The following is a 51,504-nucleotide window of genomic DNA, read 5'->3' as shown; positions in this document are numbered from 1 at the left end:
ACCCAAAAGACCCAAAAGACCCAAAAGACCCAAAAGACCCAAAAGACCCAAAAGACCCAAAAGACCCAAAAGACCCATCAACCGCGAGCGTTGATGGCCCGCGAACTACCGGAGTACCCTCGAAATCATGAACATCACCCTCAACGGAGAGGCCCGCACGGTTGACGCGGGCACTTCCCTGCAACAATTGCTCGACGCGCTCGAAGTAAACTGCGATGCCCTCGTGGTGCAACGCAACGATGACATCGTCGCCCGCGCACAATTTGCCGACACGCCCCTGGCCGATGGCGACACCCTGGAGCTCGTGCGCTTCGTCGGGGGAGGCTGATGGACCTCGCAACGCGCGTGGCCCGATTCGCCCAGGCCGACCTCTATGTCGTAATCACTGAGGCGTTCTGCGCGGGGCGCAGTGGGCTGGATGTACTTGATGCCTGCCTGCGGGCGGGAGTTCGCCTGTTCCAGTTTCGCGAAAAGAACTGCTCCGCCGCAGAATTGGTACGGAGGGGCGAGGCCTTCGCCGACCGCTGCCGTGAAGCAGGCGCGCTGCTGATCGTAAATGATCGGGTGGACATTGCCCTCGCCATCGGCGCGGACGGCGTGCACCTGGGCCAGGACGATTTCCCCGTGGCGGCGGCCCGCCGCATTGCCCCGGATCTCCTGGTGGGCGCCAGCACCCATAGCCTCGAAGAGGCGTTGGCGGCCGAAGCTGCGGGCGCGACCTACATCAACATCGGGCCCATCTTCGCCACACAAACGAAAGATGTCCCCACGGGCGTGGTGGGGCCTGAGATGATCGACGTCATTCGTCCCCACGTTTCGATTCCCTTCACCTGCATGGGCGGACTCAAGGCCCACAATCTCCATGAGGTGGTATCCCGGGGCACCCGGCGCGTGGCGGTAGTTACGGCGGTGACGGCGGCGCCGGACGTGTACGCGGCAGCGAAGGAACTGCGCCAGGCGATTCACGCGGTGTAGCCTATGGCGAACAACCCGCCGCTTTTCCATTTCGCTATTCTAGATTCCCAATTCAAAAAAACCGGGGCGTCCAGCCTGAGCTGGACGCCCCGAATGTAACCGGAATGGAATTCTGGCTTATACGCCCGAGCCGGCCAACTGGTCGAGAGACGTGATGAGCGGCAGGAAGAGCGACACGAAGAGAATCATGACGCCGATACCGACAATCACGGTAAAGAGCGGCTGGAGCGCTTCGCCGAGGCTGCGCGTCTCGATTTCGACCTCTTCCTCGTAGATATCCGCGATCTGCTCGCAGACTTCATCCACTTTACCGGATTCCTCGCCGGTGACAATCATGTCGGTCATCACGTGGGGAATGGCCGGGGCCGACTTGCGCAGGGGACCTTCCATGCCGCCGCCGCGCTCGATGGAATCACGCACGCCCTGGAGGCAATCCGCGATGCGGCGATTGGTGATGGCCGAGCGGGTAAGCTCGAGGGTGGCCATCATGGGCACGCCGGAGCGGATGAGCAGGGCGAGGGTGCGGGTCAGTTCAACCAGCGCGCTCTTCTTGATGATGGAGCCCACGATCGGAATCCGGATCTTGATCGCATCGGCGTAGTAGCGCATCAGCGGGGAATTGTTCACGCCCAGCTTGTAGGCGACAAAAAGGAACAGGATGACGGGGAAGGGTGTCCACCAATAGTTGCCCACGAAATCGCTCACCCGGAAAATACCCTGGGTGAGCGGCGGGGTGGGGATATCCGCCTTCTCGAAGATGTCCTTGAATTCGGGAATTACAAACTTGGTCAGCAGCAGCATGACGCCGACGCACGCGATGACGAGCACCACGGGATAGATCATGGCGCCGCGCACGCGCTTGCGCATCATGGCCTGCTCGGAACGATACGTCACCACGCGGCCAAGCACGGTCACCAAGGTACCGCTCGCCTCGCTGGCCTTGATCAGGTTCACGAAAACGCGGTCGAAGTACTTATTGTGACGGTCGAAGGCCTGCCACAGGGGGTTGCCCGCTTCCACGTACTGGGTGATATCGGAAATCAAGGCCCGGGTGCCCGCGCTGGAGGTGCGCTTGGACAGGGTCTGGAGCGAACGCAGGATGGGCGTGCCGGCGCGGAGCAACATGATGAGCTGGCGCAGGAAGTCGATCACCCGGCGCTCGGAGATGTAGCCGGTCGTCACGGCGTGGGCGGCGGGTCCCATGAAATCGGCGAGGCTTCGCTTGTTATCCTTCGCGGCGGGTGCTTTTGCGGCGGGCTTCACCGGTACGGCCTTCACCACGCCAACAGGGCGCGGTGCGGCTGCGGCTGCGGCCGTCGGCGCATTCTTGGCGGCGGGGGCTTCGACCGCCGGCGCTTCAGCCGCTGACGGGGCTTTCAACTCGTCCGCGAGACTCTTTACATCGAGTTTCTTCAAGGCGACTTTCCTCGGCGCTTCCGCCTTCACGACCGGTTTCGCCGCTGGCGCCTTCTTGGCGGGCGCTTTTTTGGCAACCGGCTTCTTCTTTGCAGCCGCCGCGTCGTCCGCGGCTCCGGTGGTCTCTTCCCTGTTTTCGGCTTCGTCGGCCATCAGAAGGCTTCCTCCCTTGGTTCCTATCGGCGAAAACTGCCCGAAAGGCAGTCCGCACAAATCGTGTTACAGGTTATGACGATACGCTTCCGGCCCCGTTCGCAGGGGCTTCCGCTTCCGGAGCGGCCCCGCCACGCTCGGGCGCGGTTTCGGAATCGCCAGCCACCTGGGCGGTGTCTTCGGGGCTTGCGTTCCAATAGATGACCTCGTAGGTCCCATCATCGTTGAACTGGAGTACGGCTTCCACGGTGCTGGTGGTGCGATTCGTGAGCAGCCGATTCTTCTCGTCTTCCGTCGCCGCCGCCTCATAACGTTCGGAATCCAATGCCTTGGCATAGAACCCTTCGCTAACTACGCGGAAACAACGGGATTTCAAGCCCAGTGCGGTGTCGGCCATGATCGATTCCGCCGGAGCGCCCGTCACGGCGGAGACCGCCTGACCGAGCGCTTCGATGGAGGCGAAGGGTCCCTTGGCCTTGACCTGCTGCGCCTGCTCCGTCGTGATATTGAGCATGGCGGCCAGGGACGACGCCTCCGCGCCGTTCACGTTAAAGTGACCAGCCGGGTTGGCGTGATCGACCACCGAGGTCGTCGTAAGCAATTCGGGCACGATCAGATCGTACTGGGCTTTGGTCAGCAGACCCCGAGAAAACAACTCGTCCGTCGTGAGAAACCACTGCGTGTCGGAACCCTGTCCGCCGCGGACGCTCGCGGCAATATTCCGCGCCGTGTCGCCGTCCACCCCCAGCAGCTTCTGCAGGGCGCTTGCCGGAGCGTGGTTCAGATTGACCCGCCCCCCCTCTTCGAACACCGTCACCGTCGTACGGGCTACCCGAGTCACGTTCATGGGCTCGGCCACAATACCCGCATCGCCGTCGCTGACCGAATTGTAGGTGGCAAGGTCAAAAGAGACCGGGACACCCCGCAGTTTCTCATAGTTGGCGTCCAGCACTTCCTGGCGCAGTCCGGAGGCCGCGATCTGGATGCCCGACACGGCCAACTGGCGCGCCCGGGCCTTGCGCAAGTCCAGATCGGACTCGACCAGATTCAGGCTCATATACTTCACGTACGCCACGCCCATGAAGGCGAAAATGGCCAGCATGGACAGGGCAAAAATCAGCGCGGCACCGCGCTCGTTGCGCGATTTCTGGATGGGAGTCGTCGTCGTTGTCCGCATGGTCGGCCTCACTTCACCCGGATCGGGAACACTGCGCTTCGGGTAATCTGCTCCACTTCGCGCTGTCCCTTGCCCGCCAGGGTCAGCGACACGCGGATAGCTTCGGGATGGGTCGGCCCGGTCCACACAGGCTGCCAGACGCCCGCGCTCAGGTACTGAACATCCATGGAGAGCACATTGGCCCGATCCGCATCGCTCACCATCAGGCTGGAACCATTCGGGTCGCCGGCGCTCATCGGACCCACGGTCCGGGCGAGAATGTGGTCGGTGCCGTTCCGCTGGATGTGATACTTCACCGCAATCCGCTCGGAAAGGCCGGTGCTGCCCAATTGCAGGACGGGGAGCACCAAGGTGTCGTTGTCCAGCGGCACCCGGCGATAATTGACTTCTTCATTCAGTACGTCCGTCCCGCGGATGGACTGGCCGGTGCGGAGCGACGAGGGGACATTCTCGATGTCGCGGCGGATGGTCTCAAAGATGTACTCGGCGTTGGAGGCCATCTCCATGCGCAGGGCGCTCACGCGCCATACGCCGGTAACCCGACTGTAGGCGGTCACACCGATGGTCGAAACCACGGACATGACCGACAAGACCACGAGGAGTTCAAAAAGAGTAAATCCGGAGCGCTTCCTGGGCCTGGTCATTTCGGCGCCTCCGTCCAGTTGGGTTCCACCTTGCCGCGGGGCACAGCACCCGTCAGCGTGACGCTTTCATTTTTTCCACTTTGCACCCAGGACACGTCCACCGTAACCTCGTAGAACAGTCCGCGCGCGCCCAGCTTGCCGACCGCTTTCCAGCGAAACTGGTCGAACACGGTGGTCTCGCGCTGGTAGGCGCCTTCATCGGGGAGCGTGGAGGAGGGCAACTGCGCCTCCACACCGGCGCGGGGATCGTCGGCGCTGGCGCGAACACGGAAGAGTCCGGCCGCATCGGGGTTGTCCTTGTCCCAGACAAAACGTTCCGGGTTCTGCATGAGCAAACCGAGCTGTTCTTCGGCGATGGAGACGGCGATCTGCCGGTTCCGGGAAAGTTTACCCAGGTCCATGCTCGTCGCGTAGAGGTGCATGAAAATGGTGGTCGCAACACTGATCACGAAAAGCGACACAATGAGCTCAATGAGCGTAAATCCCGCCCGACGGGATCGGGGGGGCGGATCACTGGAGTGCCGACGAACGATTTGCATGAAACTCCTTCCTGCTCGGCGGTCAGCACCACGGATGTGTCACTGACATGCCTGGGGACGCAGATGGGCAGCAAGCACCTCAATAAACTTGGGGCGAGGGGTATATTAAGCACAATTCAGCCGATATGTCAACACTAAAAAAAACTGGAAATCAGCCCCATAAATCATTGACGAAAAATGGAATTATATCGATTTATTAGTCATTCCTGAACAAATATTCCCATAATGCGACAACCCGAACCGACTCAAAAGCAACAGCCCGGCCCCCCCGCAACGCGCGAAAGCGCACTGAAACGGGTCACTCATCCACCCCATATTCCGCCAGCTTCAGGTACAATGTGCTCCGGCTGATCCCCAGAATGCGGGCCGCCTTCGCCCGATTGCCGCCACAGGTACGGAGCACCTTGAGCACATGCTCCCGCTCCATCTCGGTCAGGGAAAGCAGCGGGCCAGCCTCCTTCTCGGGCGTCTTGCTGATCTGGCCGTCGCGCCAGATGTCCTCCGTCGAAATCAGGGGCGTGTTGCTACGGTGCGCGATACGCTCGACCGTGTTCTTAAGCTGGCGCACGTTTCCAGGCCAATGATAGTGTTTGAGCACTTCGGCCGCCTCCTGGGAGAGGGTCCGGATCAGGCGGGCATCCTGGGCGGCCAATCCATCCATAAAATGCTGGGCAAGCAGCGGAATGTCCTCGGCGCGCTCGCGCAGGGGCGGCGCATGGAGGGTGAAGCCGGCCAGACGGTGATAGAGATCCGAGCGAAAGCCCTTGTCGTCCACGGGGCGGTTGGTGGCGGCGATAAATCGGACGTCCACCTGCTCTTCCTGGGCCGCGCCGAGCCTGCGGTAGGTCCCCTGCTCGAGTACACGGAGAATTCGGGCCTGGTTCTCCAGGCTGAGATCGCCCACTTCATCGAGGAAGAGTATGCCCGAGTTCGCCAGTGAGAGCAGTCCTTTTTTGGAGCCCTGGGCTCCGGTAAAGGCACCGCGCTCGTAGCCGAAGAGCTCGCTCTCAAAGAGTTCGGCGGGGATCGCGGCGCAATTGAGGATGATATAGGGCTTGGACGCCCGGATACTGTTGCGGTGGATGGCGCGGGCGATCAGTTCCTTGCCGGTGCCCGTTTCCCCGGTAATCAGGACGTTCATAGGGGTGGCGGCCGCCTCGTAGACTTGGGTGCGGAGCCCTTTCATTACCCGGCTCTGACCCACCAGGGGCATGCGGGCAAAACCGTCGGTACTGGTGAGGCGGTGATTGAGCTGGACGAGCCGGTCGTGTTCCCGCGCCGCGTGGAGGTAGGGCCCCACCAGTTCACACAGGGCGGAAAAGAGGCGAAGGGCCGCCTCGCGGTCTCCGTCGGGCCCCATCCCCTCCATGGTCAACACGGCGAGCCCTTCGCAATGGTCCGCATAGAAAAGCGGGGCGAAGAAGACATGCCCGGAGGTGCCGTCGCGGTGGGGCAGCGCGAAAGAGAGGGCGCGGCGCTCGTCCACGGCCTTCTCCAGGGCCTCATGACGAATCAGAGATTCGTCGGTAATTTCCAACAGTTCCATGAAGGGCCAGCGCCCTTCGTCCTCCTGAAGGATGTAGACCCGCCCGGCGGCGAAACGCTGGGTGATGACCTCCCGCATCTGGTTGGAGAGGGCCACTTCGGACTTGAGGAGGCTGCAACTGCGGGTAAATCGGAAAAGGAGTACGTAGTCCGTAAAGGTGCCCGGCCAGGACTTGCCCTGCTCGATGGCATCCAACCCAAGGTCTTTGAGATCGAGGGAGATGGTATCCGAATCCGTCGGCCCGCGGCCCGACGGCGCGCCCGATTCGGCGACGGCGGTGATGAGGAAGATGGCCCGACCCACGCTGAATTCGTCGCCCACTTTGAGCACGACATCCCCCTGGGGCACACCGTCCACGAGGGCCGGATTCCGGCTGCCCAGATCCTCCAGACGCACCCCCTCCTGCACTTTCTGAATTCGGCAGTGCTGCCGGGAGACCGTGCCATCATCCACCACGATATCGCAGCGATAAGAGCGCCCGATCACCAGAGATTTTGCATCGAGCATCCACGATGCCCCCCGCGTATAACCTGCCTTCGCCGTAATCATAATCTGCATAACGAACAGCCGCTCCACCCAAAGCCCTGCACGGGAAAGGAGAGTTCAGTCCCGACCACTGAACCCCGACCGTCGATGACGGATCCCACTTCAGCGGTGTTTCACCGCCTCTTCGGGGCCACTCATATTAACGCAGATCGGCGAAAAAAACACAAGTATTCTATCGCAAAATGGGGTGTCCGCAAATCATACACTTCGGGCCGTCCGATTATCATACAGACTCCAATCGACGGAAGATAACTCCACCCCGGTAAAAATCCATAAAGCCGCTAATTAAAATAACTTATACGGGCCACCGGTTTCTGGCATGAGTCTGGTTATTGGACCGACAGCTTCATGTTGGATTCAACTTCAGAGGGTGAAACCACGAGGAGCTTCGCAGGGATGATTGCGCTGTCATCCCTGCACCTTAAGAAGCGAAAGACCGGCCGGATGGCCGAACAGTTTTAGCCCCAGGATATACGGAACGGAACCGCCCCTCCCCCAAGCCCGCCCGTATGTTCTGGGGTTTTCGCATTCTGTATCAAATGCGTATCAGGTTGCACCGGGCATGGCGCAGGCCCCATAATTACACCTCGTTTCCAATGGCCCCGTTCCGCTCAATGGGGAGCCGACCGCTAACGATTCCGGGCCACGGTGGTACTATAATTCCCCACGCTATTCGTTCTACAGGAAAGCTGCATGCAAATACATCCGACCGCCATTGTCCATCCTGAGGCCCAGCTCGCCGACGATGTGGAAATCCAGGCCTTCTCGATCATCGAGGCCGGGGTCAGCATCGGGGCGGGCACCGTCATCGGGCCCCATTGTGTCATCGGCGCCGGAACAGTCATGGGCAGAAACAACCGGACCTACAGCGGCGCGCAGGTGGGCGTTACCCCCCAGGACCTCAAGCATCTCCCCGGAAAGCGGGGGCAAACCATCCTGGGCGACAATAATGTCATCCGCGAGTTTGTGACGATCAGTTCCAGCACGCGCTACAGCGACAGCCCCGAGGAAGACGCGAAGGCGACACGGATTGGCAGCCACTGCCTTTTCATGTCCACGTGCCACGTGGGTCACGACTGCGTTCTGGGCGATCACGTCATCATGGCCAATGGATCGCCGCTGGCCGGCCACGTCACGGTCCATGATCGGGCCTTCATCGGCGGCCTCACGGGCATCCACCAGTTCGTCATCATCGGCACCATGGCCTTCATCGGCGGCATGGCCCGCATCAACAAGGACGTGCTGCCCTATATGCTCTGCGAAGGTCACCCCGGTCGCTGCCACGGACCGAATACCATCGGCCTGGAGCGCAATGGGCTTTCGGCGGAGCAGATCAAGTCGATTCGCGCCATGTACAAGCTGCTCTATCGTTCGGATTTGAACACGAGCCAGGCGGTGGCGCGCATCGAGGCGGAGGTGGAGGATTCGGAGGAGAAGACAACCATATTGACGTTTATCGCGAACTCAAAGCGCGGGCTATTGGGCTGACGCGCTGGGGTGAGTTCCGCGCCAGGGAAAATGGGGCTGATGGGTCCTGTGGGTCTGGCGCATCGCTTTCCCCCATATCGCCCCATAAGACGCATTGGACCCGTATTCCCCGGTCACTGGAATCGGGCTCGCCTTGTACAATGAGGAAACATCCATGACCTCCATCCGTGCCGGTGTCGTCGGCGTTGGCCACCTGGGCTATCACCACGCGCGCAACTACGCCGCCCTGGAGGGTGTCGAGCTTGTGGGCATCGCCGATCCCCATGAAGCCAATCGCCTGAAGGCCGCCGAGGATTTCACCGTTCCTGGATTCAGCGACGTGAATGGCCTGATTGCCGCGGGCGTCGAAGCCGTCTCAGTGGCGACGCCCACCAGTGCTCATGCGGAAGCGGTCAACGCCCTGCTTCAGGCAGGCGTCCACGTGCTGGTGGAGAAGCCCATTGCCCCCACGCTTCACGAGGCCGAAACGATGGTGGCGCTGGCGAAGACGCACCATTGCATCTTGCAGGTGGGCCACATAGAGCGCTTTAACGGCGCGGTACTGGCCTTTTCTCAAGCCATCAATGCGCCCCGCTTCATCGAGTGTCACCGCCTGAGCCCCTTTCCGGGCCGGGGCACGGACGTCAGCGTCGTGCTGGATCTTATGATTCATGATCTCGACATCGTGCTTGCCCTGGAAAAGTCCGATCTGGTTTCTCTGGACGCCATGGGCGTGGCCGTTTTCTCCACGAGCGAGGACATCGCCAACGTGCGCCTGCGCTTTGCTTCGGGCTGCGTGGCGAATCTCACGTGCAGCCGCGTTTCCATGGACCGCATGCGGAAGATCCGCATCTTCGAGGAAAACGCCTATCTAAGCACGGATTACAGCGCCCAGGAGGTGATGGTCTACCGGAAGAAGCCCGGCCCGATTCCCGAGGGCTCGAATCCCATGGAGCACATCACGATCGATCCCCTCCCGGTTGAAAAAGACGAACCCCTCAAGTTAGAACTCCGCTCCTTCATCGAATGCGTCCGGGAAGGAAAAGCCCCCGTGGTTTCCGGTGAAGACGGCGTGAAAGCATTGCGCCTGGCGGAGGAGATCATGGAATTCATTCGGGCGCATGCGTGAGCAGAGGGACTGACGCGCGCGGGTGAACTGTGGTGAGCGGACCAGGCCAGCGCTCAATAGGGAAGTCAATGAAAACAGCAGGCACGTCCATGCGCGTGGCTGTCCCGTCGTCAGGGAAACGTGCGGGATACGCCAGCACAAACTCAATCCGCGACACAGCCCCTGAATACGGGCCCCGTTGTAGTGTCGCGTGCGCTCGGGCCGCGACGGGACAGCCACGGACTCCACAACAACTATTCCTCGGACTGGAACGCTTCCAAATTGCGGAGCTTTCCGCTACCGTGGCGCACGAGTCCGCGTCAGTCCCTATGCGACCGCGAACTTTAGAGGCACTTTGATGTCCGCCGACGACGCTATTGCTCAACCAGAAAATAGGCAAAGCCAGGCCCCCCACGCCACATTCCGCCTCTTCTTCGTCGCCGGCGAGGCCTCGGGCGACATCCACGGCGCGAATCTCATCGCGGCCCTGCGCGCGCTATCGCCGGGCATCGAATGCGAGGGCCTGGGCGGCCAGCGGATGGCGGCGGCGGGCATGGCCCTGCGACACGATCTCGCGGGCGAGGCCATCATGGGCTTTACCGAAGTGGTCAAGCATTTCCGCGGTATCCGCCGTCTCTTTCTGGACACGCTGGCTCATATCGAAGACACACGCCCCGACGCCGTCGTTCTGATCGACTATCCCGGCTTCAACATCCGCCTCGCAAAGCGCCTGAAACAATTGGGCATCCCGGTTGTATATTACATTAGCCCCCAGGTTTGGGCGTGGAAGAAAAAGCGCATCCACACGCTGGCCGCCTGCGTGGACAAGATGCTGGTCATCTTTCCCTTCGAGCAGCCGTTGTATGAGAAGGTGGGCCTGCCCTGCCGCTACGTGGGCCACCCCTTGCTGGATCACATCAGCCGGATCGAGGGCGATGGCGCCGCGGCGGGCGAAATGGTGATTGGCCTGTTGCCGGGCAGCCGGGAACAGGAAATCAAGCGGCTGCTCGCGCCGATGCTTGAGGTGGCGGCTGGAATCGCGAAGGCGCACCCGGAAGCCCGCTTCATGACGCCCGTGGTGGATGAAGCCCGCGCGGCGCAGGCCCGTGAAATTGCCGGCAGCTTCCCGCTGGAGATTAAGACTGGCAGCATGTACGATATACTCCGTCGGGCGCGCTTCTGCATGGTGGCCTCGGGAACAGCCACCCTGGAAACGGCGCTCTTCGGCGTTCCGATGGTTATCCTGTACAAAGTCACCACGCTGACTTTTTGGATGGCGAAATTTTTAGTAGACATACGGTACATCGGTATAGTAAACATATTGGTAGGGCGCGGAGTCGTTCCCGAGTTTATCCAGAACGACATCCAGCCCGCTCAAATCCTTCCCCAGGCCCTCCGCCTCATCGCCCCCTCGCCCGAGCGCGCGCAGATGATCGGCGATCTCCGGGAAGTACAATCCATGTTGGGAGACGGCGGCGCCTCGCAGAACGCCGCACGGGAAATACTCGAAGTGCTGGACAACACCCCCCCATGAAGGATCGCCTGTTCCTGATCGACGGCATGGCCTATGCCTTTCGGGCCTACTACGCGATCCGCACGTCGCTCACCGACGGCGAAGGCAACCCCACCAACGCCCTCTACGGCTTCACCCGCGTCCTCCTCAAGCTGATCCGCGATCACGAACCGACCCACCTCGCCGTGGTCTTCGACGCGCCGGGTAAGAATTTCCGCGACGACCTGTACAAGGACTACAAAGCGACGCGCCGCGAAACGCCGCCGGACCTGAAGGTCCAGTTCCCCATGATGCATGATCTGGTCCGGGCGCTGAACATCCCCCTGCTGGTGGTGCCGGGCGTGGAGGCGGACGACGTGATCGGCACGCTGGCCCGCCAGGCCCACGAGGGCGGCATGGACGCCGTCATTGTCACGGGCGACAAAGACCTCCAGCAGATGGTATCCCCCGGCATCACGGTTTACGACCCGTCGAAGGGCGACAGCGGCGCCTGGTACGACGAGGCGGCGGTGCGCGAACGCTTCGGTACGGGTCCGGCCAACGTGGTGGACGCCCTGGCCCTGATCGGCGATTCGGCGGACAACGTGCCGGGGGTGAAGGGTATCGGCGACAAGACGGCGAAGACGTTGATGGAGAAATATGGATCGTTGGAGGGGATCTACGAGCATATAGACGAGTTGAAGGGCAAGCAAAAAGAGAACCTGATTGCCGATCGCGAGCAGGCCTTCTTCAGCCGCGAATTGGTCACTATCAAAACCGATGTGCCCCTCGACTTCACGCCGGACTGCTGCGTGCGCAAGCCCTATGACCCCCATGTGCTGACGGAAGCCCTGACCCGCTTCGCCTTCCACAGCCTGCTGGAGGAGCTGGTGCCGGGCGGTGCCGCCGCCACCGCCGGGGGCGAGACAATTGCCGCTGCAACGTGCGCCTACAAACTGATCCTGACGGAGGCGGAGTTGAGCGCCATGATAGCGCGCATGCGCGCGGCGGGCGAGTTTGCCGTGGACACGGAAACGACTTCCACGGAACCGGTGCGCGCGGAACTGGTGGGCGTATCCTGCTGTTGTGACAGTGAAGAGGCCTACTATATCCCCATCGCCCACACGGTCGAATCGCTCCAGGTCTGGGGCGATCCCGATGACCTGACCACGGTCTCCCAACTGGAGCCGCTACCCGGCGAACAAGCCCTGGAGTTGCTGCGCCCGCTCTTCGCCGACGAATCCGTGAAGAAGATCGGCCACAACATCAAGTACGACCTGATCGTGCTTGAACGGGCCGGTGTTCCCCTTCAGGGAATTGCCCTGGACACCATGATTTCTTCCTACTTGACAGATCCCTCCCAGTTGAGGCACAATTTAGACGAAGTCAGCCTTCAACACCTCCGACGGAAACTCATCCCCATTGCCGACGTGATCGGAAAAGGATCGAAAGCCGTCACCTTTAATCAAGTTCCCATCCTCCAGGCTCGTGACTACGCAGCAGAAGACGCGGACGCCACATGGCACTTGGCTGGGATCTTCAGGGATCGATTAAAGGACCTCCAACTTGAATCACTCTTCACCGATGTTGAGTTGCCGCTAGTTCACGTACTCGCCCGCATGGAGCAGGCGGGTATCGCGGTGGACCTCTCCGTTTTCGACACCCTCCGCACCGAGATCGAATCTCGCCTGGGAGAGTTGACGACCGAGATCCACGCGCTGGCCGGCGAACCCTTCAAGATAAATTCTCCGAAGCAGCTCCAGGTGATTTTGTTTGAAAAGTTGGGGCTATCGACGGCGCGCAAAACGAAAACGGGGTTTTCCACGGACGAGCGCGTGTTGGAGCAACTGGCGCATGAGCATCCACTGCCGGAAAAGATTCTGGAATACCGGATGCTTGAAAAGCTTCGGGGAACATATGTAGACGCCCTTCCGCGTCTGATCCATCCCGAAACCCGGACCATACATACCTCCTATAATCAGGCGGTTGCCGCCACCGGACGGCTTTCCAGCAGTGATCCCAACTTGCAGAATATTCCCATTCGGAACGCCTTCGGCCGCCGAATCCGGGAGGCCTTCATACCCAGCCAACCGGATCGCTCGCTGATTTCGGCGGACTATTCACAAATTGAATTGCGGGTCCTGGCCCACCTCTCGGGCGATGAAGCCCTCTGCGACGCCTTCCGGCGCGATGCCGATATCCATGCGGAAACCGCCGCGCGCGTGTTTGGCGTGGCGGACGATGCGGTTACCCCGGAGATGCGGCGCAAGGCGAAAGCCGTGAACTTTGGTGTGATCTACGGTATAAGCGCCTTTGGACTGGCGCGGAATCTCGGGATTAGCAATGCCGAGGCCGGACGCTTCATCGACGGCTACTTCACCCAATACCCGGGGATTAAGACGTGGCTGGATGCAACACTGGAGACCGCGCGCAGCCAGGGCTATGTCACCACCCTGTTGAAACGTCGGCGCAACGTGCCCGATGTCAACAGCGGAAATGTTAACGTGCGCCGGGCGGGAGAACGGGTCGCGATTAATACCCCGGTGCAGGGAAGCGCCGCGGACATCATCAAGCTCGCCATGATACGGCTGGACAGCGCGCTCGCGGGAACGGATGCGCGGATCCTGCTTCAGGTGCACGATGAGCTGGTCGTGGAGGCCCGGACGGACGCGGTGGCGACGGTGATGGCGCAAATGAAGGAAATTATGGAGGGTATCGTCGAATTGAACGTACCCTTGAAAGTCGACGTGGGCTTTGGGAAAAACTGGGCGGAAATCCACTGATACTCCCCCCCGCGCCCACATCACGCCGAAACATTCAGACAACAGGTTTTTCCAAGTAGTGGAGCGAATTGTTCCTGTACTCCCTACTGCCCCACGCGGGGCGCCTCTACGTGCAGGAACAGCGAAAGGAAATACGCATGGCAGAAAAGACAGCCACCGAACGTGGTCCGGGGCGTCCGAAAAACAAGGGTCGTAACAACAACCCGAAACGCAATCCCAACGGCCAGAATCGGCCCCAACAGGGCGGCGGCAACAATAACAACCGCCCCAGGCGGCCCGGCGGCGGACGGCCCCAGCAACAGCAACAGCGGCGCAACGCCCCTGCCGTGCTGGATGTGGCCAATGAAGTCATCCCGGAGTCCGTGGACGGTCCGGAATTGAACATTACCGATCTCAAGGCCATGACCATGCCCCAGTTGAACGAGGCGGCATCGGCCCTCGGGATCGAGGAATACGGCGGGCTCAAGAAGCAGGACCTTATCTTCGCGGTACTCCAGCGCAGCATCGAGAAAGCGGGCTCCATCTACGGCGAGGGCACGCTGGAAATCCTCCCCGACGGCTTCGGCTTCCTCCGCTCCCCCGACTACTCCTACCTCCCCGGCCCCGACGACATCTACGTCTCCCCCTCGCAGATCCGCAAGTTTGCCCTGCGCACGGGCGACAGCATCACCGGCCATGTACGTCCCCCGAAAGAGGGCGAGCGCTACTTTGCGCTGCTGAAGGTGGAATCGGTCAACAACGAGTCGCCCGAAGTTGCTCACAAACGCATCATCTTCGACAGCCTCACGCCCATCCACCCGGATGAGCGCTTTATCCTCGAAGTGGGCCAGAAAGAGATCGCCATGCGCATCATGGATCTCATCTCGCCCGTAGGCAAGGGACAGCGCGGACTTATCGTGGCGGCGCCTTTCACCGGCAAGACGGTGCTGCTGCAGAAAATCGCCAACAGCATCACTACAAATCACCCGGAAGCCTACGTCATCGTGCTGCTCATCGACGAGCGCCCCGAAGAAGTGACGGACATGCAGCGCTCGGTCAAGGGCGAGGTCATAGCCTCCACCTTCGACGAGCCGCCGGAGCGCCACATTCAGGTGGCGGAAATGGTGCTGAACAAGGCCCGTCGCCTCGTGGAACACAAGCGCGACGTGGTTATCCTGCTGGACTCGATCACGCGCCTCGCCCGTGCCTACAACATCATGGTGCCCAGCAGCGGCAAGGTCCTCTCCGGCGGTGTGGACGCCAACGCACTCCAGCGCCCGAAGCGATTCTTCGGCGCGGCGCGAAACATAGAAGAGGGCGGCAGCCTCACGATCCTGGCCACGGCCCTGGTCGAAACGGGCAGCCGCATGGACGACGTGATCTTTGAAGAATTCAAGGGCACCGGCAACATGGAGATCCACCTGGATCGCCGCCTGATGGAAAAGCGCATCTTCCCCGCGATCGACGTGAACCGTTCGCGCACCCGCCAGGAAGAACGCCTGGTCGCCGCGGAAGACCTCCAGCGTATCTGGCTCCTCCTTCGCGTGCTCAGCGACCGCGAGCTGCAGGAAGCTTCGGAACTGCTCATCGACAAACTTAAGAAGACCAAGTCGAACGAAGAGTTCCTCTCCAAAATGCAGAAAATGTAATTCAATTTACAATGAACAATTGACAACGAAAAGAAGTCGCCGCCCGCTTGCCGGGCGGCGATTATGTTGGTGGACAGAGTGGATTCGCCGCGGCGAATGGACGAAGTGGATCTGATTTAACTCGCCACCCGCGCGTACTCGCTAAATTCCGTCCATTCGCCGCGGCGAATCCACGCAGTCCACACAATCCATTCGCCTCTGAGGACTCTCTCATGAAACTACGCCTGGCCGTACTGCTCTCCGGAAGCGGAACCACGCTGCAAAACATCATCGATCTTTGCGAAGCGGAAACGCTGGACGCCACGGTCTCTTGCGTGATAGCGTCGCGCGCTTCGGCCTTTGGACTTGTGCGGGCGGCCAAACACGGCATTCCCGCCTACGCCGTTACCTCGAAAGATTATCCGACCTTTGAGCAACGAAACGACGCGATCTGGGAGACGGTTCGAAGCCATGGCGCGGGACTGGTGGTGCTCGCAGGCTACATGTCGCTGCTGAAAGTGCCCGAGGACTTTGCCAACCGCATCATCAACGTGCATCCGGCATTGATCCCCGCCTTCTCCGGTCAGGGAATGTTCGGCCAGCACGTCCACGAGGCGGTGATCGCCTACGGCGCGAAGGTGACGGGCGCTACCGTCCATTTTGTGGACGATTCCTACGACCATGGCCCGATAATCATGCAGCAGTCGATTCCGGTGAACGACCAGGATACGCCTGAGTCATTGGCGGAGCGCGTACAGGCCCTGGAGCGCAAACTCTACCCCAAAGCAATCCAAATGATTGCCGAAGGCAGGGTGACGGTCGAGGGGCGCAAGGTGCGGATCAGGTGATGGGACAAATTCGACAGATAGGACGGATTAAAAATCGGTCCTATCCGTCGAATCCGTCCTATTGGCTGGAGCGGGCATCACCATTTCCGCCTTCCGCCTCCCGCTCCAGCAACACCATCGCCATCACCCAAATACCCAGAAAAAGCGCACCGTTCGCATAGGTCAGGCGCGGCATGGCCGCCGAGGCCGCCAACTGCCCCACAAGCACGGCCTGCAAGGTACGGCCCAGGCACCGCTGACTCATCGTGGGAAGACGCGTGACTATCCCCTGGCCGTAGATGAGCATCACGGCCAAAGCGAGCACCGCCATCGCAAGACCCACCAGCCCCGCCTTCCACGCGATGTATAGCCACACGTTGTGCAGGCTGCGGTAGTCCACGGGCACCGCACTGGAAGCGCTGTCCTTTTGCGCAAGTCCAAGCGCCTCAAAAGAAGCCCCGAAGCCAGACCCAAAGAGGGGCTGTTGGCGGATAGCTTCTATTGCGCCGGCCGTTTCTACCGCACGCGCATTCAGGGAACGGTCCCGAAAACTCGGCAGACCATACGCGCCGTTCGGATTGAGAAGCGCCATGAATGCCGCGCATCCAACCGCAAAGAGAAGCACTGAAAATGAAAGTGCCCTCGCCGCTCCCGGCAGGCTGAGCCAGAGCAACACGGTGATCGACACAAAGACGGAAACGAGTGCTGTGCGCATCAGACCCGCGCACACCGCGGTGGCAAAGAGGATAGTCAGTCCCGCGTAGACGGCCTTTCGGTACCAGGGCTCTCCGGGACACAAAAGCATTCCCAGCGAGACCACCAGCGCCGTCTCAAACCAGGCATGTCCGCTCGGGCGAATGGATTGGAGCGGGATACCCGCTACAATTCTGGGCACGAACTCGCCCAAGGCGTTCTGCGTGTTCGGAATGGGTCCGGTAACGGCAAAATACGCGAAGGCGCCAATCGTGACAACGGCCAGCACCACGAGAACGCACAGCGCGAGGTAACCATAGTAGAAGAGGTCGCGCGGCGTCTTCACGGTGCCTGCGAAGACCCAGAAAACGCCCAGAAACAGCGGGGCGCGACACTCCGCGATAATGGCGCGCGGATCATTCCCCAGCCAGAGCCCGCGCCAGGCGCCATAAGCGAAGACTGCGGTGTAGAGCAGCATCGCAACATGGAGAGGGGTCCAGCGTATCCAGAGACGATATTGGACCAGTTTCACGGCGGCGTGGAGAAAAAGCAGGAGAAGCAGCAGCTCGCGGGGATGCCATTCCGCTCCGCCAAAGGGCAATATGAACGGCGAACGAAACTGGTGATCCAGCAGGGCCAGCAGAAACACCAGCGTGAGGATGATGCGCGAAGGACCTAGAATGAGTGTCGTGCAGAGCACCGCCCCCATCAATGTCGCGAGCACGTCCTTGGTGCTCCACGGATAATAGGCCTGTTGCGCGCTCACAAGCCCCAGTGCGGCGATACCACAGAAAACGGAAAGGGGACCAAGCAACCAAAACGGCGGCGCAAGGGATGAAGTTTTCACGTTGGTGTCAGTCATGCGCTTAGCCTAAAGGAACGAAGCACGTGGCGCAACTCAGGGACGGGGGAAGGCTGGATGCTTTAGCGGGTGTACCGATTGTTGAGGACGACGTCGGGTGCCACCTCAATCGAGCAACGCTCGTTTGGGTGCACTGTGGGAAGTTCCTCACTTGCGGACACGACAATCCACATCCGGCTTTGGCCCTCGATTCCGGTTCAACCGAAGATTCCCGGCATTCTGGAGGTACACCGACCGCCTGCAAGGGATCGCCTCACAAGGCACCCAAACCCGCCGGAGGCGGGATTGAGGTGGCACCCGGGGCGGAACCCAGCGAAATATACGTGTATCCCTAGCTGCTCAATAATCGAAGTTGTCGATGTTTTCCTTCGTGAACACCAGCGGATCGCCCATGACGATCTCCGTGCCGTTCTTCTTCGAGGTGGTGATGCGCCCCGTGTTGAAGGTGGCGGCATCCGCCGTCAGTTCGCCCTTGATCGCGGCCACGGCGGCATGGACGGTGAGGTAGCCGAGATCCGGGACATTCCAGAGCACGAACTTTTTCACCGTGCCATCGTGGACGTAGGATTTCATGTCGTTGGGTGTGGACAGCCCGGTAAGGAATACGCGGCTGGCCGCTCCTTCCTTGCGCAGCGCCTCAGCTGCGCCGGGCAGCGCGACGGAGGTAAGCCCAAACATGGCGTTCATTTCCGGATAGGCCTTAAGGCAGTCCGCCGCCATCTGGGTGGCCGCCGCCTGATTTTCGCCGGGCGCCTTGGGCGTCTCGGACAGATTCACCATGCCGGGATACTTTTGCTGGCGGTACTCTTCCATCAGCTTCATCCAGGTGTTCTGGTTCGCCGCTGTCAGGGTCCCGGTGATGTTGATGTACTTGGCCTCGGGACCAACGCCTTCCGCAAGGATGTCCAGGAAGGCGTGGGCGATGGCTTCGGAGGTGGTCTGGTTCACGAAGAAATCGCGGGCGTCGGGCTGGGCGTCCGTGTCCCACGTGATGACTTTGATACCCCGCTGGCGCGCGCGTTTGAGCACATCGCTGATGGCGTCGGGATCGTTGGGCGCCACGGCGATAGCGTCGTACTTGCGCGTGATCCAGCTCTCGATCATCTGCACCTGGACGGACACGTCGGCCTCGCTCGGACCGTTGTAGTCTACTTCCACGCCCAGCTCGGCGGCGGCTTCGTTCACGCCAATCTGCGCGGCGTTAAAGTAGCCTATGCCGATCAGCTTCGGCATCACGCCGATCTTGATTTTCTTGCCGGATTCAGTGGCAGTGGGTGCGCCCGCACCGCCGGCGCCTTCCGCCGGGTCGGCGATTTGGGCGGGCTTTCCACAGCCCGCAAGGGTGAACAGAGCCACGAGACACGTGGCGCAAAGCAGAAAAAGATTCCGGGTCATTTGCTCTCTCCAGCGCGACGGGCCATCCACTCGTTGAAGACCGCCGTCACAATGAGGAGCAGTCCGACGATGATGACCACATTCTGCGATTTAACACCGCTCAATTCGAGACCGTATCTCAGGATACCGATTATCAGCAGGCCAAGCAAGGTGCCGGTGACGGAGGCCTGGCCTCCGCTGATGCGTGTTCCGCCGATCACCACGGCCGCAATGGCCTCCAACTCCAGGCCCGTGCCGCCGTCGGCCCGTGCGGTCGCGTAGACCGCTGTGTAAAACAGGGAGGCCACGCCCGCCATGAACCCGCACGCCGTGTAGATGCCGAAGAGCATCCACGACACGGGAATGGCCGCGAAACTTGCCGCGGAAGGGTTCTCCCCGATGGCCAGCGTGTAGCGCCCCATCCACGTGCGGCGAAGCAGCAGCACGCCGAGCGCCATGGCCGCGAGAAGCACCACCAGCGCCACGGGCACGAAAGCCTCTTCGCCGAAAAGCCAGAAGGAAAACAGCGTACCGCTGCCGAGATAATTGAAGCCTGCGGGAAAATTGCTGATGGCGTCGGCCTGGCTCAAGCCGAAGGCGATGCCACGAAAGAGCGTCATGGTGGCAAGGGTCACGACCAGCGGGGGAATGCCCAGCGTGCTGCTGATGCCGCCGTTGAAGGCGCCCGCCGCCGTACCCGAAAGGACCGCCGCCGCACACGCCGCCACAATGGGCCACTGGTAGTCACGATAGAGCACGCCGAGGATGATCCCGCACATGCCGACAATCGACCCCACAGACAGATCGATACCCGCCGTGGCGATGATGAAGGTCATAGGAATGGCCAGCAGGCCCGGCGCCACCCAGTATCGGCTGTAACCCAGCAGGGCATCGAGGTTGAGGAAATACTCGGTGGTCGCGCCAAACACCGCGCACATGGCGCAGAGCACGCCGAGTAGCACAGCCTCCCGGGAACGGAACAGATTCTGGATCATGCCGGTCCCTTCCGCAGCCGCTGCACCAGGGCATCGACCATCACGGCGGCCAGAATCAGGCTGCCCACGAAGATATTCTGCCAGTAGGCGCTGGCTTCCAGCAGCACCAGACTGTTGTACAAGAGGGAAACGAGCAGCGCGCCGAGAAGGGTGCCCAGGGCGGAGCCCCGACCGCCGAGGATATTGGTGCCGCCGATAACCGCCGCGGCGATGGCCTGAAGCTCGAGGCCCGCGCCGGAATTGGCCTGAACCTTGCCATAGTAGGCGGCGTTCAAAACCGAGCACAGCCCCACGATGAGTCCGGAATAGCCGAACACGAAAAGGGTCAGTTTGGTCTTGGAGAGACCCGCCAGGCGCGCCGCGCTTTCGGAATTGCCCAGAGCGAGAATTTGCCGTCCGAGGAGCGTGTAGCGCAGCAGCACGTGGGTAATCGCCGATAGGGCCACGACGTAGTAACAGATCTTGGGAATGCCCAGAAGGTTGCCATCCGCCAGGGCGCGATAGCCGTCGGGCAGGTTCATCACCTCGCTGCCGCCGGTCACGATAGGCATGATGGCGCGATAGATCCACAGGCCGGCCAGGGTCACGATAATCGGATGGATTCGCGCGACCAGTGACAAACCGCCATTGATTAAGCTGAAGATGACCCCCTGCCATACGGCGAGCGCGAGGCACAGCGGCGCGGGCACGCCGGCCTTTACCGACAGCGCGGCAAACACGCCCACCAGACCCATCATGGAGCCCACGGAAATGTCGATGCCGCCCGCGCAGATGATGAGCATGGCGCCCTGGGCCATCATGGCGGGTATCGCCGCGTTCTCCAGAATGTCGAGCATATTGGCCCAATTCGCGAAACTGGCGGGGGTCGTCACCGTCATGTAGCCCGCGAGCAGGCCGATAAAGACCAACAGGCCCAATTCACGCATCTGCAGGGCCTGTGTAAGACCGCGCTGGAAGGGCGAACGAACAACCGCCACCTTCTCTGCGCTCCGGGGCACCGCGGCCGCGGCAATCGTCTTATCGTCGTCCGTCCGCGGATTAAAGTCGCCCGTCACACGGCCTTCAGACAGCGTGAGAACACGATCGCTCATCGCCATCACCTCCGGCAATTCGGAACTGATGAGGATGATGGCCGTGCCCTTTTCCGCCAGATCGCAGATGAGCTTGTGAATCTCCGCTTTCGCCCCCACGTCCACGCCGCGCGTTGGCTCGTCGAGTATGAGCACCTTCGGGTCCGTGGCGGCCCAGCGTCCAAATATAACCTTCTGCTGGTTGCCCCCGCTCAAGGTTCCGATGGCCTGCTCCATGGAGGAGGTCTTGACGCTCATTTCTTTGATGATGCGGGCGGCCAGCGCCTTCTCGTTTCGGTTGCTTACCAGCGTGCCATGACTCAATCGCGGCAGCAGCGTGACGCTGGAATTGGTGCGGAGCGCATGACCGCGAAATACCGCCTGAACCAGGCGGTCTTCGGGCAGATAGGCCAGCCCCTGGGCCACGGCCTGCCGGGGTGACTGCATCTTGAGGGGCCTGCCGTCGATGCTCACCGTGCCCGATGCGGGCTTGCGGATGCCAAACATGGCCTGGGCAAACTCGCTGCGACCGGCGCCGACGAAGCCATAGAGCCCGACAATCTCGCCCGCGCGCACCTTGAAGGAGACATCGCGAAAACTGTTGTCCCTAGCGGTCATCCCTTGAACTTCAACCCGCACATCGCCAATGGGAACGATCCGCTTGGCGTGAATCTGGGTATTCTCCCGGCCCACCATGGCCGCCACGATGCCGTCCATGGTCAGATCGGCAGCCACCTTGGTCTCGACCGTGGATCCATCCCGCATGATGGTGACGCGATCACACAATTCGAGGATTTCTTCAAGGCGGTGGCTCACGTAGACAATCCCCACACCCGCCGCCTTCAGGCGCTGGATCTGGGCAAAAAGATTCTCTATCTCTTTTACCGTAAGCGAGGCCGTGGGCTCGTCGAGGAAAAGCACTTTCGGCTTCGTCGCCACGGCGGCGGCAATCTCCGACATGGTGCGCCGGGCGACCGTAAGGGTGCCCGCATCCTGCGCCACATCAAAAGACTCGCCAATATCCGCAACGAGTTTCTTCGCCTCGGCATTGGTCCGGCCCCAATTGATGAGTCCACCGGGACCACGGACGAGTCCCCGCCCCAGCAGCATGTTTTCCGCAATGCTGAGCTGAGCAAAGAGGTCGGCCTCCTGGTGCACCACCACCACACCGGCCTCGGCGGCCTGTCGGGTGCTGGAGAAGCTCACGGCCTGACCCTGCAGCAGCATGACGCCGCTATCGGGCTTGAAAAGGCCCGTAGCGATGTTGATCAGCGTGCTCTTGCCCGCGCCATTTTCGCCGACCAGGCCCAGCACTTCGCCCGCGCGGACATGGAGCCGCGCCTCGCGCAGGGCCACGACGCCGCCGAAACATTTGTCGATAGAGGTGAGTTGGAGGAGGGTTTCCGACATAGGCGATGATCATACAGGCCAGCGACGGAGGGTTCAAATTAGTTGACAGTTGACAGTTGACAGTTGACAGTTGCGCATGCATTGCTGTTATCGTTGCTCACCATACTGCCATACTAGTTTTCCGCGCCCATAAGCCCCATAAGCCCCATAAGCCCCATAAGACCCATAAGACCCATAAGACCCATAAGACCCATTCAGTCACCGCCCTCTTCGCCATCAACCATCAACTATCACCTCTTCTTCAACGTCAAACTCACTACCACCATACCCAGCGCCGCGATCGCGGACAGCGTAAAGGCCATCACAAACGAGGCCGAGCCGGCCAGCCAGCCCGCGAAAATGGGGCTGAGCATGAGAGGCGCGCTGATAGAATTCATGAAGGCGAAGTAGGTCGGGCGCAATGTCGCCGGGGGCATGGCGAGGAGGTATAGGCTTCCGGCCATGTCAATGCCCTGCCGCGCGGCGGTCAGGCAGGCAAAGACAGCAAGCACCACCCAATGGAATCGCGGTGCGAGTATTTGAACGATGGCGTTCTGCTCGGGGAGAAAGGCCAGGACCGCCATCAAGCCGAAGGGTACAAAGGCGAGCAGACTTACCAACGGGAAAAGGCCCACTTCGCCGATGCGCCGTGCGATCCGGCCCCAGAATAAACTGAAGACGCCGCCGGTGAGCGCTATGCCCGCGGCGAAAAGCCCCGTGGCCTCAAGCGGCGTATCAAAGCGCGACATGGCAAAAGGCACGAGCAGGCTCTGGCTCATGTAGGCAAGGTAGAGGCACACACGGAAGTAGAAGTAGTATCGAAAATCGCGATCCTCGCGAAACACACGCACGCCACCAGCCAGGAAGCCGCCGAAAGTCTGCTGCTCCGGGTTCACAGCCTCCACGGGCTCGCGAATGGCGACAACGCAATAGTAAGCCACCGAGTTGATCGCGCCACCCACGATGAAGAGGGTGAGGTAATTGTAAGGATAGGTGAGGCCACTGTGCTCACCAAGGATATACACCGTCACAAGACCCGCCACGCAACCGAGCACGCCGCCGATGGATTGCCGGTAGGCCATCAGCATGGGGCGATGCACCACGGGAATGGATTTCGCCAGGATGTCCATGAAGGGGATGACGCAAATGCCGCCGCCCACCGCGAAGAGCGTCGTGCAGGCCAGGATCGCCCAATAGAGTATCTCCCCGCGATCCGAAAGCAGCCAGGTGGACGCGATCATGCAGGAAACACCGGATACACGAAGGAACGCCGAGAGCCGATAGGTGGGCATCTTTTCGGGCAGGTGCTGAATCCGGCTGCCCACGATAAGCTGCGGCCAGAACCAGCCCGAGGTCGCCACGGTTACCAGCAAGCCCACCAGCAAGGTGGAGCCGGTGAGCTCGAAGGCCAGCCCCGCCATGACGGTCTCAAAGCTATAGAAGACCGAGCCCATGGTGACGATGGCGCCATTGCCCACCAGCAGCCAGAAGGTGCGGCGAGATTCCGGCGTTAGAGCGTCATTCACGGTTGTAGATGGAGGCTGGCTCACAGCAGCCCGAGGATATGGTCGCGCACCTCGTACATGCTGTCATAGGTCGCATCCGGATTCAGCGCCTCCAGTTGCGCGCGGGTCTCATAGCCTGTGGCCACCGCCAGGGTAACCACACCCGCGGCCAGGCCCGCCAGCACATCGAAATGCATGTCGCCCACAAACACCGTTTCCTCCGGGGTGACACCCAGCACGGCCATGGCCTTTTGTACGGGCTCCGGATGGGGCTTGTGTTCGGTGACTTCCAGGGGGCCGATACGCGCATCCATGTAGTGCAACGCGCCCAGATGTTCCAGCAGCATTTCCGCGGCCTCGCGCCGCTTCGAGGTCACGAATCCCATCTTGATACCCCGCCCGGCCAGTGCCTCCAGCGTTTCTTCAACCCCCGGAAGAAGCGTGGTGATTGCGGCGCTGTGCTCGGCGTAGTAGGCGCGATAAATGCGGATGCACTCGTCCACATCGTGAGACGTCATCGTGGGAAACTGCTTGTGCAGGGGATCGCCGATGGTACCGATGATTACGCTGCGCTCCGGACGGGGCTCGCCAATGGTATCGAAGGTGTGGAAATAAGAATTCACGATGGCGTCGGTAGAATCCATCAGGGTGCCATCGAGATCAAAAAGTACAGCGCGTATCATGGGGTAATCCGGGGGTTCAGAGCTGGGGGCAAGCGGGCCGATAGTATAGCGCAAGGCGCCTGGACGCTTCACTCACGCACGGGATTATGCACACTCCGTTGGGAAGCGGGAGCGCGGGTTATCTTATCCGCGTATCACGCAGCGGCATTGCACGCAAAAACACGGACGGGAAAGTCCGTGCTCCCGTTACCGTCACGGCTCCACGCGATACAAATCATAGGGCCGCCCCTCCAGCACGCGCTCCAGCGTCAACTCCATCTCCGTCGGGGCCAGCACGTACTCAAAGCCATACGCTTCTCCCAGTCGGCGCCATTCCTCGACGCTGCGGCCGGGCCATCCCGCCAGGGGCGGGCCCGTTTCGCCATCCACCACAAATCCAAAGACCTCGGTATGCATTTTCTTCAAAGCCGGCGCGAGCGCGGGCACATAGCTCATGAGGTGGGCCGTCTGATAATCCGCCAGTATGGGGTGGCGAATTTTTCCGAGCCAGTTGACGTCCCAGTAGGGCGTCACAAGCATGGCGTCCGCTTCGCCGTGCTCATCCAGCCAGTTCGCCACCTGCTGGTGGATGGGCTGGAGGGCCAGATGCTCCCGGTGGCGCGTTTCCCGAACCACCAGCGACACCAGCAGCGCGGTGCCCAGCGCAATCGTCCCGCAGTGGAGCCAGGGCCGTTCCAGGCTTGGCCAAAGACGCACCAGGCCCTCGCAGACACCCCAGACCAGGGCCCCGCCCAGCATGCCGGCCAGGGCGAAGGGATAAAAGTTCTGCAGGAATGCCGCCACGACCGCCAGCAGCAGAAGCTGAATCGCCGGCAAGCGAAGCACGCCCCAAACGACGATCTTTCCATCCCGGGCGGCGACCGCAGACGCGATCGCGCCGCCACACAGCGCAAAGATCAGCCCCTCCAGATTGCCCCCGTAGCGAACAAAAATCTCGGGCGGCTGCAGCGTGCGCCACAGCGGAAGCAGCAGGGCATAGAGCAGCACCAGCGCCAAAAGGCCCCGTCCCCCGGCGCGGCCGCGCCACAGCACGCCAACCACCAGCGGAACGAGGAGTATCGCAAGGTGGTTCATAAGGCGATAAGGCATCCAACCGATCAGGGCGAAAGGCGCACCACCGCCCAGGACCTGATGGACCAGCCAGATCGAAACAACCACCCCGCTGAGCAACAGGGCGAAACCAAAGGTCTGGAATAGAACCCTGCGAGGCCCGTCTTCCAGACCGGGCCGCATGCCGTTCAGACCCGCCACCAGCAGAACGGCGCCCGCCGCGAGCACGCTTTTCAGGAAAGAGTCGCGCGGCACCGCCCGGTGCAGATCGTGCAGCCCGGTGTAGGCGGACCAGATAGCGTGGGCGTCGCCCTCGGCGAAGTAAGCGCCCGCGAGGGGCATGGACACATGAAACTGACGTTGCACGGCCAAAAAGATCACGCAGGGCGTCATCCCCACGACAAACCAGCCCACGGCCTGGCGCGCGCGCGCGTATTCGCGATTTCGGAGCGCCCACAGCCACTGGATTCCGGCAAAGAGCCCGATCACGGGCCACTGCCCCACGTGGACCATGGGCATAAGTCCCAGCAGAAACCAGACACTGCGCCAGCCGTTAAGCAGGAGCAGCCCGAACACCAGCAGGGCATAGCCCGCGCCAATCTGTCCCGTGGCAAAGAAATGGGGCCAGCTTTCGATGGGGTAGTAGCTCTGAAAACCCTGGTGCACCCCGAACAGCACCAGCGTCGCTGCCAGATGCCCGCCCCAGGCGCTGCCGCTGAAACGCATGCCAAGCAGATAGACCGGCACCGTGCAGAAACTGAGCTGGGCCACATTCCGCAGGCCGTTGATCAGGAGGGGCGAATCCCACAGGCTCAGCATCAGCGCGGAAAGGTAGCTCTGGCCACTGAACACATTGCGACAGTAGATGAAGAAGGGATGCCCCTCGGGATAGGGCACCGCCCTCGTAATCACCAGCGCGTGCTCCCAGGTTTCCTCCCAGCGCACGCCGCGCAGCGCTACCGCAACAACAGAAAAGACAACCCAGAACAACGCGCCCGCCCAAAGGCAGCGTTTCTCGCGAATCTGGAGGTAGGTCTCGGTCATGGGGCGATATTATGGCAATGAACAATGGACAATTGACAATTGACAACGATTGCCGAAGTCTGGCGACCGGTCCGGATGTGTTGCTCGAGCGCATTGTCCATTGTCAATTGTTCATTGTCCATTGCCTGCTGCTATAGTTTCTCGCGATGACCGAGCATAGCGAACAACCCGTCACTTCATGTGAGGCAACACCGGCGGAACCCAGATTTTCGCGGGCCTTTCGCCATGGCTGGCGCGTTGCGGGGCGTGAATGTCTGCGCGTCGCCGCACTTTTCTCCACCGCCGCGGTCATCGGCGCTATCTATGTCAGCACCTGGGGCGGCCCACCAGAGTTCTGGCAGCAGGTCTTCGGTCCCGCCGTGATGACTGCCTGTGGCCATGGCTACACCAACCCCATGATGTCGGAAGTACCGGGGCTGGAGGATTTCCTCTACCTCCGCAGCGATACCTTCGATTGCGCGAGCATCCCTGAGAACGTGACCCTGCTCCCGCAAGACACCTCGGGCATGAGCTACGATGAGATTCAGGCCTTCCACCCGCTCCAGCAGTTTCCCGGCTGGACCCAGTGGCAGCGCTTTCATCGCTATCTGGTGCTCAGCGTGGCGCTCATGTTCACCCTCTTCGGCGTGGCATGGCAATCACTCACGCCCCTCTACGCCCTCCTCTATGGCATCACCAACGCCCTCGGCTACGGCATTTTCCGCCTGGGCATGGGGCCGCGTTTCGCCACGCTGTTCACCGGACTCCTCATGACGTCGCCGGTCCACCTCCAGCAGTTGCCCCAACTGCGCGACTACAGCAAAGCACCTTTCTTCTTCGCCCTTATTCTTGTGGCGGGCTGGATCGTGAAGCGTCCCCTGCCCCTGCGCTTCCAGTTGCCCCTCGCGGCGGCTGTCGGCCTGTTCGCCGGCCTGGGTCTCGGTTTTCGGCAGGATGTCTCCATTGCCGCCGCCCTCTTCTGCGGGCTCATAGCCCTCTTCTCGCCCGGCCCCGTCAAGCAGACCTGGTGGAAGCGCGGCGCGGTCATCGCCGTCTTCGTCGCCGCCTTCGCCGTGTTCGGCTGGCCCATCTTCCAGGTCCTGTCCCGTGTCAATAATGCGACCCACGACACGATCATCGGCTTCACCAAGTACTGCGATCAGCGGCTCGGTGTAGAGGCGCCCCTCTACGATTTCGGCGATCCCTTTCTTGACGAATACGTCCGCGCGATCCTCATGGGCTATGCCCACCGCACCACAGGGCGCACGGAAATCTTTCGCCACTACTCGCCGGACTATGACGCCGCGGGCAAGGCCTATTTTCGCGAGATGGCAGCAACTTTTCCCGCCGACCTCATCATTCGCGGATATGCCTCCGTGCTCCGCACCGCCGACGAACTGCAGATCAGCACGGCCGACGTTACGCCCCGGGGCATCACCAATCAATTTCTCGCGCGCCTGTGGCAACTTCGCCGCTGGGCGCTCGACGCCCTGCCCGGTGGCGGGCGCTACCACATCGCGCTCATGCTGCTCTGCATTGCGGCCATGAACCCCCGCCTGGGCGCGGCCCTCTTCTGCGCCATCCTGTTGCTCGCGGGCTATCCGGCCCTGCGCTTCAGTGAACGGCATGCCTTCCACATGGAAATCCTCTCTCTCTTTGCCGCTGGCTTTCTGCTCCAGTGGCTGGTCTGGTGCGGCATGGGCTTCTGGAGGCGCCGAAAGGAAGTTACCTATCGCGCGACCCTTAACGCGGCCGCCCCCCTGGTCCGCCAGGGCGCAAGTGCTGCCGCGATCGCCGCGATCGCCGCGGTACTCCTGCTGGCGCCCCTGTTCGCCGCACGATGGTGGCAATCCGGCCAGGTCGCTCATATGATTGAGCGCTACGAAAGCCAGGATCGCACCCTGCTTATCACCCAGCGCGAGGAGCGCGAAGACAAAACACACTACGCCATTCCGGGCTTCGGCGACGCCTCGAAAAAAATGGATTCCCCCGTCAGGCTCCCCATGTACGCCGATGTGCTCGTCCTGGAGTTCCAGAGTGGGCCCCAGTGGATTTCCATAGACTTCAGCTACGAGGCGACGCACCCCAATTTTCAGTTTGACCGCACGATGGCGGTCCCCCCCGCGCCGCTGGGAAATTCCGGTCCCACACGAGTTTATTACCCGGTCTACTACGGACCGGAAGCGCGATTTACGGGCTTTTCCATACCGACATCGGCATCGGGGCGCTTTAAGGGGGCCTTTCGACTCAACGACCTCGGCAAGGAGGCCATCCTCCTGAACGCCGTCCTTCCGCCAACCTGGAAGCAACTGAATAAGTACCAGACGCTGAGCCGGTGACGAGAATCACGAATTACGACAGGTACGGTCCAAGCACCTTGGCGATGCTCTCAACGCTTAATAGTGCTCTTTCCCTTGCCCCGACTACCGCAAATAGATCACAATCGTATAGCAGAGTCACCACGCCACACAGTTTTAATGGAGCATCATCGATGTATCGAATTGTATTCTTCGCGGCCCTGGCCGCCGTCGGCGGCCTCGGGGTGCTCGCCGCTCACGCGGACGATGACGCCATCAGCCGCTGGCGCCTGGAGCCCTTCTGGACGGGCGCCACGATGCATGGCGAGAGCTGCTTCTTCCTGGAGGAAAGCGCGGGTGCAGCCCCGACCTCTACCCTTCTTTTCACGCCCAGAAAAATCCTCTCCGTGGTCCATACGGCCACGGGCACAACCTTTGAAGAGGGCCGGGACTACCTCCTGGACAAAGAAGCGCGACGGATCACCCTCACCAAAGAGACCCGTATCCCCTTTACGACGCGCGCGGACTACGAGCCGCCCATAGGCAAGTCCGGCCAGTTGTACCGCGACGGCACGCGGGACATCTTCTTCGAGAACGAGCACCTCTTCCACGATTTGCAGGTTGAAGTGACCTACGAGCACAAGAAGAAGGACTGGAGCAAACTGGGCGGACCTGTTCCCGAGCCGGCCGGGGACAATCTTGCCGATCTCAATCGTAAACTCGCGGCGGGAGACGCCCTCACGGTCTGCCTGCTGGGCGACAGCATCTCCTTCGGCCTCAACGCGAGCGGCGTAGCGGGTGTGGCGCCCCACCAGCCGGCCTACGGCGATCTCTTCGTCCAGGGGCTCACGGCGCGATTCGGCAGCCCGATTCAGTTCACCAACTTTTCCGTAAGCGGCATGGGCGCGCCCTGGGGCATAGAGCAGGCCCCGCTGGTGGCGGAAAAGAAGCCCGATATCGCCATCATCGCCTTCGGAATGAACGACGCCTCAGGGCGCTTTTCGCCAGCCGATTTCACCGCGAACATCCAGCGCATCATGGACGGCATCAAGGCGGGCCATCCCCCGACTTCTTTCATCATTGTGTCGCCCATGCTGGGCAATGCGGACTGGAAACACGCGGCCCCGGACCTCTATCCCCTGTACCGCGATGCCCTCATGACCTTGCGGGGCCCGGGTGTGGCCGTGGCCGATCTGACCTCCTTCTGGTCCACCTTTCTTGCCCGCAAGCGCTTTGTAGACATCGCGGGCAACGGCGTGAATCACCCCAATGATTTCGGCTACCGCGTTTATGCACAGGTGCTGCTCGCGCTCTTCCCGGAAACGCTGAAAGGATAGAACCGTGCTCGATCACCCCACGGAACAACTGCTTGAGTCCATGGGAGTTCGCATTCTTTCGCGCTTGAGCGTGGGCATCGCCATCACCCGAGAGGGCGACATCACGTACTGCAACGATGCCTTCGCCTCCATGATGGGCATGGAGCCCGACCGCCTTCCCGGCACGGTCCACCCCTTTCTTCAGGAGCGCCATGCCGGCGCGGAAAGCCTGAACACCATCCGGAAAGCACTGGAGGCGGGCAACATTGAGCGCCCGCTCCGCATACGCTATGAGCGGGGCGATGAGTTCCCCGCCTGGAACGAGGTGCAGGTTTTCAAGGAAAGCGAATTCCGCGTCTGGATGCACCGGGATGTGACCCAGCAGATGGGGGCCCACGAGCTGTGGCAGCGCTACGAGAAACTGGTGGACTCTTCGCGCCAGTTCATGGCGCTCGTCGACCGGAGCTACACCTACGAATTGGTGAACCGTTCCTTCGCCGCTCTCTTTAGCACCGAACCGGAAGCCATGAACGGCACCATCGCGCCAACCGTGTGGGGTACCGCCCTCTATGAGTCCATGGTGGAACCGTGCCTGGAGCGCTGCTTCCGCGGCGAAGAAGTGCACGTCCAGCGATGGCTTACCCTGCCTTCCGGCGCCCGGAGGCACCTGGACATGGTCTATTCTCCGTACCGCGACAAAGGGGGGGATGTGCAGCATGCCGTGTTCGTGGCCTGGGACAACACGGAGGAAAAGATCGCGACGGACACGGTGCACGAGTTGAACAAGGCGCTGGAACAGCGCGTGGAAGAGCGCACCGCCGAGCTGCAGGACACCCTCCAGGAACTGGAAGCCTTCAACTACACCATTGCGCACGATCTGCGCTCCCCCCTTCGCTTCCTCCGCTCCTTCGCCCGCATGCTCGAAGAGGAAACCGGCGACAGCCTCGGGGATTCGGGGCGCTACTACTGCACCATGATTTCCCGCGGCGTCGCCGAGATGCAGCACCTGATTGATCGGCTCCTCGACTTCTCACGGCTCAGCCGGAAGCCCGTCATGCTCGAACCCTGCGACCTGGATACCGTCATCGCCTCCGCCTGGGAAACGGTTTCCGTGGGAGAGACCATGGCCCTGACGGTGGAGCCGCTGCCCCGGTGTCAGGGCGACCCCTCCCTCCTGAAGCAGGTCTTTGTCAATCTGCTGGGCAACGCCACCAAATTTACCCGCGGTGCGGAGGCCCCCCGCGCCTGGGTCTACGCCGAGGATTGCCCCGCCGATTCGGTCCAGATCTGCGTGCGGGACAACGGCATCGGCTTTCACATGAATCACGCGGAGGCCATGTTCGCCCCCTTTAAGCAAATCCACGACCAGGCCGGCAATCAGGGAAGCGGACTGGGGCTCGCGATTGTGCGCAGAATTGTCGAGCGACACGGTGGAACCGTATGGGCGGAGGGCGTGGAGGGCATTGGCGCCTCAATCCATGTGCGGCTTAACGCCTGTGACGCGGCGATGGTGGAGCCCGCCGGAGGCCCCGGCGAACCCATTCCCACGCCCATTTCCGTGCCATGACATTGATCTAGATAGTGAAGCGCATTTAGGTTACAATGAGGGCCGAGGCGAATCCGGATTGAGCGTTGGTTCGGCCTCCACGTAGCGACCGGTGTCGTGCCCGGAGCGCTTCGCCCGGAACGGGGTGCGGCCATCGAGCTTTGCCCGCGGCCCCGAGAGTCGCTTGCAGCGGGAGTTGCGTGAATCCGGAGACACCCAGACGTATCGAACGAGATCAATTGCAGGGTATCAGGGGCAGACGATGCACACTGAAAAAATTCTGGTCGTTGAAGATGAAGCCGAGGCGCTGACGAAAACGCGTCAGGTTCTCGAAAACGACGGTTACACCGTAACAACCGCCACCAATGGTCGAGACGCGCTCGCCCTCATCGCGGAGAACAGCCCCGATTTGGTCGTGCTCGACATCAACCTGGATGCGGGCGATCACAGCGAGCCGGCCATGGACGGTATCGAAGTCCTGCGGCAGATGCGCAAGGAATCCGACGCCTGCGTGCTCATGCTCACCACCACCTCCATCAGTTATGTAAAGGTCGCCGCCCTCACCATGGGCGCCGACGACTATCTGACCAAGCCTTTTGACCCGAAAGAACTCACCGCGCGGGTTCAGGCCATTCTCCGCCGCGCGAAGGGGCCGGCCCGCTCCGGCAACTCCCTCGTCTTCAAGGAACTGACCATTGACCCCGGCGCGCGTATCGTGTGGAAACACGGCCAGGAAGTGAAGCTCACCCCCATCGAGTTCGATTTGCTTCATGCCCTGGCCCGGCGGCGGGGACAGGTCATCGGGCGGAGCCAGCTCATCAGTCAGGCCTGGGACTTCAAGTATGCGGGCGACGAACGCCTGGTGGATGTGCACATGGGCCGGCTTCGCAAGAAGCTGGAGGACGACCCCGCGAAACCCCGGCTGATCCACACGGTTTGGGGCAAGGGTTACCGTTTCGAGGGCGAGTTTGAATAGCAATCGCCCCGGGAAGCCGGGGCGCACCGGAGTTCAGGAGATGGCCACATGATCACACGGCCCATTTTGGAAAATGGCATCGCCGTGATTGCCTTTACCCGTGACAGCCTCGACGCGAGCAACACCAAAACCTTTAAGGACGATATGCAGCCCGTGCTGGGACAGTACAGCCGCATTCTCCTCGATCTGGAAGCGTTGCAGTTTGTCGACAGTTCGGGCCTGGGAGCCATGCTTTCCTGCCTGCGCGCCATGCACGACAAGGGCGGTCACCTCGCGCTCTGCGGCATGAGCAAGCCCGTGCGAACCCTGTTCGAACTTGTGCGCATGTACCGCATCTTCGATATCTACGCCAGCCGCGCCGAGGCGCTGTCCGTCATGGATCGGGGCGAGGTTACGCCAGAATAGCCTGGACCACATTCCCGGCGACGTCCGTCAGGCGGAAATCGCGCCCCTGGAAGCGATAGGTCAGTTTGGTGTGCTCGATGCCCAGCAGTTGAAGCAGGGTTGCGTGAAAATCGTGCACGTGGACCACATCCTGCACGGCATAGTATCCAAAGTCATCCGTGGCCCCGTGCGTCAGTCCACCCTTCACCCCGCCGCCCGCCATCCACAGGGAGAAACCGCGGATATGGTGATCCCGGCCCGTGCCCTGGGCCATGGGTGTGCGGCCAAATTCACCGCCCCAGATCACCAGCGTGTCCTCCAGCATCCCCCGCTGGGCCAGATCCTTCACCAGCGCCGCCGAAGCCTTGTCCACCAGACCGGCCGTGGTCGCAACGCCATTCTTTACATCGCCGTGGTGATCCCACCCGCGATGATAAAGCTGAATGAAGCGCACGCCGCGCTCCGCCATGCGACGGGCCAGCAGACAGTTGGACGCAAAGGTGCCGTCCGAGCCCTCCGTGCCATACATCTCCTTGATGTGCTGGGGCTCGTCGGAGAAGTCCACCAGATCGGGCACGCTGGTCTGCATTTTAAAGGCCATCTCGTACTGGCTGATCCGGGTCTGGATCTCGGGGTCGTCGGTAACGTCGTCGTGGTACTGGTTCATGGCCTGAACCGCATCCACCACGTCCCGCTGCTGTTTCGCGTTCACACCCTGGGGATTGCTCAGGTAGAGCACCGGATCGCCCTGGGAGTGAAATTGAACCCCCTGGAACTTGCTCGGAAGAAATCCGCTGTGCCATTGCCGCGCGGCGATGGGCTGGTTCTGTCCGCCGCCGGCCGAAGTCAGCACCACGAAGCCCGGCAGGTTGTCGGCTTCGTTGCCCAGGCCATAGGTGATCCAGCTTCCCATGCTGGGGCGCCCGGAGATGGACGTGCCGGTATTCATGAAGGTCTGGGCGGGATCGTGGTTGATCTGCTCGGTCTGCATGGACCGGATAATGCAGATATCGTCGGCAATACCCGCGATGTTGGGTAGAATCGTGGAGATTTCCTGCTGGGATTTTCCGTACCGTGCAAAGGTGTGCTGCGGGGCGAGGCAGCGCAGGGTCTGGCCCTGCAACTGGGCGATCGGCTGGCCCTGGGTCACCGATTCGGGCATGGGCTGGCCATCCAGCTCCGCCAGTTTCGGCTTGTAGTCCAGGGTTTCCAGATGGGACGGCCCGCCCGCCATGAAAAGATAGATCACGCGTTTCGCTTTGGGCACACGATGCAGTGGAGAAATAAGGCCCAGCTTCGCTTCGTTCGTGCTGGCCTCGGCCACGCGATTCAGGAGCCCGGCGAGGGCAAGCGAACCAATACCCCGTGCCGATCGCGAAAAGAACTGGCGCCGGGTCTGGGCCAGCAGGAAATCTTCGTACTTCATCGTTTTCACCTGTCCGGATATCAGCTTCGGGTAATGGTTTCGTGCAGATTAAGGATGACGCGGGCCACCGAGGTCCAGGCCGCCAGATCCACGGGATTCTGTCCGGCGGGTACCGGCGCGAGGCCCGTCTTCAGCAGGGCCTCGGCCGAGGCCGGGTCGTTGGTGTACTCCACAAGATGCTGGTGGTACAGATCGCGCAGCAGGGCCAGTTCCTCCGGTCGGGGCGCGCGGGAAAGCGCATAGGCGAAGGCAAGATTGATTCGGCCGTCGCTCTCCTCGCCGCCCTCCGCCATAATGCGCTGGGCAAAGACGCGCGCGGCCTCTACATACGTGGGGTCGTTCAGCAGCACCAGGGCCTGCAGGGGCGTATTCGAAACAGGGCGCTCCGCCGTACACTCCTCGCGCGTGGGCGCGTCAAAGGCCAGCAGGCTGGGGTGAAGAAAGGTCCGCTTCCAGAAGCTGTACAGCCCGCGACGATACTGATTCTCGTCCTTCTCCGTATCGTAGGCCAGCACGCCGCCGAAGGTGTTGCAATTCGCATAGTAGCCCTCCGGCTGATAGGGAAACACGGAACGGCCGCCGATCGTGGGTGTAAGCAGGCCGCTCATTTCCAGCGCGCCGTCCCGAACCATTTCCGCGTCGATCCGGTAGCGGCTCTGCCGGGCCAGCAGGCGGTTGTACGGATCCCGGTTTCGCAGTTCCGGAATCGCCTCGCTCGTTCGGCGGTAGGTCTCGGACGTGACCATCAACCGGATCATGTGTTTCAGATCCCAGCCGCTGTTCATGAACTCCACGGCGAGCCAGTCCAACAATTCGGGGTGGGTGGGCCACTCGCCCTGGGCGCCCAGGTCGTTCACTATCTTGGAGATACCCGTGCCATAGAATCGTTTCCAAAGCCGGTTCATGGTCACCCGCGCGGTAAGAGGGTTGTCGCGACTGACCAGCCAATTGGCCAGATCCAGACGGTTGGCCCGGCGACCAGTCACACCGAGGGCGGGGAAGGCCGCGGGCGTGGCGGGCTCCACGATCTCGCCCGTTTCGTCGAGCCAGTTGCCCCGAGGCAGCACCCGAATGGTGCGCGGCTCGGGTCGGGCCTGCGAGATCAGGGTGGTGGCCATCGTACCGCGCAGCGCGTTCAGCTCACCCTCCGCCTTCGCGAGCGCGGTCCGCTCACCGTCCAGCACGGGGGTCGTGGCCAGGAAATAACTTGCCAGGGCCTGATCATGCTCGGCCGTGCGCGCCATCAATTCGGTGGACAGCGCGGCCTTCACCGCCGGGGGAAGTACGGGCCAGGGCGTGCGGCCCGCGAGGGTATCGTCGGTAAGGCCAAGCCGGAAACTGTCAATCTGGTGGCCGGCAAAGGAGGAATTGAAGTAGAGGCGCACTTCCAGCACCCCGCCTTTCTCCAGCGTGACGGGCTGGGCAAGGCGCAAAACAATCGCATGATTCCCCCGGTGCTTGTGGGAATCGGCGGCCCAGCCGCTCTTCACGTCATCATCCAGCACGTTGGTGACGGGAAATCCCTCCTGCTCGTAATCCGCCGCGACCGATGCGAAGGGCAGCGGAATGCTCTCGGCCAGGCCGGGTCCGCGCCAGGCCGCCGTGACGTTGGTCAACAGGAAATTCCCGCCGCCGCGGGATACACCGCCGAGCAGGATATCGTCCAGCACTTCCAGGAGCAGGGCGGACACCGGAGCGCCGTGGCCCGGCAACTGTATCGTGTACTCATCTTTTTCCCGCTCCGGTCCCGAGGCCAGTATGCGCCGGTCGGGCATGGTCAAAAAGGTCGTTTCGCCCTGGGCGGTCACCGACAGCGGCTCGGGCCGTACCCACGGCTGGACGGAGCCTTCGCGCTGTGCGGAGAGGGCGCCCTCCCAGGCCCTTCGGGCGTCCTTCAACGCCGGCGTTTCGGACGCCAGCGTCTGCCGCACGGTCTGGATCTCGGCAAGCAAGGCCGCTTCCCGGGCTTCCTGCTCGGGCGTGGGCAGGTACATCCGCGGTTCCCAGATACCGCCGGAACCATACACGCCCTGCTCATCGATATCCGCGAAGAAGGCCTCAAACTGATAAAATTCCCGCGTTGATATCGGGTCGTATTTATGGTCGTGGCATTCCGCGCAGGCCATGGTCGTGCCGAGCCAGGCCGTTGCCGTCGTCCGCACGCGATCGGCGGCATACTTGGCCAGATACTCCTTCGCCTGCGCACCGCCCTCGGCCGTGATCTGGTTGAGCCGGTTGTACCCCGAGGCCACTTTCTGTTCGCGGGTCGCATCGGGGAGCAGATCGCCCGCCAATTGCTCGCGGGTGAACTGATCGAAGGGCATGTTGTCATTGAAGGCCTTGATGACGTAGTCGCGATAGGGCGATATGCTGCGGAACTCGTCACTGTGGTAGCCGTTCGAATCCGCGTAGCGCACCACATCCAGCCATTCCATGGCCATGCGCTCGCCGTAGTGGGGCGATGCGAGAAGCGAATCCACCAGCGCGCCGTAGGCGCCCGGATCGGTGCTCTCCACGTAAGCCTGAACCACTTCGGGCTTCGGAGGAATACCGAGCAGGTCCCAGTACAGGCGGCGCACCAGCGTGACCTTATCGGCCTCGGGCATGGGCGACACCCCCTCGCGTTCGAGCTTGCGACCGACAAATGTATCGATGGGGCTCGCCGCCGGGTCCAACGGGGCGGGTACGGGGGGAATGTAGGACCAGTGGGCCTCAAAGGGCGCGCCCTGAGCCACCCACGCCGCCAGCAGGTCCTTCTGCCCCTGCGTGAGCTGTCTATCCTGATCGGGCGGGGGCATCTGTTCGTCCGGGTCGGCGCTCAAAATTCGCTTCACCAGCGCGCTCGCCTCGGGATGGCCGGGGGCCAGCACGGTCTGGGCCGACGCCTCCGGCAGGGGCTGATCCAGCCGCAGATCCCCTTTGCGCGCATGGGCGTCCGGCCCGTGGCACGCAAAGCACTTGTCGGAGAGTATGGGGCAAATATGCCGGTTGAAGCTGATCGGCTCAGTAGTGGGCGCCACCTCCGCCGCAAACGCGGCGCAACCGACCGTCAGGACACACAGCGCAAGTGTACCGCGCAAAATCATACTGCCATTCTCCTCCGCCCCGGCTTCGGGTGCGAAAACCAGACTTCAACGGGCGGGCTGCCGCCCAAAAAAAGAGTGCTGCCGCCCCCACCGGAACCCGGCCGGAGCAGCAGCACCCGAACTCATGTTATCAGGCTACGTCCGGATTGCATTTCTTGCAGACCGCACCCGCCGTGCGGGCTTCCACGCAGCAGGGATGATCGCATTCTTTGTTCGCGGCCTGGGCCGTCGCACAGCAACTGCCATCCTTGAACTTCAACGCCACGGGAGCGGGTGTTGTGGCCGCGGCGCCCTTCGGGTTGCACTTTGCGCACGCGGTCTTGGCCGCCCACGCTTCCGCGCAACAGGGATGGTCGCACAACTTGCCGCCGTCGAAAGCCTTCAAGCAGCAGCCGTCGGCGTCGAACTTGGTCACGATCGCCAGCAGCGCTTCCGCGCCGGCGTTGCACTTCGTGCACACGGTATTGGCCTTCCGGGCCTCGTCGCAGCAGGGGTGGTCGCAAACTTTGTTTTCCGATGCGGACTTGGCGCAGCAGCTATCCGCCGTGAACAACTCCTTCGGCATGACCTTCGCCACCGCCGTCGCGGGGACAGCCGCCGGGTCAATGCCCAGATCGACCTTCAGGTTCGGAAGCGCGGCCTTCAGCGTATCCGCGCCGGCCGCCGTCACACCCGTCTGCCACAGGAAGATCTTCTTCAAGTTGGTCAGCGGGGCAAGCTGGGCCAGACCGGCGTCCGTCACCTGGGTACCGTAGAGATTGAGGTACTCCAGATTCGTCAGACCGGCCAGATGGGCCAGACCGGCGTCCGTGATACCCGTGCGCTCCAAGTGAAGCCGCGTGACCTTGGAAAGGCCGGCCACGGTCGCCAGACCGGCATCCGTGATCTTCGTGCCGGCCAGATTCAGCCAGGTCAACTGGTTGCACAGCGGCGTAAGCGTCGCGAGTTGCTCGTCGCCGATGGCGTCGCCGACGAGATGATAGTCCACGCGAACCAACGGCGTTTTCATGTCCAGCGGCATGGCCAGACCGCCGAGGGCCGTCACCGCTTCGAGCTGGGCGGGATCGGCGGGCGCCGTATTCTGCGCGAGCACCTCCAGCACGTCCACCGGAGCGGCGGCCTGATCGGCGGGCGCCGCGCCACCCTTCCAGTCACCGAAGTTTGCGCCTTCGGTGATCCAGGTGTGGATCGCTTTCGTCTGTTCCTCCGTCAGCGGATCACCCTTGGCCGGCATGATGTCCGGATCGTCCTTGGGCAGGATCGTGAGTTTATACAGGGCGCTCTCTTCGGGCTTGCCCGCCACGAAAATCGGGCCGTTTTCGCCCCCTTTCGTGAAGGACTCAAGCGAATCCAGCTTCAGGCCGCCTTTGTCTTTGTCTCCGCCGTGGCAAGAGATACACCGTTCCTGAAGGATCGGCCAGATCGTATCATTGAACGACACCCCCTCCGCGCCGGCTCGGGGCGACGCGCCCAGAACAAGACCGGCCACGACGGAACCGTAGGCCAGCTTCCGGCCCATAATGCTCATGCTTCTCAAGCCAATCATTTTCCTGCTCCGATTCATTTGGGGCGTCTCCGGCGTGATCGCGCCGGAAGGCGTCCAGTTGTGCACCTTAGTTTTGAGGCTGTGCGGACGCCTGAGCCGCGGGAGCAGCCTCCTCACCCTTCCAATCGCCGAAGTTCGCGCCTTCGGTAATCCAGGCGGCAATCGCCTTGGTCTGCTCTTCGGTCAGGGGATCGCCCTTGCCCGGCATGATATCCGGATCGTCCTTCGGCAGGATGGTGAGCTTGTAAAACGAACTCTCTTCCGGCTTGCCCGCCACGATGATAGGGCCATTTTCACCGCCGGCCTTAAACGCTTCCAGCGTGTCCAGTCGCAACTCGCCTTTGGACTTCTGGGGACCATGGCAGGAAATGCAACGATCCTTCACAATCGGGAGAATCGTGTCCTTAAACGACACGCCCTCGGCCTGAACCGGGTTGGAAAGGACATTGCCCAGCACGACGGCGGCCACGAACGAACCACAGGCAAGCACCCGGCCAGCGCCGGTCTTCGCATTCAACTTCAACATCGATACGGCTCCGATCTTATCCATGGCCGCCGGGCGGGCACCCGAAACGGCCATTACTACAATTGATTTTTCACGACGATGACTATCGCACGGCTCGCCTGGAACCGTGGAATTCCCGAGGTACTTCACTGGATTACGATGGTAACGCGACCGGCAAACGCAATGCAAATGCCGAATTGGAGCCCCCGGCCCCGTTCAACTCCAACCTTTAAGGGGGTGTTCTCGCCTTTCCAGCGGAATCGCCACGCGCTTCCCCTGAACATGGGCCTCAAACACCGCCTGGACCATCTCCTGGGCTTTCGCGCTGTCCTGCAGCGACGTCGCGGGAAGCCGATCTTCGTCAATCGCCGCAATCAGGTCGGTTACGATGGGCGCGTGCCGATCACGCTTCTGATCCGATATCGCGATGACCGGCGCATCGGGCAACGGCTTCCAGTTGCTGATAACCGTCCCATCCGCCGCCGTGCGCGGAATCCAGCCGGAGTCGTCGAGCCAAAGCACCTCCGGCACGATGGAATTCAGGATCTCCTCGCGCGACGGCTTGGCTTCGGGCTGGGGCTGGCGGCTGAAGGTGTCCATCTTGATGGAAATGACGCCTTTGGTCCCGTAGATGTCCACGCCCCAACGCCCCCCGGAACCCTCTTTGGTAAACATCGAACTGAAATGCCCCGCCGTGCCCTTGGCAAAGCCGAAAGTGGCATGGATACGATTGCCCACCACCGGCCCAAGGGGCTCGGAGGCTTCCCGAACATTCGCCGGAGTCGCCGCCGCTCCGTTGTGGGTGATATCGGCCTGGCACCAGCTCGCATCGCCCATCAGATAGCGCATGAGGTCAAAAAGGTGGGTGCCGAGCACCACCATATCCTCCGAACCCGCGCGCCCGTCTTCTTTGCCCCGACTCCGCGCTTCCACTACCGTGCCGATCAGCTTGTCATCGACGATGCACTTCTTTACGTGCGCCAGCGTCGCGGTCTGGCGGAAATTGTAGGCCACGGCCCACTTCAGGTTCTTCGACTCCACCGCCGCCACCATGGCGTCGGCCTCGGCCATATCCACGCAGAGGGGCTTTTCCAGAAAGCCATGGGCGCCGACCGCCACGCAGGCGTCAATATATTCCTTGTGATGGATCGTCCAGCGCGGCCCCACCGCCACCAGATCCGGCTTCTCCTTCTCCAGCATTTCCTTATAGTCCGCATAGAGGGTCGTGGCCTTGCACTCCGCACCGTACTTGGCCCTGCCGTCGTCGTCGGGGTCCGCCAGACCCACCACCTGCACGCGCGGATTCAGATCGAAAGCCAGGTGCATGTCGTGGCCATAGCCCCCCTGCTTGCTGTCGCCGATGATGCAGGCGCGAAAGGTTTTCGGTGCATCCTGTGCGCGGGCGCCCAGGCTCAGGCTCGCCGTGGCCGCGGCGGCCCCGGCCAGAAAAACTCTACGATTGATTTCCATGATGCAATCCTCAAGGCTGAAGGGCAGCTCCTGCACATGGGTGCCTCGAAACTGCGGGATAACTGAATGATCTGCTACACTGGACGACCCGCGCGATTACCCTGTCGCCCGCGGCCGGTCCGGCCATTGAGTATTCAACAATTCCACCCCGTAATCAAGGTTGCGAAAGGCCTCCATGCAAACCCTCCCCCCCGGCACCGCCGTTATCGTCATCGACCACGGCTCGCGTCTCGCCGCCGCCAATGCCATGCTGGATGACGTGGTCGCCATGTACCGAAATGTCACCGGCGCCGAGATCGTGGAAGCCGCCCACATGGAGCTGGCCGAGCCTACCCTGGAGGATGCCACGGCCCGCTGCGTGGCCCGGGGCGCCACCTCCATCGTGGTCCATCCCTATTTCCTGGCGCCCGGACGCCACAGCACCAGCGACATCCCCCGTATGGTTGCTGAACTGGCCCCGCACTATCCCGAGGTCTATTTTCGCGTCACCGAGCCCCTGGGGGTAGACACGATCATGGCCCAACTCATGCACCAGCGGATCAGGGAAGCCCTCGCCCGGGACTAACGGCTCCTATGGGTCGGTGCGAAAATCTCAGCCCGCCACCCCATACGCCCCCAAGACCCCCAAGACCCCCAAGACCCCCAAGACCCCCAAGACCCCCAAGACCCCCAAGACCCATAAGACCCATAAGACCCATAAGACCCATAAGACCCATAAGACCCATAAGACCCATCCCGCAACCCCAGGTTGCGACGCTTCCCCGAATATGCTACAAGAACAACACCAACCACCCACTGAAGGAGCCCTGATCGCGTGACCGCCCCTCCCAGCCCCCTCCGATGCGGTAACACGGGGTTCCTCTGCCTCATGGACAACCGATTTCTCGTGGAAATCCTCGGGCTGGAACGCAACCAGATCTGGACCACCTTCCCGGGGGTCTGCTATCCCCTGGCCGGCATGGGAGGGCGTTTCGAGTTTCACAGCGACACCGGCTTTATCGCCTATAACGTGCAGGTGTTGCGCTACGCGGACCGCCCCGAATCCGGCATCATCCTGGAACGAAGCGAGAGCGCGGATCAGCGCACCCACCGCACTTCCTGGCGCGTGCCCACCGATATCAATGTCGTGTTTCGCACGCCCAATTCCCCCGAACGCTACTCCGCCGTCATGGAGGATCTCAGCGCCGAAGGCGCCCTGCTTCGGGCCCACCCCGTGCTGCCGGTGCGCACTCCCCTGGAGATGACCTTCGCCCTCGACCGGGAACACGGCCCCCAGGTCGTGGAAGGGCGAATCTGCTACGCCCACGAGGAGACCGAGCTGCAGGCCCCCGCCGCCCTCCGCTATGGCGTGCGCTTCACCAATATGACCCCGGCGACCCGGCGTCTCCTCACTCTTTTTCTGTACCACCACGTGCGCAAGCTCTATCCCAAAGACGTGGCCGCCATGTATCCCCGCACCCGCCGACGGGTAACCGAGTAGCGGAAATCCACCTCAGGGACGGCAGAAAATGGACAAGACGACCGCTCCTCCATCTCCCTCTTCTCCCCGTCGTCCATTGTCAATTGTCCATTGTCAATGGCTCGCCTGTGCTATAATAATCCCCATAAGGAGGTTTCAAACCATGCGATATTGTCGATTTCTTCTCCCGGCCCTCTTTCTTCCCGGTTGCATGGTCGAAATGCTGACCACCACCGCGATACAGGCCGATCTCCAGGCCAAACAGGCCACCGCCGCTCAGCAGACCCTCTCCAACGTCAAGACCGACACCGGCCAGATGAACCTGCAACGGGCCGTGGACCTCTACCAGGCGGAGAAGGGAAGCTACCCCGCGTCCCTCGATCTGCTCGTACCCAATTTTATCGACGCCATACCACCCCGCGGCGACGGCGGAGCCTTTGGCTACAACCCGGTTATTGGCCGGGTGCTGGAGACCGATGCGGGCCCCACCGCGGCGGATTACCTCATGATGGAAAAAATCAAGACGGCCATCAATTCCTACGGCACCCGAACCGGCCTCTATCCCCCGACGCTGGATGCCCTGGCCCAGAGCGGCGATTTGCCCGTGATGCCCCGGACCGAAAGCGGCCAGCCCTTCAACTATAACAATCAGAATGGGGCGATCAGCCATCCGCTGGAAGGACCGGTGGCGGCGGCCATGCCCGCGCAGGCGCCGCGCTCCGGTGGTATGGCGCCCGTAGGCGGGGGCGGGCCCCTGGGCGAGGCCATGACCGGCATCGCCATGCAGGAACAACTGAACAGCAACAGCAATGCGGGTGCAGCGGCGGCGGGAACGCGCGGACGCACGGGCGCGCGGAGTGCGGCGGCGGAGCAGAGCCAGCGGCAGGAAAAAGCGCTGGACGATTTGGGTTTCTAAGATTATTGCCCCGAGGTGCCTGAGGCGCCGGTGCTCCCACGCATCGGCGCCGATTTCTTTTTCGGACCACCCTCAGGCGGCCCTCCTCCCAGGTTTACTTCGGCTCAGTGCACCTTTTGGTTCGGCACCAGGCGTATGGTCTCTTCGTAGGTCAGACGGCCAAACCAGCCTTCTTTCGGATTGCGCCGCACGTCCAGCACCTTGTATCCCCAGAGGGAATGAAGCCACCAGGCACGGACCCACGAATGCGTGGTCAACGAGGGATTGTCAGGTATTCCGTATACAGCCATAACGTCTACCTCCTTGTAGGTGTTGTCCACCAGGTTTGTTTGGCGAACGCTGCTCGCCCAACTACTGCGCCTTGCTGCAGCAAAAGAAGTATACCACGCGAATTTAAAATGTCCAGTAAAAAACGAAGAATTTTTGACGGAAGATTGTTGACAGAATCCTGACAAACCCCTGCCCGTGGCAAGGCGGCGACGAAGCCCTCGGGTGAGACAATTTTACGGACGTGCAATGGCGCCGCACCCGAGCATACGGAAGCCGGGAACCGCACCTCCGGTGCGGTTCCCGGCTCATTGGTATTCAGCTAGTACGTGGAGCAGACCCCGACCGGGGGAAGCCCATCACTCGTTCCTCGTGGCGCCACCGTAGAGGACCTCCAGGATCTGACCGGGCAACCTCAATAGGGTCTCGAAACAATTGAGCAGGAAAACGCCCAACGCCGCGATGAACAGTTCCGCCTGCGCACCAGGTCCATAGCAGCCGCCCGGTTGCGACTGGCGGATTTCATTGCGCGACAGAAAGCCATCGCCGTCCAAATCGAGCGCGTCGAACTGGCTTGTGGTAAGTTCTGGAAAGAGCAGCGCGGACTCTTCCCGTGATATCAGACCGTCGTTGTTCGCGTCGGCACGCATGAAATTTTCCAGCAGCGAAGTCGCCAGGTTTCCTTCGCCTTCGCCTTCGCCTTCGCCTTCGCCTTCGCCTTCGCCTTCGCCTTCGCCTTCGCCTTCACCTTCACCTTCACCTTCACCTTCACCTTCACCTTCGCCTTCGCCTTCACCTTCGCCTTCACCTTCACCTTCACCTTCGCCTTCACCTTCGCCTTCACCCTCACCTTCACCGGCGCCAGCCACCACGGTTACGGTGATGGCTTCGTCGTCGGACAAGGGTGGTGTCCCCGAGTCCGTGAGTACAAATGTCACCGTGTACGTTCCGGCATCACCGGTCACAGTCGCCCAATTCAGTGTCCTGGTTTCGGAATCAAACTGGGCGCCCTCGGGCAGATGCTCCACGCCGAAGGCGAGTGTATCGCCATCCGGGTCGCTACCCGTCAAGACGATCTGGAGCGCGTCACCCTCGGTGACCTCGCGATTGCCCACGGGATTCAACGCCGGCGCGCGGTTTACGTCGCCCACGGTGATCGTGATGGTTTCGCTATCCCCCCGCGCGGGTTCACCATCATCCGTCACGGTGAAGGTGACTTCATGGCTTCCGCCGTCGCTGAAGGCCGGATTCCACTGGAATGTCTGGGTCTCCGTATCGAACGTTGCGCCATCCGGCAGGTTCTCCGCGCCGAACACCAGAGTGTCGCCATCCGCGTCGCTCGCCGTCACCAGGAAGGTCAATGCGCCCCCCTCGTCCACCTGGCGGTTGCCAATCGCGGCGAGCTCGGGCATGCGGTTCACGTCACCCACGGTGATCGTGATGCTCTGAGAATCCCCCTCGGCCGGCGCGCCGTCGTCCGTCACCGTGAAGATCACGTCGGCATAGACTCCCGCATCTTCAAAGCCCGGTGTCCAGGTAAAGGTTGCGGTTTCCGGGTCGAAGCTGGCGCCCTCGGGCAGATTGGCCGCGCCGAAGCTCAGCCCGTCCCCGTCGGGATCGATTGCCGACACCGTGAACGCCAGCGTGGCGCCCTCCGGCACTTCCTGATTCGACAATTCGTCCAGCGCCGGCGGGCGGTTTACATCGCCCACGGTGATGCTGATGGTCTCGGTATCGGTCAACGGTCCCTCGCCATCGTCCGTCACACGGAACAGCACGCCCGCGTAAACGCCGGACTGGTCGAAGGCCGGAGTCCATGTGAAGGTCGCGGTTTCCTGATCGAAGCTCGCGCCCGAGGGCAACGCCGCCGCGTCAAAGGTCAGTGTGTCGCCTTCGGGATCGCTTGCGGACACGCCGAACGTGATGGTGGCCCCTTCGGCCACTTCACGGTCGCCTATGGCGTCGAGCACCGGCGCGTCGTTGACGGGCGTTACGGATATCTCGAAAACACCCGACACCGGCACCGCGCCATCCTCTCCACCGTCCGCCGCGCTGAACGCAAAGCTGTCGGACGTGGTCTCACCGCCATTGTGCGTGTAGATCAACTGGGCGGCGTTCAAATCCGCCTGGGTGAAGGTGGTCACCGAGGTTTCAGGCTCCGAGATCAACGCCAGAACGCCGTTGGCCGGAGCCGCTGTGACCGTGTAGGTCAGATCCGAAGCCCCGTCGTCCACGTCACTCGTTTCGAGCATGCCCGCGTCCAGCGTGGCCACGCCGCCTTCGTCCACGGTCACGCCCGAGTTCAGGGCCAGAACCGGCCCGTCATTGTGCGCGGTCACCGTGACCTGCACCGCGATCTGCGACGACGCCTCGCCGTCGCTCGCTTCCAGCGTGAAGCTGTCCGAACCGTTGAAGTTCGCGGCGGGTGTGTAGGTCAACTCCGTCGGACTCGCGCCCTCACCGTCGGCCGTGGCAACGCCGTTCGAAGCGGAAACCGCGAGGCTCCAGGTGATCGGGTCGCCGTCCGCATCGGTCGCGTCGACCGCCGGCGCCACAAAGGCCACCGGCGTGCCGTCTTCGTCCATGGTCACCGTGATCGGCCCCGTCTGCGTGATGGCGGGCGCGTCATTCACCGGATTGATCGTCACGTTCACCGTGATCTCGTCCGTGCCACCATCGCCGTCCGACACCTGGATGACAAAGCTGTCGGAACCGTTAAAGTTGGCATTCGGCGCATAGTCGAACACCGACGGAGACAAGACGCCGCCGGATACCGTCGCCACGCCATTCGTCGCCGGGGTCAGCACGGACCACGAGAGCGCCACGCTGTCCGGATTCTGGGCCATCACCGTGGGGGCGTCCCACGCAATAGGCGCGCCGTCTTCGTCCATCGTCACCGCCAGCGGATCCGCCTGTTCGATCACCGGCGCGTCGTGGGTATTGTTTACCGTCACGTCAATCTGGATCGTGTCCGTGCCGCCGTTGCCGTCCGACACCTGCACCACGAAACTGTCCGAACCAAAGAAATTGCCCTCGGGTACATAGTCGAAGGTCAGCGGTGAAGCCCCGTCGCCCGACACGGTCGCCGTGCCATGGGAGGCCTGGGTCAACACCGACCAGGAAAGCTCATCGCCGACCGGATCCTGGGGCGTGGGATCGCCCTGCTCATTGCTTCCCGGCGAGTTGGTGGGGCCGTCGATATCCGCAGCGCTCAGAGTCGGGGCGGCCCACGCCGTGGGCGTGCCTTCCTCGTCCATCGTTACCGTCAGCGGGCCGTCGCCCTGATCGATGACCGGCGCGTCGTTCTGCGGGGTGACGGTGACCACCACGTAGACCGTGTCGTGGTTGCCGTTGCCGTCGGAAGCGCGAATACCGAAAATATCCGTTCCAGCGGAATCCGAATCCGGTACATAGTCCAGCACTTCGGGGGAAGCCCCCGTGCCGCTTACCGTCGCCGTGCCGTACTGGGGATCGAAGTCCAGCGTCCAGGTGATTTCGTCGCCGTCCGCGTCCATCGCCGACACCGCGGGAGGTGCCCAGGCCATCGGCGAACCGTCTTCGTCCATCGTCACATTGACCGGGTCTGGGGAAATAACCGGTGTGTCCTGTTGCGGAGTGACCGTCACGTTGACCGTAAGCGTATCCGTACCGCCATTACCGTCGGAAATGGACACCACGAAGCTATCCGAACCGTTGTAGTCCGCGTCCGGCGTATAGCTTACCGGCTGGCTGGCGCCCGTGCCGCTGACGGACGCTTCGCCGTGAGTCGCCTGGGTGCCGATGCTCCAGTTTATCGTGTCGGCATCCACGTCCACACCGTTCAAGGTGAGGCTGAAGGGCGTCGGCGTGCCGTCTTCATCCATGGTCACGCTAACAGTCGATGCGTCCGCGCGCGAGAAGCGGTGGATCATGGCGCCGACGAGATCGGCGATGAAGATCGTTCCGTTACCGCCAACGGCGATGCCGAAGGGATAGCTGAACTGGCCGTCCGCGGTACCCTGAGAACCGAAGGTGCTCACGAATTCGCCGGTGGTGGTGAACACCTGCACCCGACGGTTGTTGCTGTCCGACACATAGAGAAACCCGTCCGGACCGAAATCGATTCCGTAGGGCGAACTGAACTGACCGTTCAACGTTCCGTTCGAGCCGAAAGCCCGCACGAAAGTGCCCGTTGACGTGAATACCTGGACGCGGTGGTTCAATCGGTCCGTGACATACACATTCTCGGCACCGTCCAGCGTGATCGCGCTCGGGTTCTGCAATTCGCCATCGCCCGTTCCAAAGGTGCCCCAGGTGGTCACGTGCGCGCCCGTGGCGTCGAATTTCTGAATTCGGCTGTAACTGATATCCGCCACATAGATATGGCCCGAAGCACCCACCGCGATATCGCTCGGCCCCTGAAATTGATCCGGATCCGTGCCCACTTCGCCGAACTTGAGAACGAAATTGCCGTTCGCGTCGAACTTCTGCACGCGGTTGCCCGAGTTCTCCGCCACGTAGACGTAACCGGCGGCGTCCACATCAATACCCATTGGGTTCGTGAACTGTCCATCGGCCGTGCCGACGGAACCCCAGGTGCGCAAGAAATTCCCATTCGCGTCGAAGACCACCACGCGATGGTTGGCCGAGTCGGCGACATAGACGTTGTTCGAGGCGTCCACCGCGAGTTGGGCTGGCTCGTTCAACTCGCCGTTTCCAGTACCTGGCGCGCCCCAGCGGATATCGAAGCCGATGGCGCCCAGAAATTCCGGCGCGTCGTTTTCCGGGCCGATCGTCACTTCAACAACTATGGTGTCCGCATCCGTGCCGTCGCTCACTTCAACCGTAAACGCATCCGAGCCGTTGAAGTTCGCATCGGGCGCGTAGGTAAATGTGGAAGGTGAAACGCCCGTGCCGCTCACCGTCGCCGTGCCGTGGGACGCGGGGGAACTGACGGACCACGTCAGCGTGTCAACCGTGTCGACATCCGTCGCCGACACCGTGGGCGCGACAAAGGCGGTTGGCACACCGTCCTCGTCCATCGTCACCGTCAGCGGGCCGGCGCCCTGGTCAATGACGACCGGATCCTGTTGCGGATCGACGGTTACGTTTACCGTAACCGTATCCGTGAGCAGGCCATCGCTGATTTGCACATCAAAACTGTCCACGCCGTTGAAATTGCCAATGGGCGTGTAGGCGACTGTCTTCTCCGTGCCCGTGCCGGATACCGCCGCGACGCCATTCGTGGCGTCGCTCGATATCGCCCAGGTGATTGTATCGGCATCGACATCCAGCGCGTTGAGGGTCAAGGCAAACGGCGTCGGGTTCCCGTCCTCCGACATGGATACCGCGACAGACGCGCCGATAGTCGAGGTATCGAAATATTGAATGCGATTGCCGCTGTGATCGCCAACATAGATCCGGCCCGTCGATGCAACAGCGATGGCAAAAGGGGTAGTGAATTGCCCGTCGCCGCTGCCGGAGCTCCCAAATTTCTGGACGAAGGTCCCGTCCGACTCGAAAATTTGCACGCGCCTGTTTCCAGACTCCGCGACATAAATTCGGTCATCCGAGTCCGCCGCGACACCCCACGGGGCGGAAAAATCACCGTCACCCGAACCCGACTGGCCCCACTTGCGCAGAAAAGTTCCGTTCGCATCAAAGACCTGCAGGTCGCTACGACTAATATCGGGCACGTACACGTTCCCCAGGGAATCGACGGCAATTCCAAAAATAGTTTGGAACTCGCCATCGGCAGTGCCGTCGGCCCCCCATTTCCTTACGAAGTTCCCGCTGGCATCAAACTCCTGGATTCGGTCGTTCCCACTGTCGGCAACGTACACTTGCCCCGAGGGGCCAACGGCGATGCCGATTGGGCTGCTCAACTGTCCGTCTGCCGAACCCAGGGAGCCCCACTGGAGCAGGTAACTTCCGCCGGAAGTGAACTTCTGGATCCGGTGGTTTTGATAGTCCGCCACGTACACGTTGTCGGACGCGTCCACCGCGACGCCCGAAGGCTGATTGAGCTGCCCGTCACCCGTGCCCGAAGTACCCCACTTCCGGAGGAAGGTCCCGTCCGCATCAAACACCTGTATCCGGTGATTCTGCGCATCGGGAACGTACACGTTGCCCGCGCTGTCCAGCGCGATCAGGCGCGGATTGGAGAGCTGGCCGTCGGCTGACCCCGTGCTGCCCCATTTTCCCGCGAATTCGAGTTGTCCCACGAACTCGGGCGCGTCATTCACCGCGTTGATCGTCACTTCAATTACAATCGTATCGGAATGGGTGCCGTCGGAAGCCTGCACGGTGAAACTGTCCGCGCCGTTGTAATTCGAGTCGGGCACATAGGAGAACGAGAGCGGAGACGGACCCACCCCGCCCACCGACGCCGTGCCATGGGTCGCGGGCACGCTCACCGTCCAGATGATGGGATCGGCTTGGGGATCAACCGCGCTGAGCGTCGGGGCCACAAATGCCGTCGGTGCGCCGTCCTCGTCCATCGTGACGAGAAGGGGGGAGTCACCCTGATCGATTACCGGGGGGGTCTCATTGGCCCAGGCCGACACGACGCCAAGGCAAGTGCCCGCCACGACGATGGCGCCCCGCACTACGCCCTTCCAGACGAACTGATTGATTCCCGATAGCGTTCCCATTCTATGCTCCTGCCTTGGTTGGACTCGATGTCTGGTTCACGGGGCGCCCGTTGCTGCACTGAGGCCCCGCCAGCAATTCGGTCGCTGGATCCGATATGCGGCTTCGCCGCCGGTATTAACTCTTTACACTAGAATAAAGATTCATATATGTCAAGCTTGCAGTAGTATAAATTTCGGACAAAATGGCACGCATCATCGACTTTCACACCTTACTCACAGAAAGTCACCCGCTCCACTTGAAACAAGAGCGGAACCGACAACCTGCCGGTTCCGCTCGCCTCTTCAAGCTTTCCAGGAATCACTATTCCTGATCGGGTTCTCGATGCATCAGCCCGTAGATGTATTGCAATAGTTGTCCCGGAATCCGCGTCACGGACTCGAAAAGTCCCAGCAAGGTCATCACCAGGCCAATCGGCCCGAAATCCTTCGCTTCATCCGGACTCGGGCAGGCACAACCGCCCGTTGTTCCGTTCAGTTCCGCACGGGAGAGAAATCCGTCTCCGTTGCTATCCAGATCGTCAAAATCGGCCTCTGTCAGTTCGGGGAACAGCGCCGAAGACTCTGCTCGCGAAATCAATCCGTCACCATTGGTGTCGGCACTAGTGAAATTCTCGAGCAACAGTTCGGCCAGGCTTCCTTCGCCTTCGCCTTCGCCTTCGCCTTCGCCTTCTCCTTCTCCTTCTCCTTCGCCTTCGCCTTCGCCTTCGCCTTCGCCTTCGCCTTCGCCTTCGCCTTCGCCTTCGCCTTCGCCTTC

General features: G+C 61.7%; 36 protein-coding genes. 16 read left to right on the top strand and 20 right to left on the bottom strand.

The window, feature by feature from the left end; translation table 11 throughout:
- The first annotated feature begins 127 nt into the window (after positions 1-127).
- Positions 128-328, top strand: coding sequence for a sulfur carrier protein ThiS (gene thiS / locus JNK74_22400; GenBank protein MBL7648937.1), 201 nt, complete (start codon positions 128-130; stop codon positions 326-328).
- On the top strand, positions 328-975 hold the full coding sequence (gene thiE / locus JNK74_22395) for a thiamine phosphate synthase (protein ID MBL7648936.1): 648 nt from the start codon (positions 328-330) through the stop codon (positions 973-975). Before thiS ends, thiE begins: the two co-directional genes overlap by 1 nt.
- A gap of 117 nt (positions 976-1,092) precedes the next feature.
- Here thiE and JNK74_22390 read toward each other — a convergent pair whose 3' ends face one another.
- The 5 genes from JNK74_22390 to JNK74_22370 all read right to left on the bottom strand — a co-directional run bounded on the left by JNK74_22390 (position 1,093) and on the right by JNK74_22370 (position 7,008).
- Positions 1,093-2,544, bottom strand: coding sequence for a type II secretion system F family protein (locus JNK74_22390; protein MBL7648935.1), 1,452 nt, complete (start codon positions 2,542-2,544; stop codon positions 1,093-1,095).
- Between the two features lie 73 nt (positions 2,545-2,617).
- Positions 2,618-3,721 (bottom strand): hypothetical protein, encoded by a 1,104-nt coding sequence (locus JNK74_22385; protein MBL7648934.1) that lies wholly within the window; start codon positions 3,719-3,721, stop codon positions 2,618-2,620.
- 8 nt (positions 3,722-3,729) lie between these two features.
- Positions 3,730-4,365 (bottom strand): prepilin-type N-terminal cleavage/methylation domain-containing protein, encoded by a 636-nt coding sequence (locus JNK74_22380; GenBank protein MBL7648933.1) that lies wholly within the window; start codon positions 4,363-4,365, stop codon positions 3,730-3,732.
- On the bottom strand, positions 4,362-4,904 hold the full coding sequence (locus JNK74_22375; protein MBL7648932.1) for a prepilin-type N-terminal cleavage/methylation domain-containing protein: 543 nt from the start codon (positions 4,902-4,904) through the stop codon (positions 4,362-4,364). The genes JNK74_22380 and JNK74_22375 overlap by 4 nt, the downstream gene beginning before the upstream one ends.
- A gap of 298 nt (positions 4,905-5,202) precedes the next feature.
- Entirely contained in the window at positions 5,203-7,008 is a 1,806-nt protein-coding gene (locus JNK74_22370; protein ID MBL7648931.1) for a sigma 54-dependent Fis family transcriptional regulator, read from the bottom strand.
- Positions 7,009-7,689: 681 nt separating this feature from the next.
- Between JNK74_22370 and lpxA the strand changes: the two genes are divergently transcribed.
- The 6 genes from lpxA to JNK74_22340 all read left to right on the top strand — a co-directional run bounded on the left by lpxA (position 7,690) and on the right by JNK74_22340 (position 16,301).
- On the top strand, positions 7,690-8,484 hold the full coding sequence (lpxA, locus tag JNK74_22365; GenBank protein ID MBL7648930.1) for an acyl-ACP--UDP-N-acetylglucosamine O-acyltransferase: 795 nt from the start codon (positions 7,690-7,692) through the stop codon (positions 8,482-8,484).
- Between the two features lie 154 nt (positions 8,485-8,638).
- Positions 8,639-9,592 carry a Gfo/Idh/MocA family oxidoreductase gene (locus JNK74_22360; GenBank protein ID MBL7648929.1) on the top strand — a complete coding sequence of 318 codons (954 nt, stop codon included), beginning with the start codon at positions 8,639-8,641 and terminating at the stop codon, positions 9,590-9,592.
- Between the two features lie 337 nt (positions 9,593-9,929).
- Positions 9,930-11,105: a lipid-A-disaccharide synthase gene (gene lpxB, locus JNK74_22355; GenBank protein MBL7648928.1), complete on the top strand. Its 1,176-nt coding sequence runs from the start codon at positions 9,930-9,932 to the stop codon at positions 11,103-11,105.
- Positions 11,102-13,846 carry a DNA polymerase I gene (gene polA / locus JNK74_22350; GenBank protein MBL7648927.1) on the top strand — a complete coding sequence of 915 codons (2,745 nt, stop codon included), beginning with the start codon at positions 11,102-11,104 and terminating at the stop codon, positions 13,844-13,846. The genes lpxB and polA overlap by 4 nt, the downstream gene beginning before the upstream one ends.
- Before the next feature lie 137 nt (positions 13,847-13,983).
- Positions 13,984-15,474: a transcription termination factor Rho gene (gene rho, locus JNK74_22345; GenBank protein MBL7648926.1), complete on the top strand. Its 1,491-nt coding sequence runs from the start codon at positions 13,984-13,986 to the stop codon at positions 15,472-15,474.
- A gap of 212 nt (positions 15,475-15,686) precedes the next feature.
- Positions 15,687-16,301: a phosphoribosylglycinamide formyltransferase gene (locus JNK74_22340; protein ID MBL7648925.1), complete on the top strand. Its 615-nt coding sequence runs from the start codon at positions 15,687-15,689 to the stop codon at positions 16,299-16,301.
- Positions 16,302-16,359: 58 nt separating this feature from the next.
- Here JNK74_22340 and JNK74_22335 read toward each other — a convergent pair whose 3' ends face one another.
- From JNK74_22335 to JNK74_22305, 7 genes are all read right to left on the bottom strand, one after another.
- A complete protein-coding gene (locus JNK74_22335) occupies positions 16,360-17,835 on the bottom strand; it encodes an O-antigen ligase family protein (GenBank protein ID MBL7648924.1) in 1,476 nt (491 codons plus the stop codon).
- Positions 17,836-18,174: 339 nt separating this feature from the next.
- The gene (locus JNK74_22330; protein MBL7648923.1) at positions 18,175-19,230 is read right to left on the bottom strand and encodes a substrate-binding domain-containing protein; all 1,056 of its coding nucleotides are present in this window, start codon (positions 19,228-19,230) and stop codon (positions 18,175-18,177) included.
- On the bottom strand, positions 19,227-20,204 hold the full coding sequence (locus tag JNK74_22325) for an ABC transporter permease (GenBank protein MBL7648922.1): 978 nt from the start codon (positions 20,202-20,204) through the stop codon (positions 19,227-19,229). The genes JNK74_22330 and JNK74_22325 overlap by 4 nt, the downstream gene beginning before the upstream one ends.
- Positions 20,201-22,684 (bottom strand): ATP-binding cassette domain-containing protein, encoded by a 2,484-nt coding sequence (locus JNK74_22320; GenBank protein ID MBL7648921.1) that lies wholly within the window; start codon positions 22,682-22,684, stop codon positions 20,201-20,203. Before JNK74_22320 ends, JNK74_22325 begins: the two co-directional genes overlap by 4 nt.
- Positions 22,685-22,914: 230 nt before the next feature.
- Positions 22,915-24,189, bottom strand: a complete 1,275-nt coding sequence (locus JNK74_22315; protein ID MBL7648920.1) for an MFS transporter — start codon at positions 24,187-24,189, stop codon at positions 22,915-22,917.
- Between the two features lie 20 nt (positions 24,190-24,209).
- A complete protein-coding gene (locus JNK74_22310; protein ID MBL7648919.1) occupies positions 24,210-24,851 on the bottom strand; it encodes an HAD-IA family hydrolase in 642 nt (213 codons plus the stop codon).
- 192 nt (positions 24,852-25,043) lie between these two features.
- On the bottom strand, positions 25,044-26,945 hold the full coding sequence (locus tag JNK74_22305; GenBank protein MBL7648918.1) for a hypothetical protein: 1,902 nt from the start codon (positions 26,943-26,945) through the stop codon (positions 25,044-25,046).
- 146 nt (positions 26,946-27,091) lie between these two features.
- On the opposite strand from JNK74_22305, the gene JNK74_22300 reads away from it, so the two are divergent.
- The 5 genes from JNK74_22300 (at position 27,092) to JNK74_22280 (ending at position 33,464) form a co-directional block, all read left to right on the top strand.
- On the top strand, positions 27,092-29,263 hold the full coding sequence (locus tag JNK74_22300) for a hypothetical protein (GenBank protein ID MBL7648917.1): 2,172 nt from the start codon (positions 27,092-27,094) through the stop codon (positions 29,261-29,263).
- A 152-nt stretch (positions 29,264-29,415) separates the two neighbouring features.
- Positions 29,416-30,558, top strand: coding sequence for an SGNH/GDSL hydrolase family protein (locus tag JNK74_22295; protein ID MBL7648916.1), 1,143 nt, complete (start codon positions 29,416-29,418; stop codon positions 30,556-30,558).
- Positions 30,559-30,562: 4 nt separating this feature from the next.
- Positions 30,563-32,104, top strand: coding sequence for a PAS domain-containing protein (locus JNK74_22290; GenBank protein MBL7648915.1), 1,542 nt, complete (start codon positions 30,563-30,565; stop codon positions 32,102-32,104).
- Positions 32,105-32,345: 241 nt separating this feature from the next.
- The gene (locus JNK74_22285; GenBank protein MBL7648914.1) at positions 32,346-33,059 is read left to right on the top strand and encodes a response regulator transcription factor; all 714 of its coding nucleotides are present in this window, start codon (positions 32,346-32,348) and stop codon (positions 33,057-33,059) included.
- 48 nt (positions 33,060-33,107) lie between these two features.
- A complete protein-coding gene (locus JNK74_22280) occupies positions 33,108-33,464 on the top strand; it encodes an STAS domain-containing protein (GenBank protein ID MBL7648913.1) in 357 nt (118 codons plus the stop codon).
- Here the strand turns inward: JNK74_22280 and JNK74_22275 are convergent.
- From JNK74_22275 to JNK74_22255, 5 genes are all read right to left on the bottom strand, one after another.
- A complete protein-coding gene (locus JNK74_22275) occupies positions 33,451-34,869 on the bottom strand; it encodes a DUF1501 domain-containing protein (GenBank protein ID MBL7648912.1) in 1,419 nt (472 codons plus the stop codon). The genes JNK74_22280 and JNK74_22275 overlap by 14 nt on opposite strands.
- Positions 34,870-34,889: 20 nt before the next feature.
- A complete protein-coding gene (locus JNK74_22270) occupies positions 34,890-37,955 on the bottom strand; it encodes a DUF1553 domain-containing protein (protein MBL7648911.1) in 3,066 nt (1,021 codons plus the stop codon).
- A gap of 130 nt (positions 37,956-38,085) precedes the next feature.
- Positions 38,086-39,501: a hypothetical protein gene (locus tag JNK74_22265; protein ID MBL7648910.1), complete on the bottom strand. Its 1,416-nt coding sequence runs from the start codon at positions 39,499-39,501 to the stop codon at positions 38,086-38,088.
- A gap of 67 nt (positions 39,502-39,568) precedes the next feature.
- Entirely contained in the window at positions 39,569-40,027 is a 459-nt protein-coding gene (locus JNK74_22260; protein ID MBL7648909.1) for a hypothetical protein, read from the bottom strand.
- 195 nt (positions 40,028-40,222) lie between these two features.
- The gene (locus JNK74_22255) at positions 40,223-41,476 is read right to left on the bottom strand and encodes a Gfo/Idh/MocA family oxidoreductase (GenBank protein MBL7648908.1); all 1,254 of its coding nucleotides are present in this window, start codon (positions 41,474-41,476) and stop codon (positions 40,223-40,225) included.
- A 175-nt stretch (positions 41,477-41,651) separates the two neighbouring features.
- Between JNK74_22255 and JNK74_22250 the strand changes: the two genes are divergently transcribed.
- The 3 genes from JNK74_22250 (at position 41,652) to JNK74_22240 (ending at position 43,851) form a co-directional block, all read left to right on the top strand.
- Entirely contained in the window at positions 41,652-42,041 is a 390-nt protein-coding gene (locus tag JNK74_22250; GenBank protein MBL7648907.1) for a cobalamin biosynthesis protein CbiX, read from the top strand.
- A 249-nt stretch (positions 42,042-42,290) separates the two neighbouring features.
- Positions 42,291-42,956: a PilZ domain-containing protein gene (locus JNK74_22245; GenBank protein ID MBL7648906.1), complete on the top strand. Its 666-nt coding sequence runs from the start codon at positions 42,291-42,293 to the stop codon at positions 42,954-42,956.
- A 142-nt stretch (positions 42,957-43,098) separates the two neighbouring features.
- On the top strand, positions 43,099-43,851 hold the full coding sequence (locus tag JNK74_22240; GenBank protein ID MBL7648905.1) for a hypothetical protein: 753 nt from the start codon (positions 43,099-43,101) through the stop codon (positions 43,849-43,851).
- Positions 43,852-43,955: 104 nt separating this feature from the next.
- Here the strand turns inward: JNK74_22240 and JNK74_22235 are convergent, their stop codons facing one another.
- The 3 genes from JNK74_22235 to JNK74_22225 all read right to left on the bottom strand — a co-directional run.
- Positions 43,956-44,141 carry a hypothetical protein gene (locus tag JNK74_22235; protein MBL7648904.1) on the bottom strand — a complete coding sequence of 62 codons (186 nt, stop codon included), beginning with the start codon at positions 44,139-44,141 and terminating at the stop codon, positions 43,956-43,958.
- 336 nt (positions 44,142-44,477) lie between these two features.
- A complete protein-coding gene (locus JNK74_22230) occupies positions 44,478-50,750 on the bottom strand; it encodes a tandem-95 repeat protein (GenBank protein MBL7648903.1) in 6,273 nt (2,090 codons plus the stop codon).
- Between the two features lie 301 nt (positions 50,751-51,051).
- Positions 51,052-51,504 (bottom strand): hypothetical protein (locus JNK74_22225; protein ID MBL7648902.1); only part of this gene is annotated, 453 nt, incomplete at its 5' end.

The organism is Candidatus Hydrogenedentota bacterium (assembly GCA_016791475.1).
In the GTDB taxonomy this organism is placed as follows: domain Bacteria; phylum Hydrogenedentota; class Hydrogenedentia; order Hydrogenedentales; family JAEUWI01; genus JAEUWI01.
Note: the sequence above shows the minus strand (reverse complement) of the source record. Positions and strands in the feature narration are given on the sequence as shown.

Coding starts and splice junctions, on each gene's coding strand:
- thiS (MBL7648937.1), top strand. CDS start 128: ATGAACATCACCCTCAACGGAGAGGCCCGCACGGTTGACGCGGGCACT.
- thiE (MBL7648936.1), top strand. CDS start 328: ATGGACCTCGCAACGCGCGTGGCCCGATTCGCCCAGGCCGACCTCTAT.
- JNK74_22390 (MBL7648935.1), bottom strand. CDS start 2,544: ATGGCCGACGAAGCCGAAAACAGGGAAGAGACCACCGGAGCCGCGGAC.
- JNK74_22385 (MBL7648934.1), bottom strand. CDS start 3,721: ATGCGGACAACGACGACGACTCCCATCCAGAAATCGCGCAACGAGCGC.
- JNK74_22380 (MBL7648933.1), bottom strand. CDS start 4,365: ATGACCAGGCCCAGGAAGCGCTCCGGATTTACTCTTTTTGAACTCCTC.
- JNK74_22375 (MBL7648932.1), bottom strand. CDS start 4,904: ATGCAAATCGTTCGTCGGCACTCCAGTGATCCGCCCCCCCGATCCCGT.
- JNK74_22370 (MBL7648931.1), bottom strand. CDS start 7,008: ATGCAGATTATGATTACGGCGAAGGCAGGTTATACGCGGGGGGCATCG.
- lpxA (MBL7648930.1), top strand. CDS start 7,690: ATGCAAATACATCCGACCGCCATTGTCCATCCTGAGGCCCAGCTCGCC.
- JNK74_22360 (MBL7648929.1), top strand. CDS start 8,639: ATGACCTCCATCCGTGCCGGTGTCGTCGGCGTTGGCCACCTGGGCTAT.
- lpxB (MBL7648928.1), top strand. CDS start 9,930: ATGTCCGCCGACGACGCTATTGCTCAACCAGAAAATAGGCAAAGCCAG.
- polA (MBL7648927.1), top strand. CDS start 11,102: ATGAAGGATCGCCTGTTCCTGATCGACGGCATGGCCTATGCCTTTCGG.
- rho (MBL7648926.1), top strand. CDS start 13,984: ATGGCAGAAAAGACAGCCACCGAACGTGGTCCGGGGCGTCCGAAAAAC.
- JNK74_22340 (MBL7648925.1), top strand. CDS start 15,687: ATGAAACTACGCCTGGCCGTACTGCTCTCCGGAAGCGGAACCACGCTG.
- JNK74_22335 (MBL7648924.1), bottom strand. CDS start 17,835: ATGACTGACACCAACGTGAAAACTTCATCCCTTGCGCCGCCGTTTTGG.
- JNK74_22330 (MBL7648923.1), bottom strand. CDS start 19,230: ATGACCCGGAATCTTTTTCTGCTTTGCGCCACGTGTCTCGTGGCTCTG.
- JNK74_22325 (MBL7648922.1), bottom strand. CDS start 20,204: ATGATCCAGAATCTGTTCCGTTCCCGGGAGGCTGTGCTACTCGGCGTG.
- JNK74_22320 (MBL7648921.1), bottom strand. CDS start 22,684: ATGTCGGAAACCCTCCTCCAACTCACCTCTATCGACAAATGTTTCGGC.
- JNK74_22310 (MBL7648919.1), bottom strand. CDS start 24,851: ATGATACGCGCTGTACTTTTTGATCTCGATGGCACCCTGATGGATTCT.
- JNK74_22305 (MBL7648918.1), bottom strand. CDS start 26,945: ATGACCGAGACCTACCTCCAGATTCGCGAGAAACGCTGCCTTTGGGCG.
- JNK74_22300 (MBL7648917.1), top strand. CDS start 27,092: ATGACCGAGCATAGCGAACAACCCGTCACTTCATGTGAGGCAACACCG.
- JNK74_22295 (MBL7648916.1), top strand. CDS start 29,416: ATGTATCGAATTGTATTCTTCGCGGCCCTGGCCGCCGTCGGCGGCCTC.
- JNK74_22285 (MBL7648914.1), top strand. CDS start 32,346: ATGCACACTGAAAAAATTCTGGTCGTTGAAGATGAAGCCGAGGCGCTG.
- JNK74_22280 (MBL7648913.1), top strand. CDS start 33,108: ATGATCACACGGCCCATTTTGGAAAATGGCATCGCCGTGATTGCCTTT.
- JNK74_22275 (MBL7648912.1), bottom strand. CDS start 34,869: ATGAAGTACGAAGATTTCCTGCTGGCCCAGACCCGGCGCCAGTTCTTT.
- JNK74_22270 (MBL7648911.1), bottom strand. CDS start 37,955: ATGATTTTGCGCGGTACACTTGCGCTGTGTGTCCTGACGGTCGGTTGC.
- JNK74_22265 (MBL7648910.1), bottom strand. CDS start 39,501: ATGATTGGCTTGAGAAGCATGAGCATTATGGGCCGGAAGCTGGCCTAC.
- JNK74_22260 (MBL7648909.1), bottom strand. CDS start 40,027: ATGTTGAAGTTGAATGCGAAGACCGGCGCTGGCCGGGTGCTTGCCTGT.
- JNK74_22255 (MBL7648908.1), bottom strand. CDS start 41,476: ATGGAAATCAATCGTAGAGTTTTTCTGGCCGGGGCCGCCGCGGCCACG.
- JNK74_22250 (MBL7648907.1), top strand. CDS start 41,652: ATGCAAACCCTCCCCCCCGGCACCGCCGTTATCGTCATCGACCACGGC.
- JNK74_22240 (MBL7648905.1), top strand. CDS start 43,099: ATGCGATATTGTCGATTTCTTCTCCCGGCCCTCTTTCTTCCCGGTTGC.
- JNK74_22235 (MBL7648904.1), bottom strand. CDS start 44,141: ATGGCTGTATACGGAATACCTGACAATCCCTCGTTGACCACGCATTCG.
- JNK74_22230 (MBL7648903.1), bottom strand. CDS start 50,750: ATGGGAACGCTATCGGGAATCAATCAGTTCGTCTGGAAGGGCGTAGTG.